49 protein-coding genes, 1 pseudogene and 1 riboswitch (1 of these 51 cut by a window edge) are annotated in these 57,109 nt (G+C 63.6%); of the genes and pseudogenes, 17 read left to right on the top strand and 33 right to left on the bottom strand.

The genetic code is table 11. The features are described 5' to 3' along the window. Together NKI37_RS11580 and NKI37_RS11575 are read left to right on the top strand one after the other, a co-directional pair. Positions 1–716: the 3' portion of an NAD(P)/FAD-dependent oxidoreductase gene (locus tag NKI37_RS11580; protein WP_352790226.1), read on the top strand. It extends 445 nt beyond the left edge of the window; 716 of the gene's 1,161 nt are visible here — the last part of the coding sequence; the start codon falls outside the window, past its left edge; the stop codon is at positions 714–716. Positions 717–739: 23 nt separating this feature from the next. Beyond that, positions 740–2,794 carry an ABC transporter ATP-binding protein/permease gene (locus NKI37_RS11575; RefSeq protein WP_352790229.1) on the top strand — a complete coding sequence of 685 codons (2,055 nt, stop codon included), beginning with the start codon at positions 740–742 and terminating at the stop codon, positions 2,792–2,794. Between the two features lie 72 nt (positions 2,795–2,866). Here the strand turns inward: NKI37_RS11575 and NKI37_RS11570 are convergent, their stop codons facing one another. The 5 genes from NKI37_RS11570 to NKI37_RS11550 form a co-directional block, all read right to left on the bottom strand. After that, positions 2,867–4,378 (bottom strand): malonate--CoA ligase, encoded by a 1,512-nt coding sequence (locus NKI37_RS11570; protein WP_352790232.1) that lies wholly within the window; start codon positions 4,376–4,378, stop codon positions 2,867–2,869. Positions 4,379–4,608: 230 nt separating this feature from the next. Beyond that, entirely contained in the window at positions 4,609–5,346 is a 738-nt protein-coding gene (locus NKI37_RS11565; RefSeq protein ID WP_023694237.1) for a GntR family transcriptional regulator, read from the bottom strand. Between the two features lie 494 nt (positions 5,347–5,840). Continuing rightward, complete coding sequence (rpe, locus tag NKI37_RS11560; RefSeq protein ID WP_352790235.1) at positions 5,841–6,518, bottom strand: ribulose-phosphate 3-epimerase; 678 nt, start codon at positions 6,516–6,518, stop codon at positions 5,841–5,843. A gap of 303 nt (positions 6,519–6,821) precedes the next feature. Next, on the bottom strand, positions 6,822–10,679 hold the full coding sequence (locus tag NKI37_RS11555) for a DUF7929 domain-containing protein (protein ID WP_352790238.1): 3,858 nt from the start codon (positions 10,677–10,679) through the stop codon (positions 6,822–6,824). Positions 10,680–10,689: 10 nt separating this feature from the next. Then, positions 10,690–12,945, bottom strand: a complete 2,256-nt coding sequence (locus NKI37_RS11550; RefSeq protein WP_031193739.1) for a hypothetical protein — start codon at positions 12,943–12,945, stop codon at positions 10,690–10,692. A 202-nt stretch (positions 12,946–13,147) separates the two neighbouring features. Between NKI37_RS11550 and NKI37_RS11545 the strand changes: the two genes are divergently transcribed. Both NKI37_RS11545 and NKI37_RS11540 read left to right on the top strand, forming a co-directional pair. Next, a complete protein-coding gene (locus NKI37_RS11545) occupies positions 13,148–14,740 on the top strand; it encodes an ABC transporter substrate-binding protein (protein ID WP_352790241.1) in 1,593 nt (530 codons plus the stop codon). Positions 14,741–14,746: 6 nt separating this feature from the next. Then, positions 14,747–15,610, top strand: a complete 864-nt coding sequence (locus NKI37_RS11540) for a hypothetical protein (RefSeq protein WP_352790244.1) — start codon at positions 14,747–14,749, stop codon at positions 15,608–15,610. Positions 15,611–15,616: 6 nt separating this feature from the next. On the opposite strand, the gene NKI37_RS11535 is transcribed toward NKI37_RS11540, so the two are convergent. The 7 genes from NKI37_RS11535 to bcoG all read right to left on the bottom strand — a co-directional run bounded on the left by NKI37_RS11535 (position 15,617) and on the right by bcoG (position 23,365). Beyond that, positions 15,617–16,558, bottom strand: a complete 942-nt coding sequence (locus NKI37_RS11535; RefSeq protein WP_352790246.1) for an alpha/beta hydrolase — start codon at positions 16,556–16,558, stop codon at positions 15,617–15,619. Between the two features lie 123 nt (positions 16,559–16,681). Continuing rightward, positions 16,682–17,464, bottom strand: coding sequence for a carnitinyl-CoA dehydratase (locus NKI37_RS11530; protein ID WP_023696923.1), 783 nt, complete (start codon positions 17,462–17,464; stop codon positions 16,682–16,684). Beyond that, on the bottom strand, positions 17,457–19,535 hold the full coding sequence (locus NKI37_RS11525; RefSeq protein ID WP_023738059.1) for an acetate--CoA ligase family protein: 2,079 nt from the start codon (positions 19,533–19,535) through the stop codon (positions 17,457–17,459). Before NKI37_RS11525 ends, NKI37_RS11530 begins: the two co-directional genes overlap by 8 nt. Positions 19,536–19,538: 3 nt before the next feature. Continuing rightward, on the bottom strand, positions 19,539–20,702 hold the full coding sequence (locus NKI37_RS11520; RefSeq protein WP_023668860.1) for an acyl-CoA dehydrogenase family protein: 1,164 nt from the start codon (positions 20,700–20,702) through the stop codon (positions 19,539–19,541). A gap of 5 nt (positions 20,703–20,707) precedes the next feature. Continuing rightward, positions 20,708–21,802: a carnitine 3-dehydrogenase gene (locus NKI37_RS11515; RefSeq protein ID WP_023742555.1), complete on the bottom strand. Its 1,095-nt coding sequence runs from the start codon at positions 21,800–21,802 to the stop codon at positions 20,708–20,710. 2 nt (positions 21,803–21,804) lie between these two features. Further along, a complete protein-coding gene (locus NKI37_RS11510; RefSeq protein WP_352790250.1) occupies positions 21,805–22,428 on the bottom strand; it encodes an HD domain-containing protein in 624 nt (207 codons plus the stop codon). A gap of 13 nt (positions 22,429–22,441) precedes the next feature. Continuing rightward, positions 22,442–23,365 (bottom strand): 3-dehydrocarnitine:acetyl-CoA trimethylamine transferase BcoG, encoded by a 924-nt coding sequence (gene bcoG / locus NKI37_RS11505; RefSeq protein ID WP_023668863.1) that lies wholly within the window; start codon positions 23,363–23,365, stop codon positions 22,442–22,444. A 78-nt stretch (positions 23,366–23,443) separates the two neighbouring features. Here bcoG and NKI37_RS11500 point away from each other — a divergent pair, with 78 nt between their 5' ends. After that, entirely contained in the window at positions 23,444–24,424 is a 981-nt protein-coding gene (locus NKI37_RS11500) for a GlxA family transcriptional regulator (RefSeq protein ID WP_023668864.1), read from the top strand. Between the two features lie 61 nt (positions 24,425–24,485). On the opposite strand, the gene NKI37_RS11495 is transcribed toward NKI37_RS11500, so the two are convergent. After that, positions 24,486–24,689 carry a hypothetical protein gene (locus NKI37_RS11495; protein WP_352790252.1) on the bottom strand — a complete coding sequence of 68 codons (204 nt, stop codon included), beginning with the start codon at positions 24,687–24,689 and terminating at the stop codon, positions 24,486–24,488. 205 nt (positions 24,690–24,894) lie between these two features. Further along, positions 24,895–26,220: a xylose isomerase gene (gene xylA / locus NKI37_RS11490; protein WP_352790255.1), complete on the bottom strand. Its 1,326-nt coding sequence runs from the start codon at positions 26,218–26,220 to the stop codon at positions 24,895–24,897. A gap of 113 nt (positions 26,221–26,333) precedes the next feature. On the opposite strand from xylA, the gene NKI37_RS11485 reads away from it, so the two are divergent. Continuing rightward, positions 26,334–26,696: a nuclear transport factor 2 family protein gene (locus NKI37_RS11485; RefSeq protein WP_023689938.1), complete on the top strand. Its 363-nt coding sequence runs from the start codon at positions 26,334–26,336 to the stop codon at positions 26,694–26,696. 191 nt (positions 26,697–26,887) lie between these two features. On the opposite strand, the gene xylB is transcribed toward NKI37_RS11485, so the two are convergent. The 3 genes from xylB to NKI37_RS11470 form a co-directional block, all read right to left on the bottom strand. Then, positions 26,888–28,342 carry a xylulokinase gene (gene xylB / locus NKI37_RS11480; protein WP_352790258.1) on the bottom strand — a complete coding sequence of 485 codons (1,455 nt, stop codon included), beginning with the start codon at positions 28,340–28,342 and terminating at the stop codon, positions 26,888–26,890. Between the two features lie 81 nt (positions 28,343–28,423). Further along, complete coding sequence (locus NKI37_RS11475; protein ID WP_352790261.1) at positions 28,424–29,749, bottom strand: tetratricopeptide repeat protein; 1,326 nt, start codon at positions 29,747–29,749, stop codon at positions 28,424–28,426. 24 nt (positions 29,750–29,773) lie between these two features. Beyond that, complete coding sequence (locus NKI37_RS11470) at positions 29,774–30,397, bottom strand: LysE family translocator (RefSeq protein WP_023729682.1); 624 nt, start codon at positions 30,395–30,397, stop codon at positions 29,774–29,776. Between the two features lie 227 nt (positions 30,398–30,624). Here NKI37_RS11470 and NKI37_RS11465 point away from each other — a divergent pair, with 227 nt between their 5' ends. From NKI37_RS11465 to NKI37_RS11440, 6 genes and pseudogenes are all read left to right on the top strand, one after another. Continuing rightward, positions 30,625–31,392: a L,D-transpeptidase gene (locus NKI37_RS11465; protein WP_023668871.1), complete on the top strand. Its 768-nt coding sequence runs from the start codon at positions 30,625–30,627 to the stop codon at positions 31,390–31,392. A gap of 99 nt (positions 31,393–31,491) precedes the next feature. Continuing rightward, positions 31,492–32,658 (top strand): diphosphate--fructose-6-phosphate 1-phosphotransferase, encoded by a 1,167-nt coding sequence (locus tag NKI37_RS11460; protein WP_023729683.1) that lies wholly within the window; start codon positions 31,492–31,494, stop codon positions 32,656–32,658. Further along, positions 32,658–33,422 (top strand): MBL fold metallo-hydrolase, encoded by a 765-nt coding sequence (locus NKI37_RS11455; protein ID WP_352762745.1) that lies wholly within the window; start codon positions 32,658–32,660, stop codon positions 33,420–33,422. Before NKI37_RS11460 ends, NKI37_RS11455 begins: the two co-directional genes overlap by 1 nt. Before the next feature lie 15 nt (positions 33,423–33,437). Next, positions 33,438–33,668, top strand: a pseudogene (locus NKI37_RS11450) (PDZ domain-containing protein); the annotation flags it as partial. 130 nt (positions 33,669–33,798) lie between these two features. Beyond that, the gene (locus tag NKI37_RS11445) at positions 33,799–34,410 is read left to right on the top strand and encodes a sulfite oxidase-like oxidoreductase (RefSeq protein ID WP_352790267.1); all 612 of its coding nucleotides are present in this window, start codon (positions 33,799–33,801) and stop codon (positions 34,408–34,410) included. Beyond that, positions 34,407–35,147, top strand: coding sequence for an FAD-binding oxidoreductase (locus NKI37_RS11440; RefSeq protein ID WP_023752436.1), 741 nt, complete (start codon positions 34,407–34,409; stop codon positions 35,145–35,147). Before NKI37_RS11445 ends, NKI37_RS11440 begins: the two co-directional genes overlap by 4 nt. A 45-nt stretch (positions 35,148–35,192) precedes the next feature. On the opposite strand, the gene NKI37_RS11435 is transcribed toward NKI37_RS11440, so the two are convergent. From NKI37_RS11435 to NKI37_RS11400, 8 genes are all read right to left on the bottom strand, one after another. After that, positions 35,193–36,662 (bottom strand): nucleotidyltransferase family protein, encoded by a 1,470-nt coding sequence (locus NKI37_RS11435; protein ID WP_352790270.1) that lies wholly within the window; start codon positions 36,660–36,662, stop codon positions 35,193–35,195. Continuing rightward, entirely contained in the window at positions 36,662–37,354 is a 693-nt protein-coding gene (locus tag NKI37_RS11430; protein ID WP_352790273.1) for a glycosyltransferase family 2 protein, read from the bottom strand. Before NKI37_RS11430 ends, NKI37_RS11435 begins: the two co-directional genes overlap by 1 nt. Then, positions 37,339–38,091 carry a glycosyltransferase family 2 protein gene (locus tag NKI37_RS11425; protein WP_352790276.1) on the bottom strand — a complete coding sequence of 251 codons (753 nt, stop codon included), beginning with the start codon at positions 38,089–38,091 and terminating at the stop codon, positions 37,339–37,341. Before NKI37_RS11425 ends, NKI37_RS11430 begins: the two co-directional genes overlap by 16 nt. Before the next feature lie 33 nt (positions 38,092–38,124). After that, on the bottom strand, positions 38,125–38,868 hold the full coding sequence (locus NKI37_RS11420; RefSeq protein WP_352790279.1) for a glycosyltransferase family 2 protein: 744 nt from the start codon (positions 38,866–38,868) through the stop codon (positions 38,125–38,127). Next, complete coding sequence (locus NKI37_RS11415; RefSeq protein ID WP_352790282.1) at positions 38,865–39,914, bottom strand: serine kinase; 1,050 nt, start codon at positions 39,912–39,914, stop codon at positions 38,865–38,867. Before NKI37_RS11415 ends, NKI37_RS11420 begins: the two co-directional genes overlap by 4 nt. 152 nt (positions 39,915–40,066) lie before the next feature. Beyond that, a complete protein-coding gene (locus tag NKI37_RS11410) occupies positions 40,067–40,489 on the bottom strand; it encodes a PqqD family protein (protein ID WP_023696905.1) in 423 nt (140 codons plus the stop codon). A gap of 161 nt (positions 40,490–40,650) precedes the next feature. Further along, entirely contained in the window at positions 40,651–41,751 is a 1,101-nt protein-coding gene (locus NKI37_RS11405) for an FAD-binding oxidoreductase (protein WP_023703626.1), read from the bottom strand. A 37-nt stretch (positions 41,752–41,788) separates the two neighbouring features. Beyond that, entirely contained in the window at positions 41,789–43,036 is a 1,248-nt protein-coding gene (locus NKI37_RS11400; protein ID WP_352790284.1) for an aromatic ring-hydroxylating oxygenase subunit alpha, read from the bottom strand. A gap of 117 nt (positions 43,037–43,153) precedes the next feature. Then, positions 43,154–43,355: riboswitch (cobalamin riboswitch) on the bottom strand. A gap of 499 nt (positions 43,356–43,854) precedes the next feature. Between NKI37_RS11400 and NKI37_RS11395 the strand changes: the two genes are divergently transcribed. The 3 genes from NKI37_RS11395 (at position 43,855) to NKI37_RS11385 (ending at position 44,636) form a co-directional block, all read left to right on the top strand. Further along, positions 43,855–44,061, top strand: a complete 207-nt coding sequence (locus tag NKI37_RS11395) for a DUF680 domain-containing protein (RefSeq protein WP_023668885.1) — start codon at positions 43,855–43,857, stop codon at positions 44,059–44,061. A gap of 66 nt (positions 44,062–44,127) precedes the next feature. Beyond that, positions 44,128–44,331 (top strand): DUF680 domain-containing protein, encoded by a 204-nt coding sequence (locus NKI37_RS11390; RefSeq protein ID WP_023668886.1) that lies wholly within the window; start codon positions 44,128–44,130, stop codon positions 44,329–44,331. A 71-nt stretch (positions 44,332–44,402) separates the two neighbouring features. After that, complete coding sequence (locus NKI37_RS11385; protein ID WP_023696902.1) at positions 44,403–44,636, top strand: DUF680 domain-containing protein; 234 nt, start codon at positions 44,403–44,405, stop codon at positions 44,634–44,636. Between the two features lie 72 nt (positions 44,637–44,708). On the opposite strand, the gene NKI37_RS11380 is transcribed toward NKI37_RS11385, so the two are convergent. The 5 genes from NKI37_RS11380 to NKI37_RS11360 all read right to left on the bottom strand — a co-directional run bounded on the left by NKI37_RS11380 (position 44,709) and on the right by NKI37_RS11360 (position 51,317). After that, positions 44,709–45,821, bottom strand: coding sequence for an ABC transporter ATP-binding protein (locus NKI37_RS11380; RefSeq protein WP_352790287.1), 1,113 nt, complete (start codon positions 45,819–45,821; stop codon positions 44,709–44,711). 66 nt (positions 45,822–45,887) lie between these two features. After that, positions 45,888–47,552, bottom strand: a complete 1,665-nt coding sequence (gene bglA, locus NKI37_RS11375) for a beta-galactosidase BglA (RefSeq protein WP_352790290.1) — start codon at positions 47,550–47,552, stop codon at positions 45,888–45,890. A gap of 5 nt (positions 47,553–47,557) precedes the next feature. Then, positions 47,558–48,712 carry a carbohydrate ABC transporter permease gene (locus NKI37_RS11370; protein WP_352790293.1) on the bottom strand — a complete coding sequence of 385 codons (1,155 nt, stop codon included), beginning with the start codon at positions 48,710–48,712 and terminating at the stop codon, positions 47,558–47,560. 1 nt (position 48,713) lies between these two features. Then, positions 48,714–49,727, bottom strand: coding sequence for a carbohydrate ABC transporter permease (locus NKI37_RS11365; protein WP_023668891.1), 1,014 nt, complete (start codon positions 49,725–49,727; stop codon positions 48,714–48,716). Positions 49,728–49,961: 234 nt separating this feature from the next. Beyond that, on the bottom strand, positions 49,962–51,317 hold the full coding sequence (locus tag NKI37_RS11360) for an ABC transporter substrate-binding protein (protein ID WP_023690253.1): 1,356 nt from the start codon (positions 51,315–51,317) through the stop codon (positions 49,962–49,964). Positions 51,318–51,681: 364 nt separating this feature from the next. Here NKI37_RS11360 and NKI37_RS11355 point away from each other — a divergent pair, with 364 nt between their 5' ends. Next, positions 51,682–52,704, top strand: coding sequence for a substrate-binding domain-containing protein (locus tag NKI37_RS11355; RefSeq protein WP_023684299.1), 1,023 nt, complete (start codon positions 51,682–51,684; stop codon positions 52,702–52,704). 166 nt (positions 52,705–52,870) lie between these two features. Beyond that, on the top strand, positions 52,871–54,217 hold the full coding sequence (locus NKI37_RS11350; protein ID WP_352790296.1) for an NAD(P)/FAD-dependent oxidoreductase: 1,347 nt from the start codon (positions 52,871–52,873) through the stop codon (positions 54,215–54,217). A 26-nt stretch (positions 54,218–54,243) separates the two neighbouring features. Here NKI37_RS11350 and NKI37_RS11345 read toward each other — a convergent pair whose 3' ends face one another. From NKI37_RS11345 to NKI37_RS11335, 3 genes are read right to left on the bottom strand one after another with little or no spacing between them, the layout of a single operon-like run. Then, positions 54,244–55,656 (bottom strand): S8 family serine peptidase, encoded by a 1,413-nt coding sequence (locus NKI37_RS11345; RefSeq protein ID WP_352790299.1) that lies wholly within the window; start codon positions 55,654–55,656, stop codon positions 54,244–54,246. After that, complete coding sequence (locus NKI37_RS11340; RefSeq protein ID WP_023690251.1) at positions 55,646–56,314, bottom strand: hypothetical protein; 669 nt, start codon at positions 56,312–56,314, stop codon at positions 55,646–55,648. The genes NKI37_RS11345 and NKI37_RS11340 overlap by 11 nt, the downstream gene beginning before the upstream one ends. 14 nt (positions 56,315–56,328) lie before the next feature. Continuing rightward, positions 56,329–56,895 carry a sigma-70 family RNA polymerase sigma factor gene (locus NKI37_RS11335; protein WP_023683483.1) on the bottom strand — a complete coding sequence of 189 codons (567 nt, stop codon included), beginning with the start codon at positions 56,893–56,895 and terminating at the stop codon, positions 56,329–56,331. Positions 56,896–57,109 lie beyond the last annotated feature (214 nt).

Below are 57,109 nucleotides of genomic sequence, written 5' to 3'. Positions count from 1 at the left end.
AGGCGCTGATGCTGTCATTGCGTGGAGACGCGGAAGCGGCCGGCGCATCTTTCGCCTTGCTCACCGTTGTCTCAGGCGCGAGCATCGAAGCGGACGGCATCCGGATCGACACGCGCGACGCCGATGGCGAGGGTTTCACCTTGAAGACCGGCGCCTTCATCAACGCCGCCGGCCTCGACGCGCAGGCGCTCGCCGGCCGCATCGAAGGCCTCCCGCAAGACCGTGTTCCGCCGCTGTGGCTGGCGCGCGGCAATTATTTCGCGCTTTCCGGCCGCTCGCCCTTTTCGCGGCTGATCTATCCGGTGCCAGTCCATGGCGGCCTCGGCGTGCACCTGACCCTCGACATGTCGGGGAGCGCGCGCTTTGGCCCAGATGTCGAATGGATCGATCGCGTCGACTATACCGTCGATCCCGCACGAGGCGCTGCCTTCTACGACGAAATCAGGCGCTACTGGTCCGGCCTGGCGGATGGCGCCCTGCAACCGGCCTATGCCGGTGTCAGGCCGAAACTGTCGGGTCCGGGACAGCCGGCCGCCGACTTCGTCATCCTGGGACCGGCTGACCACGGGGACGGCCAGATCGTCAATCTGTTCGGCATCGAGAGCCCTGGCCTTACCGCCAGCCTCGCCATCGCAGAACATGTCGTTGGGCTTTTATATCGCAATGACGGGCGTTTCCTGAAACGTCGGGCAGGCGCATACCATGAAACCTTTTGATATGGAGGTCGTTGTCGGGGCATATGTCCGAGGCAAAACCCAAATCGAAACCGGCCGACGGCATCGAAGCGCGCGATGCCACGAAGTCGCGTCGGGAAAAGCCGTCACGGCAAACGCGCGGAGATGGACCGCGCGAGGACACGCCGCGCGAGAAAAAAGCATCGGCCGCCGAAGCCGCGTCTGAGCCCGTTGGCGAGGCTGCGCCGCCGCCGGATGCCGTCGAACCCGATCCCAAGCTGACGCCCGAGCAGGCCGAGCAGGCGCGCAAAAAATATCTGCTGCGGCGTTTCTGGATCAGCGGGCGCGGCTATTGGGGGAGGCATGGCGACAAGCTCGCCTGGCCTTTGACGATCGGAGTGCTGCTGCTGATCTGCATCAACATCGGTTTCCAGTATGGCATCAACGTCTGGAACCGCTCGATGTTCGATGCCCTCGAGCAGCGCAACGCCCGCACGGTCTATCTCCTCAGCGCCGTATTCGTGCCGCTGGTGATCTGCAGCGGCAGCCTTGTCGTCGCGCAGGTCTATCTGCGCATGACGATCCAGCGCCGCTGGCGTTCCTGGCTGACCACCGGGGTCGTCGCGCGCTGGCTGGCAAACGGCCGCTACTACCAGCTGAACCTCGTGGGCGGCGACCACCAGAACCCCGAGGCCCGCATGACCGAGGACCTGCGCATCGCCACCGAGTCGCCGGTCGATTTCACCGCCGGCGTCCTCAACGCGTTCCTGTCGGCCTCGACCTTTATCGTCGTGCTGTGGACCATCGGCGGCGCGCTCACCCTGCCGATCGGCGGCGAGAGCATCACCATTCCCGGCTTTCTGGTCATCACCGCGATCATCTATGCCGCCATCACCTCGACCTCGATGGTGGTCATCGGCCGCGATTTCGTCCAGCTCTCCGAGCGGAAGAACCAGGCGGAGGCCGAACTGCGTTACACGCTGACGCGCGTGCGCGAAAACGGCGAGAGCATCGCCTTGCTGGGAGGCGAGGACGAGGAGCGCAGCGGCATCGACAGAAATTTCGGCCACGTGCTGAGGCAATGGGCTCTGCTGACCGGACAGCACATGCGCACGGCGGCGGTGTCGCAGGGATCGAGCCTGTTTGCGCCGGTCGTGCCGATCCTTTTGTGCGCGCCAAAATTCCTCGAAGGCTCGATGACGCTTGGCGAGGTGATGCAGGCGGCGTCTGCCTTTGGCATCGTGCAAGGCGCGTTCGGCTGGCTGGTCGACAACTATCCGCGCCTCGCCGACTGGAACGCCTCCGCGCGGCGCATTGCCTCGCTGATGATGTCGCTCGACGGGCTCGAGCGCGCCGAGCAGAGCGATGCGCTCGGACGCATCAACCGGGGCGAAGCGGAAGACGGCGCCATCCTCAGCCTCGACAATCTTTCCGTGACACTCGACGACGGCACCTCCGTAGTCAAGGAAACCGAGGTCGTGATCGAGCCGGGCGAGCGGGTGCTGGTTTCAGGCGAATCCGGTTCAGGCAAGTCGACGCTGGTGCGGGCCGTCGCGGGCCTGTGGCCATGGGGCGGCGGCAGCGTCAATTTCCACACCGACAGGCGCCTGTTCATGCTGCCGCAACGCCCCTACATCCCTTCCGGAACGCTTCGCCGCGCGGTCGCCTATCCCGCGGCGGCGGACAAGTGGACCATCAAGCAAATCAAGGCTGCCCTCGACAAGGTGGGGCTTGGCTATCTCACCGGCAGGATCAAGGAAGAGGCGCCATGGGACCAGACGCTGTCGGGCGGCGAAAAGCAACGCCTCGCCTTCGCGCGCCTGCTGCTGCATCGCCCCGATATCGTGGTGCTGGATGAAGCGACTTCGGCGCTCGACGAGAAGAGCCAGGACACGATGATGTTGACGGTGATCCGCGAACTGCCTGACGTCACCATCATCAGCGTGGCGCATCGTGCGGAGCTCGAAGCCTTCCACAGCCGCAAGATCACCCTGGAGCGGCGCGAGGGCGGCGCCAAGCTCGTCAGCGACGTCGACCTCATCCCGCGCAAGCGCAAACGCAACCTGCTGAACCGCGCTTTGTGGGGTTCCAGCACTCGGGTGAAAAAGCCGCGCAGGTAAAAGGCGCCACTGCCGAACCGCGAACAGATGTCCAGGCGAAGCGCTTGGGCAGAGACATTAGCCGGCTATGGATTAGCCGTAGAGACCCTTGTAGGTCTCGCGCAGCAGGTTCTTCTGCACCTTGCCCATCGTGTTGCGCGGCAGCTCATCGACGAAGATCACCTGCTTCGGGTGCTTGTATTTGGCCAGCTGGCCGGCAATGGCGCCAACGATCTCGGCCCCGGTGATCTGCGATGCCGGCGCCCGCACCACGACAGCGGTGACGCCTTCGCCGAAATCGGGATGGGCAATTCCGATGACGGCACTTTCCAAGACGCCGGCAACGGCGTCGATCTCGCTCTCGATCTCCTTGGGATAGATGTTGTAGCCGCCGGAGATAATGAGATCCTTGCCGCGGCCGACGATGTGGACGTAGCCGTCCGCGTCGATGATGCCGAGGTCGCCGGTGATGAAGAAGCCGTCCTTGCGAAACTCCGCCTTGGTTTTTTCCGGCATGCGCCAATAGCCGGAAAAGACATTCGGACCTTTGACCTCGATCATGCCGACTTCACCCTGGCCAAGCGCATCGCCGCTGTCAGGGTCGGCCATGCGCAGCGAAACGCCGGGCAGCGGGAAGCCGACCGTGCCGGCCCGACGCTCGCCCTCATAGGGGTTCGACGTGTTCATGTTGGTCTCGGTCATGCCGTAGCGCTCGAGAATGGCGTGGCCGGTGCGCTCGCGCCAGGCCTTGTGCGTTTCGGCGAGCAGCGGCGCCGAGCCGGAAACGAACAGGCGGATGTTCTTCGCCGCCTGGGCATCCAGCCCGTCCTGCTGCAGGAGCCTGGTATAGAAGGTCGGCACCCCCATCATCACTGTCGCGCGGGGCAAGAGCGAGACGATGCGGCCGGCGTCGAATTTCCGCTCGAACAGCATCGAGGCGCCGGCCATCAGGGTGACGTTGGTGGCGACGAACAAGCCGTGCGTATGGAAGATCGGCAACGCGTGGATCAGCACGTCATCCCCGGTGAAACGCCATTGCTCGACCAGCACGCGCGCATTGGAGGCCAGGTTTTCATGGCTGAGCATGGCGCCCTTGGAGCGTCCGGTGGTGCCGGATGTGTAAAGGATTGCGGCCAGATCGTCCGGCCCGCGCGCCACGGCGTCGAAATCCGTGGGCTGTTGTGCCGCCAGTTCGGTCAGCGAGCCCTCACCATTGCTGCCAAGCGTGAAGGTGGCAGCACCCGACGCCTGCGCCAACGGCGCGATAGCGCCGGCGCGGGCCGGGTCGCAGACGACCAGCCGCGGCTCGGCATCACCGAAGAAATAGCCGAGTTCGGCCAGCGTGTAGGCGGTGTTGAGCGGCAGGAAGACCGCGCCGGCGCGCAGGCAGGCGAGGTAAAGGAAAATGCATTCAGGGCTTTTTTCGACCTGCACGGCAACGCGGTCGCCCGGCTCGACGCCGAAATGCCTCAGCGCATGTGCCAGCTGTGCCGATTGCGCCAGCATGTCGCCATAGGCGATCGCGCGTCCGTCATCGGTCGCGATCAGGATGCGCTCGGAGGCTGAAATCCGGCTGCGGAACGCGTCGAACAGGTGATTGGTCATGCGCATTCCCTAGAGATGATGCCGAAAAGTGTGAAGCGGTTTTCGGAGGACATCATGCTCTATCCCTTTGATTTAGAGCCGGATGGCTTTGGAACAAAGGAAACGATTTCGCCTCCGTCCGGCAAAAACGTGAAATCGGGTTTGCCGCCGATCAGATGAAGGCAAGCGGACTTGGATAACGGGCGATTTTGGATAGCGGGCGGATTTTGGATAGCGGACCGGAAGCGCTTCTATCTGCGGCTGCGCAGCGCCTTGGTGGCGCTCACGCGTGGATCGCCGCTGTCGTTGAAGCGCTCCATGCACATGGCTGCCGTCAGACGGTAGTGGTTGAGGAGGGCTTCAACGGCGCCGTCGGCATCGCCATCCACCGTGCGCTCCGCAATCAGCCGATGTTCACTGATTTCGTCGCGCTCGCTGCCGTCCTGGGAGATCAGCCGGTAACGGGAGGCCTGATCCGAAAGCTGGTCGCAAAAGCCGGTCAGCCAATGCGATCGGCAGCCTGCGATCAGTGCCCTATGGAAGGCGCGGTGCAGCTTTTCCCATTCCGGATTGTTCGAGGACGGGTCCTCCGGCAAGCGGCGCGGGGCACGCGCCAGGCGATGCAAGGCCAGCACGAGCTGCTCTTCCCATTCGCCGGTGCGGTTGGCAATGGATTCACGCAGCGCCCGCTCTTCCAGCCAGCAGCGGGTGCGCGTCAATTCCTCAAGTTCCGGGGCACTGACCGGCATGATGAAGAAACCGCGCTGGTCGTGGCGGCCGAGCAGGCCTTCCGAAGCAAGTCGGTTGAGGGCCTCGCGAACCGGTGAGGCGCCGGCGCCGTAACGGGAAACCACCCATTCGACACGAAGCTTGCTTTCACTTTCAAACACGCCGCGCAGGAGATCGTCGCGAAGCTGTTGATAGACCGTACTAGCGAGTGTGCTCTTGGGTCCCGCGCCTTCGCTCACATCGGCAGATCCGTAGGTCAATATGACTCCTGTAGCTCTCCCATGCTCCGCTAGCCCGTTCGCGAAGCAAACGATTTCCCCTGTAAATTTACTGTAACTCCTAAGGCATCCGCCCCTCAAGCGAAAGATCACGATATTCGACTTAAAGAGGAAGGTTGACTGCATCTTATCCGCCGGAAGTAACTAAAATCGTGAAAAACTTGTTCTTCTGAAGAAAGTTTGTCTGCCAGCATGGCAGGTGCCCTCGAGAAACAGCTTCGAGATCCCGAATACGGATAATTTTTTCTTAACGCGCGTCATGCCGCCGGATTGACCTCTCCCCGCATGCAGATCCCTTCGGCAGCTATCCACTAGGTTTATGGGCCAAAACTAGTGCCGGATGCCGCGATCCTGTCGCGTGCCGCGATGCCCTTGTGGCTGCCACCCGTTGACGGCTTTTTGGGAGATCGAAGGATCAGGCAGGGAGATCAGGCCGAGGAGAACCGACCAGCCGGGAACTTGCCCTGGAACTGATGTCAGCCGGCAGCCCGGTCGGCCGCGGTTCGGATGGCTTCTATATTGGCCCGGTAGGCTTCGACGCTGCCGCCCTTGAAGATGGCGGCGCCCGCCACCAGCACATCGGCACCGGCTGATGTGACCAGGTGGGCGGTTTCCGGCGACACGCCGCCGTCGATCTCGATGCGAATCGGCCGGTTGCCGATCAGCGCTTTCACCCGCTTGACCTTGTCGACCATGGCCGGGATGAAGGCCTGGCCGCCAAAGCCCGGATTGACGGTCATGATCAGGATCAGGTCAAGCCGGTCGAGCACATATTCGATCGCACTTTCCGGCGTCGCCGGATTGAGCGATACGCCGGCCTTCGTGCCGAGATCCTTGATGGTCTGAAGCGAGCGGTCGAGATGCGGTCCGGCCTCGGCATGCACGGTCATGCCGTCGCAGCCGGCATCGGCAAAGGCGGCCAGATAAGGATCGGCCGGCGCAATCATCAAATGGCAGTCGAAAAAGGCCTTGGTGCGGTTGCGGATGGCCTTGATCACCGGCGGGCCGAAGGTGATGTTGGGCACGAAATGCCCGTCCATCACGTCGAGATGAATCCAGTCGGCGCCGGCCGCCGCCACCGCCTCGACCTCGTCGCCGAGCTTCGAGAAATCCGACGCCAGCACCGATGGCGCGATCAGGGTCTTCCTGCTCATGATGCGGCCCCTTTGGGCGCCCTGTTTGCGGGCGCGGCCTTGACGACTGCTAGAGCAATTCCAGGAAAAGTGGGAACGGCTTTCCGTCCGGAATTGCGTGAAAACAAAGAGATAGAGCGGTTCGGCGTTTCCACGAAACGATGAACTGCTCTAGACCATGATCCCGAAAAGGGAAAGTCGGTATTTGCTGCGCCCGGCAGCGGGTTCGGCGAATACCTGGCCGCCCGATCGCCGCAGCGCGCCCAAGGAAAACCCCGCCGGATCGCTCCGACGGGGCTCTGAATTTTGACTCGTATCCAGATCCTATGGCTTGAAGTTGGCCGCCGGATCCCTTTGCGGCTGTACCTGCGTCTGCGGCGTGCGCTTCGGTATGAACTGCTGAAGGACACCTGGATTGAGCAACAGGGTCGGATCGAGCGACGGCTGCTGCCGGATGGCTCTGCAGTTCGGGAACCGACCAACGGTGCCTTCGGGGCAGCGCCGCCTGATGATCGGCACGCACTGGCCGCCGACCATCTGCGAGCCCGGGGCGCAGTCTCCCACCTGCGGCCTCGGCTTGCGGCATGCGCCGTCGATCACCTGGGTGCCGCGCGGGCAAACACACTCGCCGCGCTTGTTGTGCACCTGGCCGCGTATGTCGCACTGTTCCAGCACAGGCTTCTTCTGCCGGCAGGCATTGCCTTGCACCTCGGTACCCCGCGGGCAGACACAATTGCCGTTGGCGTCGTGGACCTGGCCGCGGATCGAGCACTGCTCGGGCTTCGGCCGGATCGGCCGGCAGACCTTGCCCCTGACTTCTGTGCCGTCCGGGCAGACGCAATCGCCATTGGCGTTTTGGATCTGACCACGGATCGAGCATTGTTCAGGCTTTGGCCGGATCGGCCGGCAGGCTCCATTGCGCACCTCTGTCCCACGCGGGCAGACACAATCGCCATCGGCGTCATGAACCTGGCCGCGTATGCCGCACTCCTGAGGCTTCTGCTTGTCGCGCACGCAGGCATTTGCCTGTCGGTCGAGATGCGTACCTTCCGGGCAGTAGCAGCCATTGCCGTCCGACGTCGGGACCGAACCGGGGATGGTGCAGCCAGGCTTGTCGGTCTTGACGCAAGCGCCGTTCTCAAGCTCGGTTCCGCGCGGGCAGACACAGCGTCCATCCTCGGTGCGGATCTGGCCCTTGAGCAGCACGCAGGGCCTCGGATCCTTCGGCTGGATGATGACGCCGCCGTCGGGCGAGCACTGGCCGTTGCGGAACGTCGTGCCTTCCGGACACACGCACCGGCCGGCATCGTTCATGACGAAGCCTGGCGAGCATTCCTTCTTCACCTCGCGCTTGATGGTGAACGGATGGCAGGCATAGGCCTTGCCGCGATCGCCCTGGACGTTGGTCAGGTCGCCGGGCAGTACGTCGCCGCCGCCTTGCACCCTGGTGTCGGGAGACAAGACGCCGACGCAGTTCTGGCCGCTGACGTTGCCCCGCAGATTGACCAGGGGAGCGTCGGGAAGGACCACGGTGACCTTGTGCACATGGCTTTCCCCGGCGCCGAGCGTCAGGTTGGCAATGCAGGTCAACGGCAAGGTCGTCGGTTCGGGCGAGCAGCCAAAGGGCGGTTCGATCGAGGTGATCGCGACGCCTTGCAGCCGCCCCAGGCCGTCCACCCCGATCGCATCGCCGATGCGGACCGGACCGGAGAAGGCGGTCTGGCCATCATTGGTGATGGTGATCTCGAACGAGCAGGGTTGCCCCGGCTGGCACTCGGCATCGCCGGTCTTCTTGACGCTGATGGTGGACGTGCCGCCGCCCTTGGCGCAGGCCTGGCCGATCGGGTAGACGACGTCGTCTCCAGGGGCCGGGCCGTATGAGCCGCGTGCGCAGTTCTCGAACGCGCCATTGGCCAAGACCGTCACGTCGAAGTGCCTGGAGGTTCCGGGCGTCATCGCGGCGCCGGGTATCTGGCATGACAGCGCATTGGCCGGAACCGCTCCGCAGGCCCATTCCGCACCGTCGGGTGTGACGGTCTGGATCTGGACCGGCGCGCCACCCGATATCAGCGTGGCAGCATCGTTGACCCGCACCGGACCGGTGGGGGCAGAGGTGCCAAGGCTGATGACGGTGATGCGGCAGGAAACCACCGCCGCACCGGCGAGCGAGCCATTGCAGACCTTGGTGATGCGTAGGGTCGGCTTGCCGCCATTGGGATGACGGAAGCGTTCCTTGGCGCAGGCCTTGTTGTTGGTGAGGTCGACCTCACCGGAGACGGGCTTCAGCGCCGCGCAGTTCTCGACCGAATCCGACTGGTAGCCGGCCGGCATGACCGCCCTGACGACGATCGGCGTCGATGCGCCCGGCATCAGCACGATGCCTGCATTGTCGCAGCGGAACTGGCCGGGACCGTTCGGTCCGCATGTCCAGGGCGGAGACGGGCCGAAGGTCGAAGAGGCCGGCGCGCCGCCCGGGTAATTGTCGACAACCGTCAACGGCCCATTATAGGGGACGCTGCCATTGTTGATGATGTCGATCACGAAGTAGCAGATGCCGTCGGGCGTGCAGACCGGGATGCGGGCACGCTTCTTCAGGATCAAGTCGACCTTCTTGTCGACCGGGGGCCGGCAATCGCGGTCGCGGTCGCCACGCCGGCAGATCGGGATCGAGGCACAGCCGCGATCGTTCTGCTGGCTGCCGAAAAGCGGCTTGCCGCTGGCGCCGTAATTATAGGTGGCGCAGTTGCGCAACGCGCTGCCTTGCCAACCACCCGCCGGCTTGAAGCCGAGCTTGAGGTTGATGGAGGCCCCCGGATTGAGCGTGGTCACCGGATAGGTGCACGTCATCGGGGTCACGCCGGGCATGCATACCCAGGGCGGGTTGGGCCCTGAATCCAGAGTCGAGCCGGCCGGCAGCGTCACCTCGTCGAGCACGATCTTGCCGTGATACGGCCCGTCGCCGACATTGGTGACCTTGATGGTGAAGTCGCAGCCGCCGCCCATCGTGCAACGCGTCACGTCGGCTCGTTTCTCGACCTTGAGGTCCGGTTCCTTGTCCTTGGGGGGACATCTCAAGTCACGCGGGATGACGATGTCGATGGTCTGCGTGCAGCATAGTCCCCAACCCTCCTTCGGGCCGGCATAGGTCTCGATGCCGGTGACGATGAGGTGGATGACGTCGCCGGGCGATGCACCGACGATCTTCCAGTTCAGCACACCGCCGCCCGCCGGCACCAATTGCGTGTCGGGGATGATGGTGATGCCTGGGGTCGTCGTCGATACCTGCACCCATTTGCCGCCCATCTCCGGGCCGACAGGCATGTGGTAGATGAACGCGCCGCCGCCTTGCACGCAATCGACCGTGCCGCGCTCCACCTTGAAACATTCCCGGTCGGGAGGCGGAGGCCGCTTGTCACAGTTGGTGAGGTCGATCTTGATCGAGGTCTTGGCCCCGGTCTTGTAGTCGCCGTCGTCGGGCTTGCCCGGATCCTGCGACGGGATGATGGCCCCCGTGCCGACGCCCGGCGTCACCTTGATCATGCCCTGGTTGTCGACGATGGTCGGCGAAGGAAACGCCGCATGGTCGATCTTGGCGGTGATCTTGAAATTGATGACGCGTTCATTGCCAGCCCCAGCGCCGTCGAGATCGGTGGTGGAAATCCGGAAATCGGAAACCGTTGCCGTATCGTTCGGATTAGCCGAGGTGCTGATTGTCGCACCCGGCAGCGGTCCGCCAGACGCATCCGTGCCGTCGCCGGACACGTTGACGTTGACGATCGCAAGACCGTGCGGAAGCTGATCCTTGAAGTCGAGTTGGAGTTTCTTCAGCCTGGCCGAAAAGCTTGGGTCGGCAAAGCCTTGCGAGTCGCCGCGCAGGCCAAAGCTCAGGGAGTAGACGACGTAGTCGCAGCTCCTCTGTGTGCCTGTTTTGGTGAAGAACGGCACGATCCGTTCCGGCCTCGGATTGACGATTTTTGAATTGTCGAGGTCGAGCCGCAGTTCCGGAGTGATCGGGACTGCATCTTCGGCGTGGCTTGCCACAGGGGTGAACATGGCGACCGCGATACCGGCCGCCATCAGCCAGCGCGCGCCGCGCCTGGCATATGACAGGGGTTTCATGATGGTCTCCATGACGTTGGATTGACTGCTGTTCGCGGTCGGGGAAAGTGCGAGATTTTTCATCTTCCCCTCCTCAACGTTCGCAGCTGACGGCTGGGGTTCTGAGCGGCAAAGTCATCTTGCAGCAAGGGTAGTAGCCACCCTTGTCCTTGTCGGACTGCCTGTAGAAGCAAAGTCCAACATCGACTCTGTCGCCCGGAGAATGGCCGGTGATGTCGACCGTGTAAGGCTTACCGGGAGCATGCGACTGGGGTGATGTCACCCCGACGCCTGGTGTCATGGACTGGACCTTGATCGAATCGCCGCCAAAGCCGGCATGGTCATGGAGATAGAGGTCGGCCTGGAGGCCGCGAGGCGTGCAGTAGAACTGAACATCCTCGACATCGATGCACGGAGGCAGATCGCCGGGCGGTGGGAAGCCCGGCGGATAGAACGGCGGCAGATAACCGCCTGGGATCTCTTCATAATAGCCGGCACGGCCGTCGCAGGGGTGCCAGACCTCGACGTCGCCGACATGGCCTTCCACTTCTGGGTCTTCGAAATAGCCGTCGAAGTCGACGAACCACGAGCCGAAAGGCGGCACGTTGGCCGGCTTGACCAACGGCGTCGGCGTGATCTGCACGCCGTGCACGGCAAGCGGCCCGCCGGCGGCGAGCTGGTCGGCAAGTGTCGGGTTGTCGCGCAGCTTGTCGCCGGTGTTGACCAGCGTGTCGGTGCACACGCCGGTGTCGAGATTGCCGTCGGCGTCATAGCCATATTGCAGGTCGAGCCCACCGGCCGACTGCCGGTTGCCTTGCGGGAAGCCGACTGCATATTCCTGCGGCTCTTCCACCCAGACCGATTCCGTCGCCGGATCGTCCGGGTTTTCGCGCCAGTAGCGGATGACCTCGCCCTTGCCGGAATCGGCGAACTGGCTGTAATCGTAGCGATTCTCGACCGGGCCGCGCTGCGCCAGATACATGAAGCCCTGGTTGTCGAAGGCGATGTCGGTGACGGCGTAGTCCTTGTCGGCCTTGACCGTCAGCTCCCAGCGCGGATCACCGGCAAAGCTGCCATCGCGGGCAATGCCAACCGACCAGATCTCGGCCTTTTCGCCGACCGAATAATAGAGCCGGCCGCCATGATAGGCGACGGACCAGACGCGGCGTTCGTCCTGCGTGTAGCCCCATGTGTCGGGGTCTTCCGAGTCGAAGGCAGCACCCTGTATGTCCATCACCGCACCGTCATCGGCGACGGGAGCCAGCCCATGCGCCGGCCGCCCGGCAACGCCGTGATCGAATGTGTCGATCAGCGTGCCGTTGGCATCGAGGCGGTGGATGAGGCCGGTGTCGAGATCGCTGGCGAAGAACTCGCGGTGATTGCTGTCGAAGCTGATGTCGCCGATGCCGGAACCGCTGTTGGTGTCAATGTCGGCGAATTTGGAGACCGCGCCGGTGATGCCGTCGATCTTCCAGATCGTGCCCGGACCGCCACCGCTTTCGGTGCCGAACTGGCCGTCCATGAAGACGGCGCCTGCGGTTCCGCGGCGCTGTCGCTCGGGCCGACCGTCGGCATCTTCGTCCGGGGTGACGATACGGATGCCGTGCAGCGAGGTAGCGCCGGCATAGAGGTTGGGGACGCCCGAGGGAACGCCGTCGCGCACACCGTCATCATAGGTGATGGCGAATACCTGGCCGATCTGTTCGGCCGTCACCTCGAAAGGCGGCGGCGTGTAGACGAGCTGGCCGGAAGCCGGTCCGCCGAGCGCCGAAACGTCGAAGACGCGCAAGGTGGCGCGCGTCGTGTCGATGAAGGTTTCGTCGACCGGGTCGACGCCGGGCGGCAGCCCCCCCCTTTCGGAATCGGCAGAGTCGAAATTGGGAATGACGGTGCCGGAAAATCCAGTGACCGCCATCGAGCCGGGATAGATGATCTGGGTTTCCTGCGCTTGGGCGGCTGTGCCCAACCAGAGCGCGGCGCTCAGCGCCAGGGCAAGCAAACCGCCGGCCAGATGGAGCGAACGGCGCAAACCGCCGCTTGGAGACGACATGGACGCGCCGCGATCGCAGGACATAAAACTCCCCCCGAAGTTTTCGGGAGGAACATCCGGTCCGGCCGCGCGAAACAGGGCAAGGCGCGGCGTTCCGGCACGTTCGTCCCTGATCGAATTGTCTGCTTTCCTCATCTTCACGATACGCCTGCTCCTGCGCAGGGTCAACGGAATCAGCCGAAAGCCCAGCGCATCGACTCCATCCCGAAGGCGGTGGTCTCGCTGAGCTTGCGTTGGTCCCGGAGACCGTGGAGCCTCTGGGGTCCTGGTCATGGGGGCATCCTTTCCGGCCCGCACCATGCGGCGCCTGGTCGTCAGTCGCAGGCTGAAGCGGAAAGGTTCATGCAAAACGGCGGCCGGGTCTGTCCGCCATTTCACAGAGGCGCGGCTAATTCCTTGTGTCAACTCAAGGTGGAAAACAGTCTTGGCGCGCGAAAGACCGGCCGGCTTACTTACCGTCAGTGCCGGCTTCTGCTAGCGTCTTCCCAACCCTGGGGGGATCATGACACGCAGGCACTTCGTTCTGTTCCTGGCGGCGCTTTTTCCATGTGCGTTGCCGGTCCATCAATCCGTGGCCAAGACCTTGATCTACTGCACCGAGGTCAGTCCGGACACGTTTGATCCCGCACTCGCCTCCGGCGCCCGCGACGCCTCGGCCACCGCTCTCTACAACCGCATGGTCGAGTTCGAGCCCGGCACCACGAAGGTACGCCCCGGCCTTGCCGAAAGCTGGGAGATTTCCGACGACGGCCTCACCTACACATTCCACCTGCGGCACGGTGTGAAATTCCACAGCGTCGAGGGCTTTACGCCGAGCCGCGACTTCGACGCCGACGACGTGCTGTTCACCTTCGACCGTCAGGCCAACGCTCAGAACCCGTTCAACAATTATGCCAAACGCCAGTACATTTACTTCGACGGCATCGGCATGCCGGATCTTGTCGCCGGCTGGCGCAAGCTTGACGACCATACCGTCGTGATGACGCTGAAGGCGCCGCATTCGCCGATGCTTGCCGACCTGGCGATGGATTTCGCTTCGGTCGTTTCCAGGGAATATGCCGATAAGCTCGTCGCCGAGAAGCGGCTGCTCGACCTGGCGCTGAAGCCGGTCGGGACGGGTCCGTTCCAGCTTGTCGACTACCAGCAGGATGCGGTCATCCGTTACAAGGCCAATCCGGACTACTGGCGCGGCAAGCCGAAGATCGACGATCTCGTCTTCGCCATCACCGCCGATGCCAGCATTCGCATGGAAAAGCTGCGCGCCGGCGAATGCGACCTGATGCCCTATCCAAATCCGGCCGACCTGGAGGCGATCAAGGCGACACCCGGCATCAAGGTCATGCGGCAGGAGGGCCTCAATACAGGATACCTCGCCTTCAACACTTTGCAGAAGCCCTTCGACGATCCAAAGGTGAGGAAGGCGATCGCCATGGCCATCGACACCCAGGCGCTGGTCGACGTCGTGTTCCGCGGCACCGGTGAAGTCGCACGCAATCCGCTGCCGCCGACGTCCTGGGCCTATGACAAGACGAGCCCCGATCATGTCTTCGATCCCGCTGCCGGCAGGCAGGGGCTCGCCGATGCAGGCATCAAGGACCTGCACATGAAGATCTGGGCGATGCCGGTGCAGCGTCCGTATAACCCGAATGCGCAGCGTATGGCCGAAATGATCCAGTCCGACCTGGCAAAGATCGGTGTCACCGTGGAAGTCGTGACGTATGAGTGGACTGAATACCTTGCCCGCTCAAAGTCACGCGACCGCGACGGCGCCATGCTGTTCGGCTTCACCGGCGACAATGGCGACCCCGACAACTTCCTGTCGGTGCCGCTTGGCTGTGCCGGCGTCGGCACCACCAATCGTGCCAACTGGTGTTTTCCGGCCTTCGACGATCTGCTCAAGCAGGCAGCCGGGATCGTCGATCCCGCTGCCCGCGCAAAACTCTATTCGCAGGCGCAAACGATCTTCAGGGAGCAGATGCCGTGGGTCGCTATCGCCCACTCCGTGATCTCGATGCCGATGCGCGAACAGGTGACGGGCTATGTCATGGACCCCTTTGATCACCATGATTTCTCGGGCGTCGATATCAAGGAATAGCGTTCGGTGTCTGCCGCCGATCTCGATGTCTATGTGGAGAGCCTGCGCAATTTCCGACTGGTGCGGAGCTATAGCATCGCGCAGTTGCTGCCTTACCTGGAACAGGCTGGATTGAAAGTGCGCCTGCTCGACCGGCCAGCCGGCCGAGATCGGGCGCCGGTGGCCTTTCTGCATGTCGACCTGACAGTCGTGCCGCCAACGTACCGCGGGCTCGGCCACCTCTACGACCGCACCATCAATGGCCGCGCGCTGTCCATCCACCGGCACCTTTATTCGACACTGAAGCTGGAGGCAGGCGACAGCCACGAGGGGCCGGTTGTCGTCAAGACGGTCCTCAACTCCAGGGGCCGACCAGAGCAGCGCTGGTGGCAGCATCGCAACGGCCTGACCAGGAGCGCGCATGCCATCCGCAAGCTCTTCGAACCCGGCTACAAGGACCGCCTGTGCCCGCCCTATAAGGTCTACCAGACGATCGGCGAGGTTCCGCGGGATGTATGGCGCAACAATCGCCTGATGGTGGAAAAGTTCGCTTTCGATACGCTCGACCTGCCCATCGTCAAGCACCGCTACATGTTCCTGCTCGGTGCCGAGGTCAACATGCGGCAGGTCTACGACGATGTGTTGTGCGCCGGCTCAAAAATCCTGAGCAATGAGGTGGGCGGCGCCGTGCCGCAGGAAGTGCTGGCGGTGCGGCAGCGGCTCAACCTGGACTTCGGCGCCATCGACTATTTCATTGTCGATGGCAAAGGCGTTGTCGTGGATGCCAACAAGACCGTCGGCTCAAACCCTGAATGGCTGAAGAAGAATCGCTTTCGTCAGGAATTCAACGATCGCATGGCTGAGGAACTGATCGCCTTTGTCCGCGGTTGAGCCGGATCACCAGATCCAGTCGCCTTTGCCCAGCACGGAAACCGCCTCGACAATGCGGCTGAAGGAGGCGCGGGCCCGGCCGACCGTGTGCCTGGCCCGGAGATAGCCATGCACCAGCCCCGGCTCCTCGGACCAGCTGGCGTGTCCGCCTGCGGTAAGGATGCGGTCGCGGTAGGCCTCGCCGTCGGACGACAGCGGGTCGCATTGCGCGGTGATCAGCACGGTTGGCGGCAGTTTGGTGAAATCGGTGTCGGCGAGCGGCGACAAGGTGATGTCACCAGTACCGTCAGCGCCGCCGGTGCGGATGTGCTTGTAGAATTCGAGATCGCGCATGGTCAACATCGGTGCTTCGGCGTGCGTGACATACGAGCCCTTCGAACGGTCGCCGCCGAGGCCCGGATAGATCAGCACCTGGCCGATCAGCTTTTTGGCATGGCCACGCGTTGCGTGAGCAACAGCCGCGCAGAGATTGCCGCCGGCGCTGTCGCCGCACAGCAGAATAGGGCGGTCGTAGGTTTTGGCTGCCCATTCGAAGGCACGTAAAGCATCGTCGAAAGCGGCCGGGTGCAAATGCTCCGGCGCCAGCCGGTAATCGATGGAACCCACCTCGTAACCGGTGCGGGCGCAGAGCTCGGCGCAGACATCGTCATGGCTGTCTAGGCCGCCGAGGATGAAACCCCCGCCATGGATGTAGAGCACCATCGCCGCCGTGTTCGGGGTAGCGCTGCGATAGATGCGGATCGGGATGTCGTGTGATCGGTTGGCAATGAAAGTCGTTTCCGCCGTCACACCATTAGGATAGCCGGCAAAGAACTCGCGGCACATCCGGTCATAAATCGCACGCTGCTGGGCGATGGTGTAGTCGATCGTATCGGGCGGGTAATAGGAATTGGTCCGCTCGATGAAGGCCCAGGTCTCGGCATCGATGAGGGTTTTGTAGTCGGTCATGCAGCTCCTTTACCTCCCCCTTGATGGGGGAGGTCGCCGCGAAGCGGCGGGTGAGGGTGGTGGCGCATCACCCCACCCCGGACCTTCGGTCCGACCCTCCCCATCGAGGGGAGGGTAAAGAGGCTACTTCCCCTTCCACACCGGGTCGCGCTTCTCCGCAAACGCCCGGAACCCTTCCATACCGTCCTCGGAGCCATAAAGCGCATCGACCGTCGCCAGTTGCCGGCGCGTCACGCGGTTCATGGCATCCTGGAAGGTCAGCGCCTCGGCCACCCGCGCCGTCTCCTTGATCGCGGCAAACACCAGCGGCGGGCCGCTGGCCAGTAGCCTTGCGACCTCCCAGACGCGGTCTTCAAGCTTTTCCTTGGGCAACACTTCGTTGACCAGGCCCCAGCGATGCGCTTCCGCTACATCCATCCAGCGGCCGGTGAGCAAGAGGTCCATGGCGACGTGATAGGGAATGCGCTTCGGCAACTTGATCGTCGCGGCATCCGCCAGCGTGCCGGCGCGGATTTCGGGCAGCGCGAAGGAGGAATGATCCGAGGCGAAGATGAGGTCGCAGGACAGCGCCAATTCGAAGCCGCCGCCCACCGCCATGCCGTTGACGCAGGCGATCACCGGCTTGTTCATGTCGCGCAGCTCCTGCAGGCCGGCAAAGCCGCCGACGCCATAGTCGCCGTCGACCGCATCGCCACCGGCTGCTGCCTTCAAATCCCAGCCGGCGCAGAAGAACTTGTCGCCGGCGGTCTTGACGATGGCGACGCGCAGTTCCGGATCGTCGCGGAACGCCTTGAAGGTCTCGCCCATCAGCCGCGACGTTTTCAGGTCGATGGCGTTGGCCTTGGGCCGGTCGAGCGTGACCTCGAGGATGGTGCCCTCGCGGCGAGTCGAAATGACGTCAGACATTCTTCTTGTCTCCCAGCACCAGCAGCGCGTCGGCGATCCAGGCGCCCTTGCCCTCGGCGCAGACGATCAGCGGGTTGATGTCGAGTTCCTCGATCTCTCCGGCATTCGTCTGCACGAAGCCGGCAATGCCCGCGATGGCGTCGATGGCAGCGCCGATATCGGCCTTGGGCCGGCCACGATAGCCGTCGAGCAGCGGAAACAGTTTGAGGCCACGCAGGGCGGCCTCGATGTCGTCGCGCGTCGCCGGCAGCATGAGCGTAACGCTGTCGCGCAACAGTTCGACCAACACGCCGCCGGTGCCCAGTGTCATGACCGCGCCGAACATCGGATCGCGGGTGAAGCCGACGATCAACTCGGCAACGCCGTCGCGCACCATGCGTTCGACATAGAGGCCGGTGCCGAGCGGCAGCAGATCATGCGCGGCCGTGCTGACCGATTCGGCGTCTTTCAGATTGAGCCGCACCGCGCCGACTTCCGACTTATGGGTGACGCCGAGCGCCTTCAGCGCCACCGGGAAGCCGAGCGCCATGGATGAGATGACGGCCTCGACAGCGTTAGCGGCACGTTCTGCCTTCGGCACCGGCAAGCCGGCCTTGATCAGCCGCGCCTTGGCTTCGGCCTCGTCAGGGGTGGCATGATCGCCGCCGGCAGCACCGGCAGCCGATGTGTCGATCGGCTGCGCCTGCGGCTCGGCCCAGGCCCAGCCGATGAAGGCCGCCGCGCCTGCGGCATCCATGGCCTCGGAAATACCGAACAACGGCACCATGCCGCGCGCCATCAGCTCGGCGGTGTATTCCTCCGGCAGGTTCTCCGGCAGCGAGGAGACGATCGCACCATGCGCCTTGTTGGTCTTCAGCGCCGATTCGAAGGCGCGCAGCGTCGCCCACCAGTCGGTGACCGAGCAGCGGTCGGGGCGCGGGAAATCGAGCACCAGCATGTTGAGGTCGAAACCACCCGACACCATGGCGGTGAAGGTGGCGGTCATCGCCGGCTCGTTGTTCCAGATGAAGGTGTGATAGTCCAACGGGTTGGCGACGGCGACCAGCGGCCCGAGCGTCGATTTGACATGGGCGCGGTGCTTGCTGGTGAGCTCCGGGAAATTGACCCAGCGCCCTTCGGCGCTGTCGGCCATGACGGAGGCTTCGCCGCCGGAGCAGCTCATCGAGGACAGGCGGTAGCCGGGCAGCGGCCCGGTGACATGTAGAAGCTTCAACGCCTCGATGAAGGCGGGGATAGAATCGACGCGCGCAATGCCGAGCCGCCGCAGGAAGGCGCCCGAGGCAGCGTCCGAACCGGCCAGCGATGCCGTGTGCGAGACCGTCGCCTGCCGCGCCTGTTCGGAGCGACCGACCTTCATGGCGATGATCGGCTTCTTCAATTCGCGCGCGCGCGCCGCCAGCTTCTCGAAGCCGGCTACCGAATCGAAGGCTTCGATGTGCAGGCCGAGCGAGGTGACGCGCTCATCCTCGATCAGGCCGAGCGCCATTTCCGACAGGCCGGTCTGCGCCTGGTTGCCGGCGGTCATCAGGAAGGCGATCGGCAGGCCGCGCTTCTGCATCGTCATGTTGATGGCGATGTTGGAGGACTGGGTGATGATGGCGACGCCCTTGGCGCCTTCGGGCAGCCTGATGCCGCCATGCTGGTCGGGCCATAGCAGCGCGCCATCGGCATAGTTGATCAGGCCGTAGCAGTTCGGGCCGATGATCGGCATCTGGCCCGCGGCAGCCACCAGTTCGGCCTGCAGCCGCTCGCCGTCATCGTCATAGGCCTCGGTCTCGAGAAAGCCCGCGGCAAAACAGACGGCGCCGCCGGCGCCGCGCTCAGCCAGCGCCTTGATTACCTCGATGGTGAGATGCCGGTTGACGCCGACAAAGGCAGCGTCCGGCGCGTCGGGAAGGTCGGCGACCGAGCGATAGGCCTTGCGGCCGGCGACCTCGTCCTTGTTCGGATGCACCGGCCAGATTTCGCCGGCAAAGCCCATCTTGATCGATTGCGCGACGACGGCAGCGGCCTGCGCCCCGCCGAACACGGCGATGGATTTTGGACGCAGGAGACGTTCAAGCTTATGCATGGTTTATGCCCCGAACGGGCGCAGCAGCGCCCGCGAAATGATGTGGCGCTGGATTTCCGACGTCCCTTCCCAGATGCGCTCGACGCGGGCGTCGCGCCAGATGCGTTCCAGCGGCAGGTCGTCCATCAGCCCCATGCCACCATGGATCTGGATGGCTTCGTCGGCAACGAAGGCGAGCATTTCGGTAGCCTTCAGCTTCGCCATGGCCATGTCCTGGTCGGTGACGGTGCCCTGATCGTACTTCCAGCCGGCTTCGAACACCATCAGGTCCGCCGCCTTCAGTTCCGTCGCCATGTCGGCGAGCTTGAACGACACGCCCTGGAACTTGCCGATCTGCTGGCCGAACTGCTGGCGTTGCGCCGAATATTCGATGGCGTGGCCGAGTGCCCGCTCGGCGCGGCCGAGACAGGTGGCGCCGACCTGCAGGCGCGTGGCGCCGAGCCAGGAATTGGCGACGTCGAAGCCCTTGTGGACCTCACCCAGCACCTGGCTTGCCGGCAGGCGGCAATCGTCGAATTCGAGGATGGCGTTGGTGTAGCCGCGATGCGAGACGTTGCGGTAGCCGTCGCGCACGGTGAACCCCTTGGTGCCCTTGTCGACGAAGAAGGCGGTGATCTTCTTGCGCTTGCCGCGCGGCGTTTCTTCCTCGCCCGAAGCCATGAAACTAATTGCGAAATCGGCAAGATCGGCGTGGCTGATGAAATGCTTGGTGCCATTGAGCACCCAGTCGTCGCCGTCCTGCACGGCTGACGCCTTCATGCCGCGCAAATCGGAGCCGGCGCCGGGCTCGGTCATCGCCAGGCAGTCCCACTTCTCGCCGCGGATGCACGGGAACAGGTACTTTTCGCGCTGCTCGGGCGTGCCGGCGAGCAGGATGTTGGAGGGGCGCGCGACGCAGGTCCAGTGCAGCGCATAGTTGGCGCGGCCGAGTTCCTTCTCGTAGAGCAGCCAAGTCACCGTATCGAGGCCGGCGCCACCGACATCGGCCGGCATGTTGGCCGCATAGAGCCCGGCTTCGATTGCCTTGACCTTGATCTCCTCGATCAACTCGCGGCGCAGCACGCCGGTGCGCTCGACCTCGCGTTCATGCGGGTAAAGCTCATTCTCGACGAAAGCGCGCGTCGTCTCGACAATGAGCTTCTGTTCCTCCGACAGCCCGAAATCCATGGTCTTCAGCCCTTCTTCTTTTTCTTCGGTTTTTCCGCCTTCTTCACCGGCTTGGATGCCTTGGACTTCTCGGCGGCCCTGGATGCGGCCGGCTTCTTCGCCGCCAGCTTGGCCAATTGCCTGGTATAGTCCTTGTGCAAGGCGCCGGCGCCCCAGCCCTTGCCTTTGTTCTGTTTCGACAGAGCATCCATGATCGCGACCAGATTGTCGTCGCGGATCTTTTCCAGTTCGCGGATCGACAGGCCGTGCGCCTGGTCGTCCGACTGGGTGGCGATAAGATCGACCAGCTCGTCGTTGAACTCCGGCACGTCCATAAGCTTGGTCCACGGCCATTTCAGGCACGGCCCGAACTGCGCCATGAAGTGGCGCATGCCGGCTTCGCCGCCGGCGACGCGATAGACCTGGAACATGCCCATCTGCGCCCAGCGCAGGCCGAAGCCATAGCGCATGATGTCGTCGAGTTCCTCGACCGTGCAGATGCCGTCCTTGATCAGCCACAGCGCCTCGCGCCAGGCCGCTTCGAGCAGGCGGTCGCCGACAAAGGCCTCGATCTCCTTGCGGATCACCACCGGCTTCATGCCGATCGATGCATAGATCTCCTTTGCGACCTCGATCGCCTCTGGAAAGGTCTGTTCGCCGCCGACGATCTCGACCAGCGGCAGCAGGTAGACCGGGTTGAAGGGATGTCCGACAACCAGACGCTCCGGATGCTTCTTCATCGCCACCTGCATGTCGGTCGGCTTGATGCCCGAGGTGGACGAGCCGACAATGGCGTTGGCCGGCGCGTAGAGATCGATCTCGGCCAGTACGCGGTGTTTGAGGTCGAGCCGCTCCGGCACGCTCTCCTGGATGAAATCGGCGTCGGCCACCGCCTCGGCGATGGTCTTGGCAAAGGTCAGTCTGCCTTCCCTGGGCAGGCCGCCGGGAACCATCTGCCTGTAGGCGCGGCGCGCGCCCTTCATCACTTCCGAGACCTTGCGCGACGCTTCCGGGTCCGGATCGAAGATCGACACGTCGATGCCGTTGAGCAGCAGCCGCGCCACCCAGCCGGCGCCGATGACACCGCCGCCAATGGCGGCTGCCTTGTTGATGATGCTCATGGTCAGGCTCCGGTTCTTGTCTTGGCGGTTTGAGGGTCGATGAGAGGCACGCGCTCGCCGACGCGGATCACGGAGGGGTCGTAGGTCTTGCGGGCGAAGACTTCGAGCACAAACTGGCGGAAGAATGCGATCGGCAGCGTGTCGTAGTCCGGGTCGAAGCTCGACTGGTCCCAGCGTTCGCAGAACTGGTCGCAATCGTCGAAATAGGCATGGCCGGCGAAGCGGTCGCGAGCATGGCGGTTGCCGCCGAGATGATGCGCGTAATAGAGCCGCTGGAAGTCGCCATGCTTTTCCACCACCCAGGTGCATTGTTCGCGCACGAAAGGTTTCAGGATCGAAGCGGCGTACTCGTCGTGATTGTAGGGAGCGTAGATGTCGCCGATGTCGTGCAGCAGCGCGCAGGCGATCCAGTCGGTGTCGGCGCCGTCGCGCCAGGCACGAGTCGTCGCCTGCAGCGAATGGCCGAGCCGGGTGACCTTGTAGCCGGACAGGCCTTCGTCGAGCTGCACCAAAGCGTCGAGCAGCCGCTCGCCGGTCTTGGCGGCATAGTCGATCTCATGGGCGGTCAGGAACTCGTAGTCTTGCCTGTCGCCATCCTTCATCGCGGTGAATTTGACGGTAGCCATCGTCAACCTCCGCTTAAGCAGCCGCTGCGATCGGCGCCCGCTTGGTCAGGTTGAGCTTCCTGCGCACTTCCTCCGGCCCCAAAATCCTGGCGCCGAGATTGGTGACGATGCTGGCGGCGCGCTCGACCAGCTGCGCATTGGTGGCCAGCACGCCCTTGTCGAGCCAGAGATTGTCTTCGAGACCGACGCGGACATTGCCGCCGGCGAGCACTGCAGCGGCTGCATAGGCCATCTGGTTGCGGCCGATGGCGAAGGCCGACCAGTTCCAGGTCGACGGCACGTTGTTAACCATGGCCATGAAGGTGTTGAGGTCGTCCGGCGCCCCCCACGGCACACCCATGCAGAGCTGCACCAGCGCGTCGGGATTCAAGACCTTTTCTTCGACCAGCTGCTTGGCGAACCAGAGGTGGCCGGTATCGAAGGCTTCGATCTCCGGCTTGACGCCGAGCGCCGTCATCATGCCGCCCATTGCGCGCAGCATGCCGGGCGTGTTGGTCATGACATAATCGGCCTCGGCGAAGTTCATGGTGCCGCAATCCAGCGTGCAGATTTCCGGCAGGCACTGGCGCACATGTTCCATGCGGTTGGTGGCGCCGCCCATGTCGGTGCCTTTTTCATTGAGCGGCAGCGGCGCTTCCGGTGAGCCGAACACCATGTCGCCGCCCATCCCGGCGGTCAGGTTCAGGATCACATCGACTTCTGCCGCGCGGATGCGGTCCGTCACTTCGCGGTAGAGATGGACATCGCGGCGCGGCTTGCCGGTCTCGGGGTCGCGGACATGGCAGTGGACGATGGCGGCACCGGCCTTGGCCGCATCGATCGCCGAATCGGCGATCTGCTTGGGCGAGCGTGGCACATGCGGGGAGCGGTCCTGCGAGCCGCCGGACCCGGTCACGGCACAGGTAATGAAAACCTCACGGTTCATCGCGAGCGGCATGGACATCTCCTCCCCATAGAAACAGACCCTAACAATGACCGACTTGCCGGAAACTGTTTTGCAATTTACGAAGCTCTCGTGATCAAAAGCGAAAAACCGACCATCTTTCGCGCTGAGCGATCGCCGCTCAAGGTGACGCTGCTGGTTTTTTCAGGCTCGTCCATCATGTGCGTGGCGTCGACCGTCGACCCGCTGCGCGCCGCCAACCGCATCTCAGGCGAGACGCTGTTCGATTTCAAACTGGTCTCGGTCACCGGCGAGGCGCCGGTCACCACATGCGGCCTGCCGGTGGCGGTCAGGGGCCGCTTCGATGCGGCCGAGCCGACCGACGTGCTTGTCGTCGTCGCCGGCTTCGGCACCCAGAATTACGCGACATCGGCTCTGCTTTCCGGATTACGGCGAGCGGCCCGCGCGGCTCGCGCCTGCGGCGGCGTCGAGGCCGGCACATGGCTGGTGGCGCGCGCCGGCCTCCTCGAAGGCCGCAGCGCCACCACCCATTGGGAAGACATGGAGGATTTTTCCTCCGCCTTTCCCGGCGTCGACGTGCGTCCGGACCGCTACGTCATCGACGGACCGGTGTTCACCTCGGGCGGGGCGTCGCCGACCTTCGACCTGATGCTGCATCTGATCCGCACCCGGCTCGGCATGGCCGTCGCGCTCGATGTCGCCAGCGTCTTCATCTACGACCAGGCGCGCGCCGCGACCGACGCGCAGCCGCTGGTCTCGCTCGGCCGGCTCGACGGCTACGACCCGCGTCTGGCGCAGGCTATCCGGCTGATGGAATCGCATGTCGACCAGCCGCTGACCATCGACGCGGTGGCAAAACGCGCCGGGGTGACGGCGCGGACATTGGAGAGCATTTTTCGCAAGTCGATCGGCGAGACGCCGGGCGCATATTATCTCAGGCTGCGGCTGGGCGCGGCGCGGCGGCTGGTGGTCGACACGCGGATCGCCATGGCGGATATTGCCGGGCGGACGGGGTTCTCGTCCGCCGCGGCATTTTCCAGAGCGTTTTCAAGAGCGTTCGGCGAAGCCCCGGTCAGGCTGCGCCGAGGTTGATGCATGTCGCCCAAAAGTGTGTCGCGGTTTTGGGATTACGACATGCACAGACAAAGGGAGATCAGGCTGCGTTCTGTCGATCGCTGCCGGCGTCCATCTGCGAGCGCATCTGCCTCGCCAGACGGACTTCAAATCGGCTGCTGACAGCACGATCCCATTCGTTTTTCACGCTGTCGGTCGGCCGCGGCAGCGCCATCAGCCGCTCGATGATCGATCCGGTCTCGCCGGATGAGAGCAGGGCGTCGATTTCGCGTTCATGCTGCATATCGGTTCGCCTCCTTCCTTTTCACCCGCCACAACCGCATCCTTATACGAGATACGTGACGGCAGTTTGAAGGCAAGAGCGAGGTCATTGAGGGGCGCCAAAGGGCAAACCCTTGTCGTCGGATAGGGTCTTGCGCAAACCCCATTCCGGGGCGGCCGGAATGTTATCCAGCCACCCTTGAGCACAACGAATCGGCTTTCCGCCCTCAGACGTAGCGGTTGACGATGTTTTCCAGCAACTCCTGGCGGCCGGAGCGTGGCTGCGGCTCGATCTTCTTCTTCACCACGCGCTCGGCGATGTCTTCCAGCGAGCGCTTGCCCGACAGTATCGCCTTGCCCTCGGCCGTGTTCCAACCGGCATAGCGCTCGGCCAGCGGACCCGACAGCGCCTTGCCCTCGACCATCTTGGCGGCTGCCTTGAGACCTCGTGCGCAGGAATCCATGCCGCCGATATGGCCGATCAGCAGGTCCTGCGGGTCGAGCGACTGGCGGCGCAGCTTGGCGTCGAAATTGGTGCCGCCGGTCTTGAAGCCGCCGGCCTGCAACACCTGGTAATAGGCCAGCGCCATCTCCGGCACATTGTTGGGGAACTGGTCGGTGTCCCAGCCCGACTGGTAGTCGTTGCGGTTCATGTCGATCGAGCCGAAGACGCCGAGCGCATTGGCCAGCGCCAGCTCGTGCTCAAAGGAATGGCCGGCAAGAATCGCGTGGCCCTGCTCGATGTTCAGCTTCACTTCCTTCTCCAGCCCGAAGCGCTTGAGGAAACCGTAGACCGTGGCAACGTCGTAGTCGTACTGATGCTTGGTCGGCTCCTGCGGCTTCGGCTCGATCAGGATCGTGCCTTTGAAGCCGATCTTGTGCTTGTAGTCGACGACGAGACTGAGGAAGCGCCCGGCCTGCTCCTGCTCGCGAGCAAGATCAGTGTTGAGCAGCGTTTCATAGCCCTCGCGCCCGCCCCACAGTACATAATTCTCGCCCTTCAGCCGCTTCGTGACGTCGATGCAGCTTTTCACCGTCGCCGCCGCATAGGCGAAGACATCCGGATCGGGATTGGTGGCGGCGCCCGACATGAAGCGGCGGTTGGAGAACAGGTTGGCCGTGCCCCAGAGCAGTTTGACGCCGGTCTTCTTCATCTTGGCGGCAAAATAGTCGGCGATCTCGTCGAGCCGCGCGGCACTTTCGGAGAAATCCTTGCCTTCCGGCCGCACGTCGGCGTCGTGGAAGCAGAAATAGGGCGCGCCGAGCAGCGAGAACATCTCGAAGGCGACGTCGGCTTTCAGCTTGGCCAGTTCCATCGTGTCGACGCCGCCAGCCTTGGGAAACCAGGGCCGGTCGAAGGTCTGGCCGCCAAAGGGATCGCCGCCCGGCCAGGCGAAAGAATGCCAGTAGGCGACGGCGAAGCGCAGATGGTCTTCCAGCCGTTTGCCGGCCACCACCTCGTCGGGATTGTAGAAGCGGTAGGCCAGCGGATTGGTGGAATCCGGCCCCTCATACTTGATCGCTTTGATGTCGCCGAAAAATCCGCTGCTCATGATTTCTGTCCTCTCTCGAATAGTTCACCCTGATTACCTCAGGCGTAATTGGTTTCGCTCTCGCTTGGGGTGAAAAGCCTCGTGTCAAAGCCACTCAACGAAGGAGACAGACCATGACCGACCTCAATACGATCGCCCAGAACTACATCACCGCCTGGAACGAGGCCGATGCGGATCGCCGTGCCGAACTGCTCAAGGCCACCTTCACCGAAGACGTCAGCTACCGCGATCCGCTCATGCAGGGCGACGGCCACGCCGGCGTTGCTGGGCTGATCGACGGCGTACAGCAGCGCTTCGCCGGCTTCCGGTTCTCGCTGAAGGGTACGCCGGACGGGTTTGGCGACCGCATCCGCTTCTCGTGGAATCTTGGGCCGGAAGGCGTGCCGTCGGTTATCGAAGGCACCGATATCGGTGTTATCGAAAATGGGCGCCTGAAGAGCGTCACCGGGTTTCTGGACAAGGTGCCGGCGCAGTGATCGATTAAGGGTGGCGCGAGACACCCCCCTCTGCCCTGCCGGGCATCTCCCCCGCAAGGGGGGAGATTGGCTGGCATCCACGCCTTCGCTAATCACCCACCTTACAAGACTGGCATACCCGCCGACGCTGCCGATCTCCCCCCTTGCGGGGGAGATGCCCGGCAGGGCAGAGGGGGGTGCCTCGCGCCGACTCACGCGGTCATGCCTTTGATCGCCGGGTATAGCGCCCGGTAGCGCTGGTACGCATCGGCATACGCCCCGCCAAGCGCAGCATCCGGCTCGATCGTCGCATCCGTCCTCGGCGCCGTGCACACCGCCAGCGGATCAGCCCCTGTCGCCGCGATCAGACCAAGCCTCGCCGCGCCAAAGGCAGCACCGAAATCGCCGTCGGCCGGAATGTCCACGGGCACCTGCAGCGCCGTAGCGATCGCCTTCAGCCAGTAGCGCGAGCGCGAGCCGCCGCCGATTGCCGTCACCCGCGTCAAATCCGTGCCGGCGGTCTTCAAGGCTTCGAGACTGTCGCGGAATGCGAAGGCGACGCCTTCAAGCACGGCCTGCGTCAGCACCGCGCGGCTCGACTCATGCGCCAGTCCGGTGAAGGACCCACGAATGGCGGAATCATTGTGCGGCGTGCGCTCGCCCGAGAGATAGGGCAGGAACGACACCCCGCTCGGCGCTTTCAGCACATCGCCAAGTTCGGCGGTCAATTCGCCGGCCTTCTTGCCTGAAATCTCCGACAGCCAGTTCAGCGAATCGGTCGCAGACAGGATGACCCCCATCTGGTGCCAGGTGTTGGGCAGGGCATGGCAGAAGGTGTGCACCGCGCTTGCCGGATTGGGCAGGTAGGAAGCGTTGGCGGCAAACAGCACGCCAGATGTGCCCAGCGACACAAAAGCGTGGCCGGCGCCGACCGTGCCCATGCCGCAGGCTGAAGCCGCATTGTCGCCCGCGCCACCGGCCACCGGGACGCCTGATGCTATGCCCCAGTTGGCGGCCAGTTCGGCGCGCAAGGCTCCGGCCTTCTCCGTGCCTTCGACCAGCGACGGCATCTGCCTTTCGTCGAGCGATGTCGCCGCAAGCAATTCGGGGGACCAGCGCCGCTTGCCGACATCTAGCCAGGAGGTGCCGGCGGAGTCCGACATTTCTGAGATATGCTCGCCGGTCAGCCAGAACCGAAGGTAATCCTTCGGCAAAAGCACTTTTGCAACCTTGGCGAAAACCGCGGGCTCGTTGTTCTTCACCCAGGCGAGTTTCGGCGCCGTGAAACCGGGGAAGACGATGTTGCCGGTGAGTTGGCGAAAGTGCGGGTCGGCATCGAGCGCCGCGGCCTCGGCGTGACTGCGCGTATCGTTCCACAGGATGCAGGGGCGCAGCACCTGGTCGCCGGCATCGAGCAAGGTGGCGCCATGCATATGGCCGGAAAGGCCGATGCCCTTGACCGCGGCAAGCTCTTTCGGGTGCGAGGTTTTCAGCTCGGCGATGGCCGTCTCGCAGGCGCGGATCCAGTCGGCGGGGTTTTGTTCGGACCAGCCGGGATGCGGCCGCGATACGTCAAGCGAAGCATGGCCGGAGCCGATGATCTTCTGCCCGGCATCGATCAACAGCGCCTTGACGCCCGACGTGCCGAGATCGAGGCCGAGATACATGCATTCCTCCCATTGCCATTAATTTTTTCGGGTCTCGAAAAAATCTGGCTTGCCAGTTTTTAAAACAAGATCCGCCGCGGGTCAATTCTCTGACAAATTGGCGGCGCGTTGCGAAAACAGCGCCGACAGCGGACTGTCCGGCCGGACCAGTGCGCGCTCGGCCGTCAACGCCCAGGCAAGCGCCGTGTCGTCGGCGCGCAACGCCGCCTCGATCAGCGTGAGATCAATCACATCGCGCTGGGCGTGGCTGCCGCCAAAGCGATGGGCAATGGCGCGGATCGGTCGGATCAGGCGCACCGCTTCGCTGTAATTGCCCTCGCCGAATGCCTTGATGCCTTCCGTCAGTGGCTGGCCGACATCCCGGGTAAAGGCGGCGTTGTCGTCGCTGCCGCGCATCGCCTCGTGCTGGGCTTCGAGCAAGATCTTGACCGGCGCTTCGAGACCGGCGCCGACGAATGCCATCATCGCATGCGCATCGTTGAAGGCGTAATTGCCGGCTCCAGCCTTCGGCGCCCAGTTGGCAGCGAGCGCTGCCCAGCGGTCGCCGACATCGACACCGCCGAGATAAAGCCGCCACAGGATCGCAGAGGCGTCGACCATGTTCAGCGCCAGCGTCGAACGCTCGCCATAGATCGGCCCGTCATAGAGCTTGAGCACCTCGTCGGTCTCGCCGAGATCGTAGTGGAACAGCGCCAGATGCCACCAATTATGCACCTGCAGGAAGCTTTCCTTCGTCCACGCCTCGGGGTTGGCGCGCATCCAGGCGATGCCGTCCCGTTGCCGGCTCTGCATCTCCATGACATGGGCGACCGCATGCTGCGCCCAGCCGTCTCGCGGCTCTATCTCGATCGCCTGTCGGCCGAAACTTTCGGCTCTGACATAGTCGCCCATCTCCTCGAGACCGAAGGCCTGCATACCGATAATGGCGTGATAACCTGGCATGCCGCTCTGCCAGGACGGTAGCGCGCGGCCGATACGGTCGCGCAGCATGCGGGCATTGCCGGTGAAGAAGTCGATCTGGTGGCCGACCTGCAACGCCACCGCGTCGAGCGGGTTGTCGATGGCGATATCTTCGAGCAGGCGCGCGGCCTCATGCCAGCGTCCCTCGGCAAGGTGGCCAAGGGCCGCCACATGCGCCTGTTCGCGCGGCGTCGCGGCAAGCGGCAGTGCCGCAGCATGGCATGCCTGGGCGACCGCCGTTGCCTCGCGTTCGGTGGCGAGGCCGAACAGATACCCCTTGAAGACATGCGCCATGACGAAACCGGGATCCGCCGATATGGCGCGGTCAACGGAGCCGACCGGGTCGCCGACGAAGCATTGCAATTCATGAACGGCCTGGCTGTAGGGTGAAAACCCGGCCTCGGTCGCGCCCGAGAACATTAGGCCGAATGGATCTCTTACTGCCATATCGGCCCTGATGCTCCGCAGTTCCTAATTGCCCGAGCGCATCGCCACCGTGGCGATCCCGGCGCCGACCAGCAGCGTGCCGCCGGTGCGGTTGAAGATGCGGGTCGCCTTGGGGTTGCGTACGACGTTGCGGGCGCGCGCCGCAATCAGCGCGTAGCCGAAGGCATTGGCGAAGGCGAGCGCCAGGAAGGTCGCTTCAAAGATCAGCATCTGAGCCCAGAAATCGGCTTCCCGGTTGAGGAACTGCGGCAGGAAGGCGACGAAGAAGGTGATGCTCTTCGGGTTGAGTGCGGTGACCAGCCAGGCGTGCGCCATCATCTTGGCGGCCGAGACGGCATCTGTGCGTGGTTCGGCTTTGAGCGCGCCGCCGGCGCGAAACAGTTTTACCCCGAGATAGATCAGATAGCAGGCGCCGATCAGCTTTAGAATGGTGAACACGGTCGCCGACGCGGCCAGCAGCGCGCCGATGCCCAGCATCGACAGGGTCATGGCGGTGAAGTCGCCCAGCGCCACGCCGACGGCCATCGGCAAGGCGGTGCGCCAGCCCTGGCCCAGCGCATAGGACACGACCAGAAGAATGGTCGGGCCGGGAATGATGAGCAGGACGGTGGAGGCGGCGGCGAAGGCGGCCCAGTTTTCGAACGACATCTTTGTCTCCTTGAGCGCAAGAAAAGGATAAATCCTCGTGTGCGGGGCAATGTAAAGAGCCCTCTCCCAAAAATGCACGACGGACCATTTCGCCCGACCGCTGCGCTATTGACGGCACAAGCTTAAGACCGGTCGTTGGGCCTTCACCCTTTTTCAACCATGTTTGGCGAAACTGCCTGCTATCCGGCCGGACCGTGTTTCCCGCCGACAGCGTAGGGTTTGGGTGCATGCGTGAGTTGCCGCAGAATGTGACGCCGCCAGCAAATGGCGACGCAAACGAGACCGAACATCTCTATTCCCGCCGCTTCGTCCTGTCAGGGGCCGGCGCCATGACGCTGCTCGGCATGGCCGGCTGCAGCACTTCGACGCTCGAGCTGCCGCAATTCCAGCTGGATGACACGGTCACCGGCTCGGTGCGGCCGATCCGTCCGGCGATCAGCGTCGACAAGAACGTCACCGGCCCCGATGTCATGTACGCTTCGCTCAACGATGGCGGCTTCGAAGTGCCGGCGGTGCCCTATCAGAAGGTCAAGCCGGAGTTCCGCCGCCAGATCGTCGTCAACGAGACCGGCGAGGCGCCCGGCACGATTGTCGTCCATCTGCAGGAGCGAAAGCTCTATCTGGTGCAGGAGGGCGGCGACGCCATCCGCTACGGCGTCGGCATCGGCAAGGACGGCTTCCGCTGGTCCGGCCGCGCCAACATCCAGTACGGCAAGGAATGGCCGACCTGGACGCCGCCGCCGGAGATGATCCAGCGCAAGCCGGAACTGGTGAAATGGCAAAACGGCCAGCCCGGTGGCCTCACCAACCCGCTCGGCGCACGCGCTCTTTACATCTACCAGGACGGCAAGGACACCGGCTACCGCATACACGGTTCGCCGGAATGGGCGAGCATCGGCCAGGCGATGTCGTCGGGCTGCGTGCGCCTGATCAACCAGGATATCATCGACCTCTACAGCCGCGTTTCCAAGAAGAACCCGGTCGTCGTCGTCTGATCCTGTGCGGCGGTTTGGCGCCGGTGGAAACTCCCGTTGCGCGATGCGGCAAGCTAGGCCAAGGTGCCTTGAAAACCACAGCGCCGGGAGAGATCGAGCATGGCTGGAACGTTTGTCATCGCACAGGGCGGCGGCCCGACCGCCGTCATCAACCAGACGGTTGTCGGGGCCACGCTGGAAGTCCGCAAGCGCCATCCCGGCGCCAAGGTGCTGGGCTCGCTCCACGGCGTGCGCGGCATTCGTGACGGCAACTATGTCGACCTCTCCGCCATCCCAGAGGACCGGCTGCGGCTGATCGCCGGCACGCCGAGTGCCGCGCTCGGCTCGACACGCGACAAGCCCGACGCTGCCTATTGCGAAGTCATCCTCAACGGGTTGAAGAAGGCCGGCGCCGACGCATTCATCTACATCGGTGGCAACGACACGTCGGGCACGCAGCAGATTCTGACCGACGCCGCCGGCGGCAGCATTGCTTTCGTCCATGCGCCAAAAACCATCGACAACGACCTCGAGGAAAACGACCACACGCCGGGCTTCATCTCGGCGGCCGAATTCGTCGCCGGCGCCTTCCTGTCCGTCGATCTCGATTTCCGCGCATTGCCCGGAATCTATGTCGGCATCGTAATGGGTCGGCATGCCGGCTTCCTCACCGCGGCGGCTGCAGCCTGGCAGCTCGATCCCGACAGCGGCCCGCATCTGGTCTACGTGCCGGAACGGCCGTTCTCCGCCGCCGGTTTCATCGACGACGTGCGCGCCACGCTCGACCGCCACAAGCGTTGCATCGTCGCCGTCTCCGAAGGAGTCAGCACCGCCGACGGCAAGGCGCTGGTCGAAAGCCTGGTGCCGCCGGACAAGCTCGAGCGCGACGCGCATGGCAACGTCAAACTGTCGGGCAGCGACCTGCCGTCAGCTCTGGAACGTGCGCTCGCCGAAGGCCTGCCGGGCAAGCGCGCGCGCGTCGATGCGCTTGGCTACATGCCGCGCGGCTATGTCGGCGCGATCAGCGCCGTCGACGCGCAGGAGGCTTTCGGCGCCGGCGCCTTCGCGGTTGCCGTTGCCGGCGAAGGCGGTGGCTCGGTGGCGCTGCAATATGACGGCTCCAAAACCGTGCTGAAGAAGGTGCCGCTGAAGAACGTCGCCGGCAAGACGCGCCATATGCCCGACGATTTCATGAAGCCCGATGTCAACCAGCTGTCGGAAGCGGGCATGGCTTACCTGAAGCGGCTGGTGCCGGAAAAATACAAGGTGGGAAAGCCCTTCGTCTGATGGGCGGCCGTTTTGGCGGCACCCGTTTTGGTGGCGAGCGCGTTGTCGGCGACTGGTTCGGCAAGACGATCATCGACGACCGCACGACGATGCTGACCGAGCCGTTCGTGCATGATTTCGTGCGCGCCAACATCTGGCATTTCAGGGGACGCGACGCCGACCTGCTGGTCGACACCGGGATGGGCATCTGCCCGCTGGCGCCTGAGATCGACACGCCCGAGGGCAAGCCGCTCATTGTTGTCGCCACCCACATCCATCTCGACCATGTCGGCTCGCTGCACGAGTTTCCGCTGCGCGCCGGGCCGCGGCACAGTGCCGAGCATTTCGAGACCATGAACGATCAGGTGACCTACGCCTACATGTTCAACAATCTCGACGGCGCCGTTTCGAAATTGCCGGCGCCGGGCTGGACGGCGGCCGACTACAAGATCCCGCCGGCGCCGCTGACGCGCACGCTGGACGAGGGCGACATCGTCGACCTCGGCGACCGGCAGTTCCGCGTCCTGCATCTGCCCGGACATTCGCCGGATTCGATCGCTTTGTTCGAAGAGACGGACGGGTTGTTCTTTGCCGGCGACGCCATCTACGATTCCATGCTGATCGACGACCTGCCGGATTCCTCCCGGCCTGATTATCGCCGTACCATGCAGCGGCTCCTCGATCTGCCTGTCCGTCTCGGCCATGGCGGCCATGGGCCGAGCTTCGACGGCAACCGGATGCGCGAGATCGCCACAACCTATCTCAGGCGCACCGAAGGCCGCTGACGACATTGTGATCGGAACCAGCGTGGCGCCGTGGTCGAGCGCGTCAATCCGGACAAGGCAGCCGCCAATGCGGGCCTGCAGCCGGGCGACGTCATCGTCGCCGTCGACCAGTCGCCGGTGCGGAATGCGCGGCAAGCCAACCAGGCGATCGCCGAGGCCGGCAGATCGGGCCGGAAGTCGGTGCTGCTTTTGATCGATCGCGGCGACGCGCAAATCTTCGTCGCCGTATCCTTCGCCGCCGGTTGAGACATCATGGCAGGCTCGCCGGACCACCGACAGGCCTGCCGCACGGCCGCCGAAATTCCTATTGCCCGCCGCGACATCTTCGAGAACATTACGGCAGGCCGGCAATGGCCTGCTAAAAACGGACAGTCAAATGGTCACTCGCGGTTTTTCCTCCCGTCGAAAGCCTCCGACGGAGACCGATGCGCGCATTCCGCCCGGTCAGTATCTCGAACAGGGCTTTCCGGTGCTGTCGGCGGGGCCGACGCCGCGCGTGCGCACCGAGGACTGGTCGTTCACGCTCAAGCACGGGCCACGCCCGATCAAGAAGTGGAACTGGGCCGAGTTCAACGCGCTGCCCTTGACCAAGATGACGCGCGACATCCATTGCGTTACCGCCTGGACCAAGTTCGATACCGCCTGGCAAGGCGTGCTGGTCGACGACATCCTTGCCGATGCCGGTATCGAAGCGCCGACCGGCTTCCTGCTGGCGCATGGCTATGACGGCTACACCACCAACGTGCCGGCCAAGGATCTCACCGCGGGGAAGGCGATGGTGGCGCTCCTTTATGAAGGCAAGCCGATCACTGCCGACCATGGCGGCCCGGCGCGGCTCCTGGTGCCGCATCTCTATTTCTGGAAATCGGCCAAATGGCTGAACGGGCTGCAGTTCACCGAGCGCGACGAGCCGGGCTTCTGGGAATTGCGCGGCTATCACATCTATGGCGACCCGTGGCGCGAGCAGCGCTATAGCGGCGATCCATGAGCGAAGCGCCGCAATCTCCCTGGCAGACGGCGAAAATCACCCGGATCGAAAAGCGGACGCCACGCGTCACCAGTTTCTTCTTCGCGCTGTCACGGCCATTCGCCTATCGCGCCGGACAGCATGTCGATGTCAGGCTGACTGCGCCTGACGGCTACCAAGCGCGCCGCTCCTATTCCATCGCCTCGGCGCCGGAGAGCGGCGCCACGATTGAGCTGGCGATCGAGAAGCTCGACGACGGTGAAGTCTCGCCCTTCTTCCACGACATCGCCGCGGTCGGTGACGAGATCGAACTGCGCGGGCCGCTCGGCGGCCATTTCGTCTGGTCCGATGGGGATGGCGGGCCGCTGCTTCTGGTCGGCGGCGGCTCCGGCGTGGTGCCGCTGATGGCGATGGTGCGTCACCGGACCTTGCGCAAATCGGCGGTGCCGGTGGCGCTGATGTTTTCGGTGCGGGTCTGGGACGAGGTGATCTTCCGCGACGAGCTGATCGGTCTCGGTGACCGCCGCGACGGGTTCGAGCTGGTGCTTACGCTGACGCGCGAGGCGGCACGGCGCCCGTCCGACTATTCGAGGCGCATCGACACGGCAATGGTCATGCAGGCGCTCACGCGGCTGCCGCGGCCGCCGGCGCTCGCCTTCGTCTGCGGGTCGAACACCTTCGTCTCGGCGGCTGCCCGGGCGCTGATCGACGCCGGCATACCAGCGGAAATCATCCGCACCGAGCGCTATGGCGTCTGAGAGGGCCACAGTGGTTCACCGTTTCATGGAGACAGCGAACCGCTCTCAGGCGGGTGAAAACCTTGCCGACAGCAATTGGAACGGCAGCGCGCCATAGGCGGCGACTTCGGCCTCATTGTCCCAGTTGCGGAACTGCCGCGATGGCCGTGCCTCGATCACCAGAGGCCGGCCGGTGTCGTCCACCGTTACCTTGCCGCGAAAGCGCAGCACACGTCCGCCGCCGGCGCGGCTGATCACCATGAAACGCAAGCGGGCGACGTGACCGCTGCCGGCATTGATTTCCATCTCGATGCGGCGGCGGACTGGCGGAACGACGATCCTGACGGTGACGTCCAGCATCATCTCTCCAGTCCTGTCCGGACGCGGCAGGGCCTGAGAAAGCGCGAACGGTTCCGGCGTCGCTCTTGCCTTGCGCAATGTCGGCCTGCCGCGCCAGACGGCAGCAGGCGTCGGATGCTGCAGTCGGCCCTTCTTGCGTTTCAGGCGCAACTGCTTGGCAAAGCCGCGCGACAGCCAGACGAGACCGCCGAAATCGGTGCGCGGCTTGGCCTGCAGCACCGAGGACCAGCGCGACAGGCCGGCGTGATCGGCGTTCGCAACCGTCCGTGCCAGTTCAGCCGGCGGCACTGCAATGCCGATTTCCAGGCTGAGGTAGGACAGCGCCACCGCCGCGGCTACGGCCAGGTGGCGCCTGGCGACGATATCGGCGAACACGTCCCAGTCGACCTCGTCGCCCTCGATGGCGACGGCGCAGTCGACCAGCCAGTCGCTGTGGGTGTGGGCATCGAGGCCGCCATGTGCGATGGCGAGCGCCATGCGGTCGGCCGGAGAGGGCACAAGCACGCGGACGCCATTGAAATCGGCTGACAGCGCCCGCTGCCAGATCGCCAGATCATCTTCCGCGCTTTGCTGCGACCCGTCATAAGCGAGCTGGTGCAGGTCGATGTCGCCGAAACTGCCCTTGAAAAAATTCATCGAACGCAAGGACGCCAGCCTGGTGCGCAGATATTGCGGACTGACGCCGGTGGCGATCTGCCAGTCGCGTTCGCTAAGCACATCGAAGGCGGCAATCATGGCCTGCGAGCGCACCAGTATGTCGATGTCATGCGCCACCCGGCCGCGCTGCGCCGACGCGTTGACGGCGATGCGGCTGGCGCCTTTGATAAGCATCACCGCGCAGCCGGCGTCGATCATGGCCTGTAGCGCCGGCTCGGCCTCGCGCGCAGCCAGTCGCGATTTGGTCCACAGCATCTTTTGCAGGCCGACAAGACGTGGATAGGCTGGATGCCCAGCGAGCTTGCGGCCGAACCTGTCGGAGATCGCGGCCAGCAGCCGATGCTCGCGGAAAGCAGCATGGTCGATATCGTTCTCGTCGAGCCAGCGCGCCGCATAGCCCCCGGCCGCCTCTTCATCGGGGAGCAATGCGGCCTTCAGCAACTGGTCGAGGCCGCCAGTGGGCCATGACCAACCATAGTCCGGAAACCGACGGCCGATACGGCGCATGGCATTGGCCATCAGTCGGCGCTCGCCTTTTTCGCTGCTCGCCTTTGCATGGCCAGCCTTACGACTTCGACATAACCGCGGTCGCGCACGGGGTCGCGTCCATAGGACATGCTGTCGGGCCGGATGCGGCGCAAGGTTAGGACATCGTCGAGCATGGCAAGCGCAAAGCCCGCCTCGCGGACACGGGCGATCCAGTCGACCATGTCGCCGCGACCGCCTTGCGGGTCGATGATCGGACCGACGGCCTCGGCTACCTCCCGGCGGATCATCATCGTCGTGCGCGACCAGCCCGCCACGGCCACGTCCTGTTGCACATCGGGCTTGTCATCGCGAAACGTCCGCCAGTGGGCAAAGACTCCTGCCGTCGCGGGAAACCGCTCGAAATGCTCCAGCTGCCTTTCGATCTTGGTCGGCAGCCACAGATCGTCCGCATCGAGCGTGGCGACGAAGGTCGTCGCCAGCGCGGCGATGCCCCTGGTGGTGGCGCTGCCTGGTCCGGCATTGTCCTGGCGCAACACCTGCACCGGCATGCCCAGCGAATTGACCACCGCGACCGTATCGTCGGTCGAGCCGTCATCGACGACGATTATGGCGTCGGGCTGGACCGTCTGGGCCGCGACCGATCGCAGCGTCTCGGCGATGGTGGCGGTCGCGTTGAAGGCCGGAATGACGACGCCGTAGCTGGCCATCACAGGAAACGCCAATTCGCAAGTTCCTTGAAATCGAAGATGCCGTCGACAGGGTGCAAGGAGCGGTCGGCCTCGCGCCGTTTCATCGACTTGTAGACGGCGCGCATGAATTCGCGAAAAGGAACATCGGCCTGCCTGGTCATGTTGCCGGGATGGCGCCGGTAATAGAGCGCAACAGTGTCGGGCATCGTGAATTTCGGACCGCTTTCGAAAGTGCGCAGCAGATAGTCGGTGTCCTCGGCCTGGTGGAAATCCTCGTCGAAGCTGCCGATGCGTTCGACCAACCGCCGGACGAAGATAGCGGGAGACAGGTGAATGCCGCGAACCGTCATCGAGTGGCTGTCGGCTGTCGGCTCCAGCGTATCGTCATCTATGTCGTCGACCAGCGTCATGCGCGAATAGGTGAGCTCGAGGGTGGGGTCTGCGTCGAAACAGGTCAGATCCGCCTTGAAGCGGCCCGGCGGGGAAATGTCGTCGGAATCGAGAAACGATACCAGCCCGGTCTGCGGCAGCAATTGCCGCAAGCCCGCGTTGCGTGCCCGCGTCACCCCGGCATTCTGCTGCTGGAAAAGGCGAATGCACGGCGCCTCCGCGATCAGCGAGCGCACGACCGCCACCGAACTGTCGGTCGAACCGTCATCGATAACGATGATGTCGAGATCGGCGGCATCGCGCTGCCTCAGCAGCGAGCGCAGCGCCAAGCCGACATGGCGTTCGCGGTTGTAGACCGGCATGATCACGCTCAGCTTCACGCACGCATTCCAGGCTGTGATCTATTCATTCTTTCACCACTCTGCCGGGCGCTTGATCTCGAAAAGCCCCTCGACCGGGCGCCGCGACGGATCGGCCTTGCGCCGCCGCAAGGATTTCTGAATCACACGCAGATATTCGCGCACCGCCACATCCCTTTGCTTGGTCAAATTGCCGGGGTGGCGCCGGTAGTATACCGCGACGGTGTCGGGAAAAATGTGCTTTGGGCTGGTTTCGAAAATGCGCAGCAGATAGTCGGCGTCTTCGCCCTGCCGGAACTCCTCGTCGAAAGCACCTGTACGGTCGATGAGTGCCCTGCGGAGTATCCCGGCGCTAAGGCTGACGCCGCGCACGGTGGGACCTGCGCCGCCCCCTGCCGGCTGCAGGGTTTCGTCGTCCATGAGATCGACGCGCGTCATCAGCGAGTAGGTCAGCTCGAGCGCAGGGTCGGCCGCGAACAGGGGTAGGCCAGCCTTGAATCGTCCAGCCGGCGAGACGTCGTCCGAATCCAGGAACGACACCAGTTCGGTTTGCGGCAGCAACTGCCTCAGCCCTGTGTTGCGCGCGTTGGCCACGCCCTGGTTTGCCTGCTGGAACAGGCGGATGCACGACGCTTCCCGCATGATGGCGCGGACTGCTTCAACGGAGCTGTCCGTCGAACCGTCGTCGACAACAATGATATCGAGATCGGCATCGTCGCGTTGCCTGAGCAGGGACCGCAACGTCGAAACGACATAGATCTCCCGATTGTACACCGGCACAATGATGCTCAACTTCATGCAGCGCCCCGAAGGACGAAATCCGCAATCGTGCCGGCGATCTCGCGCGGCTCGGTCCCCAGCGACAGCCGGTAGCATGGCAGATCGCGGGTAAGCTCGCTGAAAAAGCGAAAGCCCGCTTCCCGCTCGCCCGGCATCTGCACGATTCCTGACGGGGCCAAGGCGATCATGGCATCCTTGCGCGATATGGGCATGACCGAGCTTCTCGCACCTCCCCTGATATGGGGCACTATCAAAGCAATAATGTCCAGACTTGCAGGAGGTGGTCGAGGCGCGATCTCGTCGATGCGAAAGGCATGCTTGCCTTGCCAGTTCAGCGGTTGGTACGACTTTAGCCGACCCTCCAGCTTCAGCCGCTTGAAGCCCTCCGGATCCTGCTTGAGCGTGGCAAACAGCGGATAGGCCGTCACCCCCTCGGTCCGGTCGATCAGCACATAGTCGTCGCCGACGCTATCGAGCCCATTGAGCAGGCCGGCGACGACCGTTCCCGATTTGCCGGCACCGCCGGAGCCCGCCAGCAACACGCCCTTGCCATCGATGCCCAGCGTGCCGGCATGGGTGAGCCGCATGCCGCGCGCCGCATATTCCCAATGCAGGAAGGCGCGCAGCGGCGCCCCTTGTTCCCATGGCGGAAAGGCGTCGGCCGACATCATCAGCTGCGCCCCGACATGGCGTTGCGGATCATGGAACTGCCAGAAGTCGAGGTCATGATAGTAGCTGCCGCGCAATCCGGCCGCTTCCAGCCGGTTGGCAAAGGCATGATGGTTGTAATCGCCTCGGCCCCAGGTGGCCGGGGCGAGGACGCCATCGATGCCCGGGTGGGCGACGAAAATGCGGCAGCCGTCAGATGCAGACGGATTTTCCGGGGCCGGTATGAAGGCATGGCTCATGGCTTCCGCCAGCGTGCCATGGTCGAGGTGGACACTCAGCTCCAGTCCCGGCAACCGCACGCTGGTGGTAACGGGATAGAAGGCGGCGGCGCTTTCCGCGGCCGCCAGCACATGGCGGGCATAATCCGGCAGGGTTTGCAGCGTGATCAAAGGCATGTGTTGGTTGTTCAGCGTCCAGAATTGCGCCGGGTCGCCTGATGCATGTCGCTCGGGGTGGCCCCGGTTTTGAGACGACGACATGCATAAAATCAAAGATCTAAACCGCGTCGCCTGAGTCCGTTCAAACGCGACGCGCTTTAGGGAAACGATTATGCCTGTTTCACCGCCGGCCAGCCGAGAGGTTCCTCGACCTCATGGATCGGGTCGACAATGATGAGATCGGCAAGGTCGTCGTGGACATCGACCTTGAGCGGCTCATTGCTGGCAGCAAGCGCAGACGACAGCTCGCCCGAAAGCGGTTGTGCCGGTGTTTCGGCTGGCGCAAGCAACCCGAAATCGAGCAGTCGGGCAACGAAGCTTTCGAGGTCGGCCAGGCTTATTTTTGCGGCGCCCGCGGCAGCTCCGACCAGCGCTTCAGTGGCGACGCCGGACGACAAAGCCTGCCAGACCCGGCTGCCGGAATCGGAAAAGCCGAAATACTTACCGTTCGAAAGATCGAGAACGACGGCTTCGCCATCGAATGATTCGAAAACGATGTCCTTGCTTGCGACCGCATAGACCCGCTGTTGCATCGCTCTGTCCCCCGTTCCATGCGCCCATGAAGGGATGCGCCGGTTTCACGGTCTGCCAGCCCTTCCTAAGTGCGTCTAAATCACTCGGCCTATGCTTGGCAAGACAAAGACCCGCGAACACAACGCCTGCCTCGGCGACCGTTGCGGCGAAGTCGACCGGCTCAAGCCTCGATTTCGAGCGCCGACAATGGTTTCGAGCAGCAGGCAAGGATGAAACCGTCATCGATCTCGTGGTCGAGGATGCCGCCATTGTGGCTCATCTCGACTTCGCCGGAGACCTTCTTCACCTTGCAGGTGCCGCACAGGCCGAACTCGCAGGCGGCGGGAATCCGCACGCCCGAGCTGCGCGCGGTCTGCAGCACGGTCTGGCCGGCGACGCAGCCGGCATCGACCTCCGAAAGCGAGAAGCGGATCGGCGTCACGGCTTCGACAGGTGCAGCGATGCCGTCCTCGACCGGGGAGGCAAACGGCGCCGGAATTTCCTCCATCACAGGCGCGGCAAAGCTCTCCTGATGGTATTTCGTCATGTCGAAGCCGGCGGCATCCAGCATGCCGCGCACGGCGCGCATGAACGGATCGGGGCCGCAGCAGAAGATTTCGCGCTCGCGGAAATCCGGAGCCAGCAAGGGCAGCCGGATCGCATCGATGCGCCCCATATGGCCGTACCAGCCTTCGCGGCTGGAACGTTCCTCGATCATGAAGCCGAGCGACAGGCCGGGCATATGGCCGCCGAGCAGTTCGAGTTCCTTGCGGAAGATGATCTCTTCGGCACGCCGCGCGCAGTTGACGAAACCGACATCGGTCCATGGCGCGCAGTCGTTCAGCCAGCGCAGCATCGACATCATCGGTGTCACGCCGGAGCCAGCCGAAATGAACAGGTATTTGGCCGCCGGGTGGCTGTGCAACGAGAAGTCGCCCGCCGGTCCATAGGCCTTGACGTGCGAGCCGGGCACCAGTTGGTCGAACATCCAGCGTGTGCCGATGCTGCCCGGTTGCGCCTTCACTGTCACCGCGATCGAAAACGGCCGCGATGGTGACGACGACAGCGTATAGGTGCGCATCAGCGGCCCGTCCGGTGTCGGCAGTTCCAGCGTCAGGAACTGGCCCGGCTTGTAGCGGAACCAGGTCTGATTGTCGGAGCGGAAGGTGAAGGTCTTGACGTCGGGCGCCTCGTCGCTGACGCCGATCACTTCCAGCACCTGCAGCCTGTCGTTCCACGGCGCCATCTGGTCGAGATGGCGATAGAGCCCAAGATCCGTCATCGCATTCATCCTCCGGTCCTTCCTCGCCTGCTCCAGCTCACGCGACGCTGCGCAGCGCCGGCCGGCCGCCTTCGGCAAGGCGCGGGCCGATGAAGGCCGCGTACCATTCGACGAACTGGATCACGCCGCCCTCGTGCAGCTCCGAGTAGGGGCCGGGCTCATAGGCCGGAGACAGGATGCCGAAGGCGTTTTCCTCGACGATGCGGCGGTCCTGGTCGTTGGTCTCGGTCCAGACATGGGTGAGCTCCTCAAGGTTGTAGTCGACCCCCTCGACCGCATCCTTGTGCACCAGCCACTTGGTCGTCACCGCGGTTTCGGTGGCGCTGATCGGCAGCACCCGGAAGGTGACCGCATGGTCGATCAGGATGTGGTTCCAGGTCGTCGGATAGTGGTAGTGCATCAAGGTGCCGATGCGGTCGGCGGCAACAGTGTCGGACAGGTTCTTCGTCACCGCGCGCTTTCCCGACATCGTGTAGCTGACGGCATCGCGCAGCAGCGGCGCGCGGGTGGCGCGGTATTGCCCGGCCGGATCGATGCGGAACTTGCTCGGCAGGCCCGCCGCCTCGCATTTCGCCCAGTGCGCGAGCATCTCCGGGTCACTGTCGGCGCCCTGCACGCCGGTCACCGTCGGCGCTTCGGGGAATGTCTTGCACAGCTCCGGATGATTGCCGGCGCAGTGATAGCATTCGCGGTTGTTTTCCCAGACCAGCTTCCAGTTGCCCTTCTCGATGATGGTGCTCTCGAAGGCGACCTTGGCTTCATTCAGCCGGTGCGGCTTGAGGTAGGGCTCTATCATGGCGCGCATCGGCGCAAAGTCGGCAGGTTCTTTCGCCAGGCAGATGAAGATGTAGCCGCCGACGCTCTCGCAGGCGACGGGCTTCAGGCCGAACTGGCTCTTGTGGAAACCGTCGGCCATCTGGCGGGCAAACAGCAGCCGGCCGTCAAGCTCGTAGGTCCACTGGTGATAGGGGCAGACAAGCTTTGCCGCCATGCCCCTCTCAGTGTTGCAGACACGGCTGCCGCGATGGCGGCAGGAATTGTGAAAGGCGTTGATGTTGCCCTTCTGGTCGCGGACCAGCACCACCGGATAATCGCCGATCTGCACGGTGATATAGCTGCCGGGCTTCGGCAGTTCGCAATCATGGCCGATGAACAGCCAGTCGCGATACCAGATAAGCTCCATGTCGAGCTTGAAATAGTCCGGGTCTGTGTAGAAGGGCTGTTCCAGCGAAAAGCCTTGCTTGCGGCCGTTCAGGAGCCTCAGCATGTCGTTGCGCGTATCCATAGTTCTGTCCTCGTGGTTTAAGGACTGAACTTGGTGGTGATGGAGGAAGGATCGAACGCAGGCCGGCGCGGCGCCGGACATGCACTATCCACCTCTTGACCGCCCACCGCGATCAGTCGAGTCTAGGCATCTCGGGCTGGTTTCCGGGCTCTGGAGTTGTCCTTGCGGACCATCGCGACACCTTCCCAGGCTCTTGCCCAGTGGTCTCCCGTTGCGACTTCAACTCCACCACCGTTGCGGGGGCAGCGCCGGATTCTGACCGGCTTCCCAATTCTCCGCTGCGTCGTCACGAAGCGGCACCCGAGATGCGATCATCTAATCACGGCAGCGATCGCGACGTCGGCATGAAAGCGACATCATATCCATGCGGCGCGACACGCGCGGCATACGCCCCCCGCCGCCGGTCAAAGAGCTGAGACGTTTCTTGCGACGCCATCATCGCCGTTTCGAATCGCTGCGGATCCAGTTCGATCGGGGGCAAAAAGGGCTCAACGGTATCGAAAAGTTACTATTAGCAATCTGTAATCGAACCGAACGGTTCGTTTCTGTTGACAATGCGTGCAGGACGGTGTGAACGACGGCCCGGAAACCGACATCGGAGCGAACCACTCGGTTCGGCATAAGCGACTGAAAACAATGCGATAAATGACCATAGAGGAACTTCCTGGCACAATTTCAAGGTGCAGGACCGTGGTCCACACGGAACAACTTCGTGATTGGAAACCAGCCTATGGCTTTCCCACATCGGGGCTGTCCGAACGACGCGAATTCCTCCCAAGACACGCCGCTAGACGGACAGACAAACTGGAGTACTAAAAATGAAAAAGATCATCCTCACTGCCGCAGCCGTTTTGGCGATCACCGGCAGCGCCTTCGCCGGTAGCGACAATTACGGTTCCAATGGTGCGAACCAGCCAGCCGTCTCGGTCGACAGCTCGTATACGGCTTCCATTCAGAAGCCGGCGCACGCTGACAAGCAGCCTGTCGTTCAGGGCGCCGACCGCGACCTCTACGGCAATCGCTGATCCCGACCAAAGAAGGGCGGCTAACCCGTCGCTCTCGGGATCCCAAAAAATTCAGGAGTATTTGAAATGAAAAAGATCATCCTTGCTGCCGCCGCCGTTTTGGCCATCTCCGGCAGCGCTTTCGCCGGCAGCGACAACTACGGTTCGAACGGCGCCAACCAGCCTGCGATTACGTCGACCGATAGTGGCCATACGGCTTCGGTTGAGAAGTCGGCTCCAGCCGAGCAGGCGCCTGCCCACGGTGCCGACCGTAACCTTTTCGGCCGCTAAAAGCCGGTTTCCAGCACGTGGCGGGCTTATCCGCTGCAGCTGGCGGCATCAGAAAAATTCAGGAGACTAAAATGAAGAAGATCGTTCTCGCCGCCGCAGCCGTTCTGGCTGTTTCGAGCGCTGCCTTTGCCGGCAGCGACAATTATGGCTCCAATGGCGCCAACCAGCCGGCCGCTGCCGTCGACACCACCCGCACTTCGTCGACCGGCACCAACTCGGCGGTCTACAAGCTGCTGAACTCGTCGGACGACCAACAGAAGTTCGTTCCTCAGAGCAGCGACAGGGATCGGTTCGGCAACAACTAACAGCCGAAGCTTAAAAAAGAGCGGCGGGCCTAGCCCGCCGCTCTTTTTTCATGCCTGTACGACGCAGCTATCTCAAGCCGCCTTCACTTCCACCGGCTTGAGCGAGAAGGAGTGCCCATCGGCGTCGAAGATGTGCAGGTCCCCGGCATCCGCGGTCAGCCGCAGCTTTGCCCCGCGCTTGACCTCGACATTGCCGGGCAGCTTGGTCACCAATGGCAGGTCGGCGCGGCCGATATCGATATAGACCAGCTGCACCTCGCCGAGCTGCTCCACATAGTCCACCACGCCCTCGAAAAGATATTCCGTGCCGGTGGCGACCGACAGATCCTCCGGCCGCACGCCGAAGCTGACCGCCGCACCCTTGGCTGACGCCAGCGTTGCAATCGGCACAGTGGCCTTGCGGCCGCCGACATGGCTGACGATTGTCGGGTTGCCCGTCTTGTCGATCGTCGCCGGCAGGATGTTCATGGCCGGCGAGCCGATGAACTGGGCGACGAACAGATTGCCGGGCTTCTTGTAGAGGTCCATCGGCGTGCCGACCTGCTCGATATGGCCGTCCTTCAGCACCACGATGCGGTCGGCCAGCGTCATCGCTTCGACCTGATCGTGGGTGACGTAGATCATGGTCGTGGCAGGCATCGATTCCTTGAGCTTGGCGATCTCGATGCGGGTGGCGACGCGCAGTGCGGCGTCGAGGTTCGACAGCGGCTCATCGAACAGGAACACTTTCGGGTTGCGCACGATGGCGCGGCCAATGGCGACACGCTGGCGCTGGCCGCCCGACATCGCCTTGGGCAGACGGTCGAGATATTTGGTCAGTTGCAGGATTTCGGCGGCCTGCCGCACCCTTTTGTCGATCTCGGCCTTGCTTTCCTTGCCGATCTTCATCGAGAAGGCCATGTTGTCGTAGACGGTCATGTGCGGATAGAGCGCATAGGACTGGAACACCATGGCGATGCCGCGCTTGGAAGGCGGCACGTCGTTCACCACCTCGCCGGCGATCTTCAGCTCGCCGGAGGTGATCTCCTCAAGCCCGGCGATGGACCGCAGCAAGGTCGACTTGCCGCAACCCGACGGGCCGACGAAGACGATGAACTCGCCCGACTTTATGTCGAGGTCGATGCCGTGGAGAATGTGCAGATTGCCGTATGATTTCTTCACCTGTCTCAGCGTGACATCGGCCATAATTTCCTCCCAGTGATTTCCCTAGAGAACCTGGATTTCCTCAAAAAATCCAGTTTCGTCAAAAACTCAGTCGATGCGCCCGAACCAAGCGCCGTAGCCGCCGAGGCGGATGGAACCTGTGCCGGATTGTCCCGAAAAACCGTGCCCGGCCAAGGGCAGCAGCGCCTGACCACCGAGATCGACCTCGGCCGGCTTGCTGGCCAGATTGAAGACGCAGACGATCTGCTCATTGCCCTCACGGCGGGTGAAGGCGACGGTGTCGCCCTCGCTTTCGATGAACTCGATGTCGCCTTTGGCGAGGGCCGGATGCTGGCGGCGGAAACCGAGAAAGCGCCGGTAGTGCTCGAGCAGCGAGGCCGCGTCGCCCTGCTGAACATTGACCGCTTGCGACAAATGCTTGCCCGGCACCGGCAGCCAGGGCTTGGCCGTCGAAAAGCCGGCGTTGCTGGCGGTTGCATCCCACACCATCGGCGTGCGGCAGCCGTCGCGGCCCTTGAATTCGGGCCAGAAGCGAATGCCGTAGGGGTCCTGCAGATCCTCGAACTGCAACTCGGCTTCGCCCAGCCCAAGCTCCTCTCCCTGATAGACGCAGACCGAACCGCGCAGCGACATCAGCAGCGCCGAGATAACCTTCAGATAGGCGGCCGGGTCAGCCTCGTCGGCGGCCCAGCGCGAGGCCGGACGCATCACGTCGTGGTTGGAAAAGGCCCAGCACGACCAGCCGTCGCTGGCGACCTTGCCGAAGGCTTCCAGCACCTGGCGCACCTTGGCGGCGCTGATCTTTTCCGGCGCGAGGAAATCGAAGGAATAGCACATGTGGACGCGTTTGCCGCCGGCGGTGTAGGCGGCGACCACTTCCAGTCCGCGTTGCGAATCGCCGACTTCGCCGACTGCGGCGGTTGCCGGATATTCGTCGAGCAGCGCCCGGAACCGTTCGAGGAAGGCAAGGTTTTCCGGCCGGCTCTTGTCGTAGATATGGTCCTGGTAGTTGTAGGGATTGACCGCAGGTGCTGTCTGGTCGTTGCGCTCTTCGGGCGGCAGCGGCGGATTGTTCTCCAGCCCCTGGCTGTGGAAGTAGAAATTGATGGTGTCGAGGCGGAAGCCGTCGACGCCGCGCTCCAGCCAGAAGCGGGTGACGTCGAGCAGCGCGTCCTGGACTTGCAGATTGTGGAAGTTGAGGTCCGGCTGCTCGGACAGGAAATTATGCAGATAATATTGCTGGCGGCTGGTGTCCCACTGCCAGGCCGAGCCGCCGAAGATCGACAGCCAGTTGTTGGGCGGCGTGCCGTCCGGCCTGGCGTCGGCCCAGACATACCAGTCGGCCTTGGGATTGCTACGGCTGCCGCGGCTCTCCTTGAACCATGGATGGATGTCGGCGGTGTGCGACAGCACTTCGTCGATCATCACCTTGAGGCCGAGGTGATGGGCTTCCGCAACCAGCGCGTCGAAATCGGCGAGCGTCCCGAACATCGGGTCGACGTCGCAATAGTCCGACACATCGTAGCCGAAATCCTTCATCGGCGACTTGAAGAAGGGCGAAATCCAGATGGCGTCGACGCCGAGCGAGGCGATGTAGGGCAGCCTGCGGATGATGCCCTTGAGGTCGCCGATGCCGTCGCCATTGGAGTCCTGGTAGGAGCGCGGATAGATCTGGTAGATCACCGCGCCCCGCCACCAGTCGCGATCGACGGCGAGATCGGGCTTCGAGGTCGCCTTCAAAGCGGCTTGCATAAGTCTCAACCTCCTTTGACAGAGCCGGCCAGCAGCCCGCGGACGAAATAGCGCTGCAGCGAGAAGAACACGATCAGCGGCACGATAATGGTGACGAAGGCCGATGTCGTCAGGATTTCCCAGTCGCCGCCGCGCGAGCCGAGCAGTGCGTTGAGCTTCGCGGTCAGCACGATCTGGTCCCCTTCGGTACCGAGGAAAACCATTGCCACCAACAAATCGTTCCACACCCACAGGAACTGGAAGATTGCAAAGGACGCCAGCACCGGGAAGGACAGCGGCAGCACGATCTTGACGAAGATTTCGAAATCGCTGGCGCCGTCTATGCGCGCCGATTCCATGATCTCGCGCGGCAGGCCGGCAATATAGCTGCGCAGGAGATAGATGGCGAAGGGCAGGCCGAAGCCGGTATGCGCCAGCCAAATGCCGAGATAGGTTTTCGACGGCACACCGAAGAAGATGCCGACGCCGTTGTAGATTTTCAAAAGCGGGATCAAGGACATCTGCAGCGGCACGACCAGCAGGCCGATGATTGTGGCGATCAGCAAGGCGCGGCCGGGAAAACGCATCCACGCCAATGCATAGGCGGCGAAGGCGGCGATCAGGATCGGGATGACCGTCGCCGGGATGGTAACGGTCAGCGAGTTTATGAACGAGCGGCCGATGCCCTCCGAAAACAGCACGGTCTTGTAATTGTCGGTGGTGAATTTCGGCGGCGCCGACGAGGCGTAATAGACGCGCTGGCCACGGTCGCCTTCGAAAGCCTTGGGCGAACTCATGACGAACGTGCCGTCGGCATTGAGCTGCAAGGTCACGCCGTCGGCGAGATCGGCAGTGGTGCCGGCCGGATATTGCGTCGGCGCCGCCGATTTGACGCCGAAGGCGCTGATGTTGCGCGCAGCACCGTCGCCGAAGATATTGCCGGCAAGCACGAACTTGCCGTCCTTCTCGACCTGCGCCGAGGCCGGCGGCAGGCGGCCGGCTTCGGTCTGGCTGGAGCTGGAGAACGAGTTCCACCAGCCCGAGGCGATGATCTGGTCCTTGTCGCGCAGCGACGAGACCAGGATGCCGAGCGTCGGCACGGTCCAGATGGCGACGAAGACGAGCACGGCGATGTGGACCCCGAAGCGGCTGGCAAAGGACTTTCCGGTCGCGACGGCCATCTCAATGTCCTCCCGTCTCTTTGTTCGCCTGGCGGATGTTCCAGACCATGATCGGGATGACCGCGATCATGATGATGATGGCGATGGTGGCGCCGCGGCCGAAATCGCCGCCGCCGCGGAACATCCAGTCGAACATCAGATTGGCCAGCACCTGGCTGTTCCATTGGCCATTGGTCATGGTCAGCACGATGTCGAACACTTTCAGCACCAGGATGGTGATCGTCGTCCAGACCACGGCGATAGTGCCCCAGATCTGCGGCACCATGATCTTCCAGAAGATCTGGAACGGATTGGCGCCGTCGATGACCGCGGCTTCAAGCGTCTCTTCGGGGATGCCGCGCAATGCCGAAGACAGGATGACCATGGCAAAGCCGGTCTGGATCCAGATCAGGATGATCATCAGGAAGAAATTGTTCCAGAACGGCAGCGATATCCAGACCTGCGGCTGGCCGCCGAAATACTGGATGATGGCGTTGAGCAGGCCGATCTGCGTCTGGCCCTCGCCGCGATATTCGTAGATGAATTTCCAGATCACGCTGGCGCCGACGAAGGAGATCGCCAGCGGCAGGAAAATCAGGCTCTTGGCGATCGTGCCCCACCAGATCTTGTCAGTGAGCACGGCGATTATCAGCCCTAGAAAGGTGCAGGCGGCGGGCACCACCGCGAGCCAGATGATGTTATTCAGGATCGAGTTGCGGAACTCGCGGTCGCCGAACGCCCATTCATAGTTGGCGAAGCCGACAAAATGCTGGCCGCCGCGGTCGAGGAAGGACAGCCAGAGCGTCGCCACCACCGGATAGATCAGGTAGACGGTGAGGATGATCATCGCCGGGCCGACGAACAGCCACGGACGGACCAGTCCTTGCCGGCGCAGATTGTCGATGGCCGCAGCCCCGGCCACGCCGCGCGACGGGAATATCAGGTCGACCAGCTTGTTGGCGCCCCAGAAATAGGCGACGCAGCCGCCGACGCCGATGATGATGACAAAAATGGCCGATAAGATCTGAGCAGCCATGGTTCCCTCTTCCCTGCGCATGATCGGCCGGGCCTTGAACAGCCCTGGCGATGTGGCTCTGCGCCGATTTAAGTTATTCTGAAACGAACGAACGCAGATCGCTCCGGCGTAAGGCGCCGGTCGGATCCAGGCCGTAGCGGCCCGGACCCAGTCTGTGGAGGAAGTCCTGATTTGCCGCCAAAGCGGCTGATTACTTGGCAGTGGTTACTTGCCAGCTGACTGCTTGCCAGCTGACTACTTGATAGCGTCCCAGCTCTTCTGGATGTCGGTGGCGACATCCTGCGCCGACTTGCCGCCGACCAGATCGATCATGCCGGTCCAGAAGGCGCCGGCGCCGATCTTGCCCGGCATCAGGTCCGAACCGTCGAAGCGGAAGGTCGAGGCATTGGCGAGGATATCGCCCTGCTTCTTCAGCGCGTCGCTGGCATAGGCATCCTTGTTGACCGACTTGAGCGGCGTGACGAAGCCGCCCTGGGCCATCCAGATTTCATGTGCCAGCGGCATTTTCAGGAATTCGATGAACGCGCGTGCACCCTTCGAATCCTTGGTGATCATGGCCAGCGTGCCGGCGCCGAGCACAGGCGTGCCCAGCTCGGGCTTGGATGCATAGGGCGGGAAGTAGAAGAAGTCGGCGTCCTGTCCAACCTTTGTGCCTTCCGGGAAGAAGGTCGGGATGAACGATGCCTGATGGTGCAGGTAGCATTTCGGCGGCACCGAGAAGAGGCCCTTCGGGCTGTCGCGGAAGTCGGTCGCGGCAACCGCCTTGGCCCCACCGTCGACCATCTTGTCGTCGGTCGCGATCTTGCCGAAAATGTCGATGGCGTTGACCACCGCCGGATCGTTGAACGGGATCTCGTTCTTTACCCACTTGTCATACACGTCGGGCGTCTGGGTGCGCAGCATGATGTCTTCGACCCAGTCGGTCGCCGGCCAGCCGGTAGCGCCGCCTGAGCCGAGGCCGATGCACCACGGCGTGCCGCCGTCGGCGATGATCTTCTTCTCGAGGTCGGCGAGCTCTTCCTGGGTCTTGGGAACCTTATAGCCGGCTTCCTCGAAATTGTCGGGCGAATACCAGACCAGCGATTTCACGTCGGCCTTGTAGGGGAAGGCGAAGAAGCCCGGCTTGCCGTCCTTGTCCTTGAAGGTGCCGAGATCGACCCATGACTGGCCGGCGCCGTAATTGTCCTTGATCCATTTGGCGGTGTCGTCGCCCAGCGGCGTCAAAAGGCCCTTGGACGCCAGATCCTGGATCAGGCCCGGCTGCGGCAGTACGGCGATATTGGGCGGGCTGCCGGCTTGGGTATCGATGACGATCTGCTGTTCGTAATTTTCCGACGAGGAGTATTTGATCTCGGCGCCGGTGGCTTCCTGAAAATATTCGAGAACAGTGCGGATGAGGCCTTCGTCCTCGCCGCGCCAGGGCCCGAAGATGGTCAGCGTCTCGCCCTTGAGATCGACCTTCTTCAGCTCTTCGTAATTGGCCCAGTTGAAGCGCTTGTCTTCCCCGGGCTTGAACTTCAGTTCGGCTTGCGCCGGCAGGGACAAGGCGAGTGTGGCAAACGCTGCGCCAAGCAGAAGCATCTTCTTCATCGGTATTCCTCCCAGTGTGGACACATACACCCGGGCGGAACCTCCATTCCGCCCGCCGACGCTGCAGGACTGTGACTCGTTCAGAAAGGAACCGCAACCTTTCGAAGGGTCTTCCAAAGCGCTTTGGTCTTTTTGATCTCGCCATTGAATCGGCTGGAAGTCAAGAGGGCGGTGGGCTAATCGATTTAATTGCGGGCCGCATGACTTGGTAAAGTGCACTGCAGCACAGTTTTACGGCGGTGCAGCACCGTATTAAGCTTCAAACTGGCCGGACCAGTGCGTATGGTCGACCAGCTCGGCCGCGCCCATTGTGGCGCCGCGTGGCTTCAAAATTAAAAGCGCTTTGAGGCTTGGAGGCCTCCCAGTGAACCTGAAGCAGCTCTCTCATATGCTGGCCCTGTCGCAGACAACGGTAAGCCGTGCGCTCAACGGCTATCCCGAGGTCAACGAGGAAACCCGCCGGCGTGTGGTGGATGCCGCCAAGCGCCACGGCTACCGGCCCAACCCGAGCGCGCGCCGGCTGGCGACCGGCAAGACGGGCATGATCGGGTATGTGCTGCCGACGGGCGCCTCCGTCGACATCGACCCGCATTTCGTCGAGTTCCTGTCGGGTCTCGGCGACTATGCCCGCTCGCACGAGCTCGACCTAGTGCTGTCGCCGGCCGATGCCGACGACCAGGAAACCACCTATCGCCGCATCGTCGCCAACCGCCAGGTCGACGCCGTCTACATCTCCTCGCCGCGCCCGGCCGACCGGCGAGTGGCGCTGGTCAACACGCTCGGCATTCCCTTCATCGTCCATGGCCGCAGCGAAGGCTTCGATTTCGACTACCCCTTCACCGACATCGACAATGAGGGCGGCTTCCACGACGCCGCCCGGCTGCTGGTTCAGCTCGGCCACCGCCGGCTGGCGCTGATCAATGGCGACGACCGCGAGACCTTCGCCATCCACCGCGAGCGCGGCATGCGCAGGGCGCTGGCCGCGAGCGGCCTGACGCTCGGCGAGCGCCATGTCTGTTCACTCACCATGACCGAGGAGAACGGCTACCGCGCCGCCAGGCGCCTGCTCGAACAGAGCGAGCGGCCGACGGCGATCGCCTGCTCCAGCCTGATCATGTCGCTCGGCGTCGTGCGCGCGGTGCGCGACCTTGGCCTGACCATTCCCGGCGACCTGTCGTTGATTGCCCATGACGACGTCTTTCCATGGCTGAAGCCGGAGAATTTTTCCGTGCCGCTGTCGACGACGCGCTCGTCGATCCGCCTCGCCGGCGCCCGCATCGCCGAACGCCTGGCAGCGCGCATTTCCGGCTTGGAAGAAGGGGCGCGGGGCGAGGTCTGGCCTGTCGACCTGGTGGTGAGAGGCTCGGTCGCCGGCGCGCCGGTTTAGGGACTAATCCAATTGCTCCGCTGGGCAAGTTCACCCATGTGGATGTTGCCCCCAGATAGATTGACTTCGTTGGGACAACGGTCTGCCTGGACCTGTCCTTGATTTGGCTTCGAGTGGGTGGCAACCAGTAAGCCAGAGCCATCAACCAGTCCTCAGGGTGCGCCACTTGCCCATATTCCCGTTCTCCGAAACGGATCCAATCCGGCATCCTGGCCCACCGCCGAAAACGTCGGAGGTGGTCATTGTCGGTGGCGGCATCATCGGTGTGACGACGGCGCTTTTCCTGGCACGGCGGAACATCCCGGTGACGCTGCTGGAAAAAGGACGCATTGCGGCCGAACAGTCGTCCCGAAACTGGGGCTGGATTCGAAAGCAGGGACGCGACGCCGACGAGCTGCCCATCGTCATCGAGGCTATTCGCCTGTGGCGGCAACTGGCTGAGGAATGCGGCGAGGACATCGGCCTGATCCAGACAGGTGTGACCTACCTGGCGAACTCCGACAAGGACATGGCCGGCTTCGAGGAGTTCATGAAGATCGCAGCGATGCATGAACTCGACACGCGCCTGCTGGACGCAGATGAAACCGCGAAGCTCGTCAAAGGCATGTCGCGCAAATTCAAGGGCGCGATGACGACGCCCTCCGACATGCGCGCGGAGCCTTGGCTGGCAGTGCCGGCACTTGCCCGGCTCGCCGCGCGAAAAGGCGTCAAAATCGTCGAGAATTGTGCCGCGCGAACCCTCGAAATCTCAGGCGGCAAGATCAAGGGCGTGTGGACCGAGGCGGGGTATGTCGAGGCCTCCAGCGTGCTGGTCGCGGGCGGCGCCTGGTCATCTCTGTTCTTGCGCAGACACGGCATCTCCATCCCCCAGCTCAGCGTCAGGGTAACCGCAGCCGCAACGGACCCCTTGGCTGAGATCTATGCCGGTGCGGCGGCCGACGAACACATCGCGTTCCGGCGCCGGCAGGATGGCGGCTACACGCTCGCCGCGGGCGGCAGCCATTTGCTTTATTTGGGGCCCGACGCATTCCGGCACGCCACCAATTACCTTCCCGCCCTCAGGGACAATCCGTTCGGGACACGCTACTTTCCGTTCGCCCCGTCAGGCTACCCTGACGCCTGGTCGACGCCGCGCGATTGGGCGACGGATTCCGTCAGTCCTTTCGAAAAAATGCGGGTGCTGAACCCGCCCCCTGAACGAGCCCGTCTGCGTTCCATAGAACGCAATTTCGGACGTCTTTTTCCACAGCTCGAAACAGTTCGCCTGAAGGCAGGCTGGGGCGGCATGATCGACGCCATGCCGGACGTCGTCCCGATCGTGGATCATGTGCAGGCAGTCGGCAGCCTTTTCGTCGCAACGGGAATGAGCGGCCACGGCTTCGGCATCGGGCCTGGCATAGGCCGCGTCGTTGCCGACATGATCCAGGGAAACCAGACGGGGCACGACCTCAGCCGCTTCCGGCTGTCGCGCTTCCATGATGGCGGCCCTGTCCGGCTGGGTCCGGCGCTCTGAATTGGGTGGCGCGAAATTCGCCCGGTTTACTTGTTCGCCGCCGCCTTCGTATCCAGCAGGCCATAACCGAAATCATTGTCCCGTCCCTTCGGACCGAGATCCCTGGCGGTGGCGGCCAGCGCCTTTTCGATATCGTCGGCCGAGCGCTCGGGTGAGGCGTGGATCAGGTTGGCGATTGCGCCGGACACGATCGCGGCGGCAAATGAGGTGCCGGTGACGACGTCAGAGCCGGCGCCGCTCGGCGCCACCATCTCGACGCCGGGCGCCGAGATGAAGACATAAGCGCCGCGATTGGCCTGCTGCATCAGCCCGTCCCTGGCGTCGGTGGCGGTGACCGCGATCACGCCGTCATAGGCGGCGGGGTAGCCATAGGGCGCTTTCGGCCCGTTGTTGCCGGCAGCAGCGACCAGGATGATGCCGAGCCCGCGCGCATTGCGGCAGGCGGTGGCGAGCAGATCGTTCTTGGGGCCGACGAAACTCATATTGATGATGCTGACATTCTGGTCCGCCGCCCAGTCGAGCGCCGACAGGATGACATCCATGGTCGACCTGCCGTCCTCGAAGGCGCGGGCGTGATAGATCCTGGCGCCGGGCGCCATGCCTTCGAGCGCGCCGACGCCGGCGATCAGCCCGTCGACCGAGGTACCGTGGTCACGCTTTTCGACCGGCACGTTGGGCATGGCGTCGAACTGGTCGGCAATGACGCCGGACAGCGCCGGATTGGTGTCGTCTATGCCGGTGTCGATGACGGCGATGCGCACGTTTTCGCCACTGGCTTGCTTGTTGTCGAGCTGAATGCGCTCGAAGGCATAGTTGACGATGCCGGCCGCCTGCTGCAGCGAATAGATATGGTTTGGCTCGCGCCGCAGGGTGCGGCCATCGGCTGCCAGCTGCGCCAGCACGGCGCCGACCGGGCGGCCGTCGGGAATGCCGAAGCGCACCAGTGTGGTGCCGAGCAGCCGCGACTGGCGCTGCGAGCGCACTTCAAGGCCGAAGGAGGCGGCGATCTGCTGGACGGCGCCGGCATCGCCGTCGACGGTCACCAGCACCTCGTCGGGCACGAACTCGCCGGCGATGGCACGGCGCGGCGCGGTCGCGACAAGATCGGTCGGCGAAACGATCGCCCCGCCGGCGGGTGGCCCGGCCTGCGTGTCGGCAGGCGGCGCTGACGGCCGTGGCGTCGGCACGGGCGCTACGGGAGCCGGTGGGTTGGGAAACAGGTCGACGATCAGGGCCGGAAGGGTAACTGCGCCTGGTTCGCCGCCGACGTTGGCCTTATTGCCGTCTTTCGGGCAGTCGGCAGCCGCCGCTCCGGCCGCGTCGGTGCAGTCGGCCCGGCCGGCATTGGGATCATTGGTCTGCGCCGACGCCGGCACGGCGACGATTGTCGTCGCCGCCACCAGGATCGCCGCAAATCGAATGACCGCCCTAGCTGCCATCAACCGGTTTCCTTCCCTCGATCACAGTCTCCGCGAACGGCTGGGCGGCAATAAGGCCGACGAGCCTGGTGTAGTCTGCTCCGGTCTTGACCGGGATGGCAATGCGGAAGACGCCCGAGGCGGCCGGCCCGCCGGCGATCTTCAGCGCGTTCTGGTCGAGGAAGACAGCGATGTCGGACATCTTCGCATCCGGCTTGAACTTGACCAGCGCGAACGGCAGTTTCGCCAGATCATCCTCGGCGCCGGCAATCTCGAAATCATGGCTCTTGCCGCCGGTCTGCACGTAGGACTGCACCACGACCAACGCCAGCAGCACCGCCGCTGCCGCCCAGGCGACACCGACCGGCACCGCCATGAAACGGCCGAGTGCCTGCGCCAGCCAGGAACGGCCCGCGGGAGCGCGGACCGGTCCGGCTTCGGCGTCGAGCGCCCTGGCAAAGCGGCTGAGCGCATCGGCCGGTGGCCGGATCGCCTCGTTGGCGGCGGTGGCGCCGGAGAATTCCGCCTCAGCCTCGCCAAGCGCCGCCGTCGCCGCCGGATCGGACGCCAGCCATTCCTCGACGGCTTCGAGGTCCGAGCCTTCCAGCGAGCCGTTAAGGTAGAACGGCAGCAGCGTTTCCATTTCGTCACGGCGCGACATTTTTTCAGCGGCGCTCATGTCTTCAGGATTGCTCATGGCCACCCCCTGTCGTAACCGGCGGCCTTGAGGGCTTCGCCGAGTTTCTTGCGGGCGTAGAACATTCGGGTCTTGACGGTGGCGACCGGGATGCCGAGCACCTCGCCGATCTCCGTCACCGACTGTCCATGGTAATAGGCAAGGTCGATCACCGAGCGGTGTTCCTCCGGCAAGGCATCGACGAAGCGCCGCAAAGCGGCGCCCTTGTCTTCCTTCATGGTGGCGACTTCCGGCGTGTCGGCGCCGTCGGGAACCTGCGCCGCATCATCGTCATCGATCCAGTCTTCTTTTTTCTTGCGAAGCATCGACAGCGCCTTGAACCGGGCGATGCCGAGCAGCCATGTCGAGACTTCCGAGCGCCCTTCGAAACCGGGCGCCTGGCGCCACAGCTCGAGAAAGACCTCGTTTGCGATATCGTCGGCCATCATTTCCGATCCCGTCTGGCGCACCACGAAGCGGTAGACCCGCGCGTGGTGACGCATGAACAGCAGCCGAACAGCGGCACGGTCGCCCTTCGCGACCCGGTCGACAAGCGCGCGATCAGTCTCGGTCGCTGCCGTCATGGCCAGTCGAGCCGCCTGGCTCCTGTCTGCTCTGTCGCCGATAGGTTCAAAAAGGTTCATCCTTCCGCCAAGGAATTTTGGCGAAGCTAACCGAAGAGAGGGAGTGTTGCCAGAGCCGGTGTCCAGCCGATAGATGGGTAACACTTTGAACCGGATACATAGGTGACACTTCTCTCCCCCTATGCGTCCGCCGCAGCGCCAAGCGGATTGGTTG

This window comes from Mesorhizobium sp. M0626 (assembly GCF_040320665.1).
In the GTDB taxonomy this organism is placed as follows: domain Bacteria; phylum Pseudomonadota; class Alphaproteobacteria; order Rhizobiales; family Rhizobiaceae; genus Mesorhizobium.
The sequence above is the reverse complement of the archived record's forward strand: the minus strand, read 5'-3'. Positions and strand labels throughout refer to the sequence as shown.

Bases quoted from the DNA above. Each gene is read 5' to 3' on its own strand.
- NKI37_RS11575 (WP_352790229.1), top strand. From the start codon at position 740: ATGTCCGAGGCAAAACCCAAATCGAAACCGGCCGACGGCATCGAAGCG.
- NKI37_RS11570 (WP_352790232.1), bottom strand. From the start codon at position 4,378: ATGACCAATCACCTGTTCGACGCGTTCCGCAGCCGGATTTCAGCCTCC.
- rpe (WP_352790235.1), bottom strand. From the start codon at position 6,518: ATGAGCAGGAAGACCCTGATCGCGCCATCGGTGCTGGCGTCGGATTTC.
- NKI37_RS11555 (WP_352790238.1), bottom strand. From the start codon at position 10,679: ATGAAAAATCTCGCACTTTCCCCGACCGCGAACAGCAGTCAATCCAAC.
- NKI37_RS11550 (WP_031193739.1), bottom strand. From the start codon at position 12,945: ATGGTGCGGGCCGGAAAGGATGCCCCCATGACCAGGACCCCAGAGGCT.
- NKI37_RS11545 (WP_352790241.1), top strand. From the start codon at position 13,148: ATGACACGCAGGCACTTCGTTCTGTTCCTGGCGGCGCTTTTTCCATGT.
- NKI37_RS11535 (WP_352790246.1), bottom strand. From the start codon at position 16,558: ATGACCGACTACAAAACCCTCATCGATGCCGAGACCTGGGCCTTCATC.
- NKI37_RS11530 (WP_023696923.1), bottom strand. From the start codon at position 17,464: ATGTCTGACGTCATTTCGACTCGCCGCGAGGGCACCATCCTCGAGGTC.
- NKI37_RS11525 (WP_023738059.1), bottom strand. From the start codon at position 19,535: ATGCATAAGCTTGAACGTCTCCTGCGTCCAAAATCCATCGCCGTGTTC.
- NKI37_RS11520 (WP_023668860.1), bottom strand. From the start codon at position 20,702: ATGGATTTCGGGCTGTCGGAGGAACAGAAGCTCATTGTCGAGACGACG.
- NKI37_RS11515 (WP_023742555.1), bottom strand. From the start codon at position 21,802: ATGAGCATCATCAACAAGGCAGCCGCCATTGGCGGCGGTGTCATCGGC.
- NKI37_RS11510 (WP_352790250.1), bottom strand. From the start codon at position 22,428: ATGGCTACCGTCAAATTCACCGCGATGAAGGATGGCGACAGGCAAGAC.
- bcoG (WP_023668863.1), bottom strand. From the start codon at position 23,365: ATGCCGCTCGCGATGAACCGTGAGGTTTTCATTACCTGTGCCGTGACC.
- NKI37_RS11495 (WP_352790252.1), bottom strand. From the start codon at position 24,689: ATGCAGCATGAACGCGAAATCGACGCCCTGCTCTCATCCGGCGAGACC.
- xylA (WP_352790255.1), bottom strand. From the start codon at position 26,220: ATGAGCAGCGGATTTTTCGGCGACATCAAAGCGATCAAGTATGAGGGG.
- NKI37_RS11485 (WP_023689938.1), top strand. From the start codon at position 26,334: ATGACCGACCTCAATACGATCGCCCAGAACTACATCACCGCCTGGAAC.
- xylB (WP_352790258.1), bottom strand. From the start codon at position 28,342: ATGTATCTCGGCCTCGATCTCGGCACGTCGGGCGTCAAGGCGCTGTTG.
- NKI37_RS11475 (WP_352790261.1), bottom strand. From the start codon at position 29,749: ATGGCAGTAAGAGATCCATTCGGCCTAATGTTCTCGGGCGCGACCGAG.
- NKI37_RS11470 (WP_023729682.1), bottom strand. From the start codon at position 30,397: ATGTCGTTCGAAAACTGGGCCGCCTTCGCCGCCGCCTCCACCGTCCTG.
- NKI37_RS11465 (WP_023668871.1), top strand. From the start codon at position 30,625: ATGCGTGAGTTGCCGCAGAATGTGACGCCGCCAGCAAATGGCGACGCA.
- NKI37_RS11460 (WP_023729683.1), top strand. From the start codon at position 31,492: ATGGCTGGAACGTTTGTCATCGCACAGGGCGGCGGCCCGACCGCCGTC.
- NKI37_RS11455 (WP_352762745.1), top strand. From the start codon at position 32,658: ATGGGCGGCCGTTTTGGCGGCACCCGTTTTGGTGGCGAGCGCGTTGTC.
- NKI37_RS11445 (WP_352790267.1), top strand. From the start codon at position 33,799: ATGGTCACTCGCGGTTTTTCCTCCCGTCGAAAGCCTCCGACGGAGACC.
- NKI37_RS11440 (WP_023752436.1), top strand. From the start codon at position 34,407: ATGAGCGAAGCGCCGCAATCTCCCTGGCAGACGGCGAAAATCACCCGG.
- NKI37_RS11435 (WP_352790270.1), bottom strand. From the start codon at position 36,662: ATGGCCAATGCCATGCGCCGTATCGGCCGTCGGTTTCCGGACTATGGT.
- NKI37_RS11420 (WP_352790279.1), bottom strand. From the start codon at position 38,868: ATGAAGTTGAGCATCATTGTGCCGGTGTACAATCGGGAGATCTATGTC.
- NKI37_RS11415 (WP_352790282.1), bottom strand. From the start codon at position 39,914: ATGCCTTTGATCACGCTGCAAACCCTGCCGGATTATGCCCGCCATGTG.
- NKI37_RS11410 (WP_023696905.1), bottom strand. From the start codon at position 40,489: ATGCAACAGCGGGTCTATGCGGTCGCAAGCAAGGACATCGTTTTCGAA.
- NKI37_RS11405 (WP_023703626.1), bottom strand. From the start codon at position 41,751: ATGACGGATCTTGGGCTCTATCGCCATCTCGACCAGATGGCGCCGTGG.
- NKI37_RS11400 (WP_352790284.1), bottom strand. From the start codon at position 43,036: ATGGATACGCGCAACGACATGCTGAGGCTCCTGAACGGCCGCAAGCAA.
- NKI37_RS11395 (WP_023668885.1), top strand. From the start codon at position 43,855: ATGAAAAAGATCATCCTCACTGCCGCAGCCGTTTTGGCGATCACCGGC.
- NKI37_RS11390 (WP_023668886.1), top strand. From the start codon at position 44,128: ATGAAAAAGATCATCCTTGCTGCCGCCGCCGTTTTGGCCATCTCCGGC.
- NKI37_RS11385 (WP_023696902.1), top strand. From the start codon at position 44,403: ATGAAGAAGATCGTTCTCGCCGCCGCAGCCGTTCTGGCTGTTTCGAGC.
- NKI37_RS11380 (WP_352790287.1), bottom strand. From the start codon at position 45,821: ATGGCCGATGTCACGCTGAGACAGGTGAAGAAATCATACGGCAATCTG.
- bglA (WP_352790290.1), bottom strand. From the start codon at position 47,552: ATGCAAGCCGCTTTGAAGGCGACCTCGAAGCCCGATCTCGCCGTCGAT.
- NKI37_RS11370 (WP_352790293.1), bottom strand. From the start codon at position 48,712: ATGGCCGTCGCGACCGGAAAGTCCTTTGCCAGCCGCTTCGGGGTCCAC.
- NKI37_RS11365 (WP_023668891.1), bottom strand. From the start codon at position 49,727: ATGGCTGCTCAGATCTTATCGGCCATTTTTGTCATCATCATCGGCGTC.
- NKI37_RS11360 (WP_023690253.1), bottom strand. From the start codon at position 51,317: ATGAAGAAGATGCTTCTGCTTGGCGCAGCGTTTGCCACACTCGCCTTG.
- NKI37_RS11345 (WP_352790299.1), bottom strand. From the start codon at position 55,656: ATGGCAGCTAGGGCGGTCATTCGATTTGCGGCGATCCTGGTGGCGGCG.
- NKI37_RS11340 (WP_023690251.1), bottom strand. From the start codon at position 56,314: ATGAGCGCCGCTGAAAAAATGTCGCGCCGTGACGAAATGGAAACGCTG.
- NKI37_RS11335 (WP_023683483.1), bottom strand. From the start codon at position 56,895: ATGACGGCAGCGACCGAGACTGATCGCGCGCTTGTCGACCGGGTCGCG.